Annotated in this window: 46 protein-coding genes and 1 pseudogene (2 of these 47 cut by a window edge); 23 read left to right on the top strand and 24 right to left on the bottom strand. The window is 74.0% G+C overall.

What is annotated here, in order from left to right:
- Positions 1-443, bottom strand: the beginning of a protein-coding gene (locus ACZ6CZ_RS19705) for an LLM class flavin-dependent oxidoreductase (RefSeq protein WP_469022545.1). Its footprint begins 637 nt before the window's first position; 443 of the gene's 1080 nt are visible here — the first part of the coding sequence; the start codon lies at positions 441-443; the stop codon falls past the left edge of the window.
- Positions 444-505: 62 nt separating this feature from the next.
- Entirely contained in the window at positions 506-2008 is a 1503-nt protein-coding gene (locus ACZ6CZ_RS19700; RefSeq protein ID WP_469022542.1) for a metallophosphoesterase family protein, read from the bottom strand.
- 306 nt (positions 2009-2314) lie between these two features.
- On the opposite strand from ACZ6CZ_RS19700, the gene ACZ6CZ_RS19695 reads away from it, so the two are divergent.
- On the top strand, positions 2315-4711 hold the full coding sequence (locus tag ACZ6CZ_RS19695) for a M4 family metallopeptidase (protein WP_469022540.1): 2397 nt from the start codon (positions 2315-2317) through the stop codon (positions 4709-4711).
- A gap of 55 nt (positions 4712-4766) precedes the next feature.
- On the opposite strand, the gene ACZ6CZ_RS19690 is transcribed toward ACZ6CZ_RS19695, so the two are convergent.
- The 4 genes from ACZ6CZ_RS19690 to ACZ6CZ_RS19675 all read right to left on the bottom strand — a co-directional run bounded on the left by ACZ6CZ_RS19690 (position 4767) and on the right by ACZ6CZ_RS19675 (position 9660).
- Positions 4767-5966 (bottom strand): glycoside hydrolase family 64 protein, encoded by a 1200-nt coding sequence (locus tag ACZ6CZ_RS19690; protein ID WP_469022537.1) that lies wholly within the window; start codon positions 5964-5966, stop codon positions 4767-4769.
- Positions 5967-6139: 173 nt separating this feature from the next.
- A complete protein-coding gene (locus tag ACZ6CZ_RS19685; protein WP_469022534.1) occupies positions 6140-6895 on the bottom strand; it encodes a dienelactone hydrolase family protein in 756 nt (251 codons plus the stop codon).
- A gap of 120 nt (positions 6896-7015) precedes the next feature.
- Entirely contained in the window at positions 7016-7636 is a 621-nt protein-coding gene (locus ACZ6CZ_RS19680; protein WP_469022532.1) for an L-threonylcarbamoyladenylate synthase, read from the bottom strand.
- 773 nt (positions 7637-8409) lie between these two features.
- Positions 8410-9660, bottom strand: a complete 1251-nt coding sequence (locus ACZ6CZ_RS19675; RefSeq protein ID WP_469022529.1) for a serine hydrolase domain-containing protein — start codon at positions 9658-9660, stop codon at positions 8410-8412.
- A gap of 294 nt (positions 9661-9954) precedes the next feature.
- Between ACZ6CZ_RS19675 and ACZ6CZ_RS19670 the strand changes: the two genes are divergently transcribed.
- Entirely contained in the window at positions 9955-11304 is a 1350-nt protein-coding gene (locus ACZ6CZ_RS19670) for a transaminase (RefSeq protein WP_469022527.1), read from the top strand.
- Positions 11305-11395: 91 nt separating this feature from the next.
- Entirely contained in the window at positions 11396-11836 is a 441-nt protein-coding gene (locus ACZ6CZ_RS19665; protein ID WP_469022524.1) for an Lrp/AsnC family transcriptional regulator, read from the top strand.
- A 56-nt stretch (positions 11837-11892) separates the two neighbouring features.
- Here ACZ6CZ_RS19665 and ACZ6CZ_RS19660 read toward each other — a convergent pair whose 3' ends face one another.
- Entirely contained in the window at positions 11893-12996 is a 1104-nt protein-coding gene (locus ACZ6CZ_RS19660) for a PP2C family protein-serine/threonine phosphatase (protein WP_469022522.1), read from the bottom strand.
- 301 nt (positions 12997-13297) lie between these two features.
- Here ACZ6CZ_RS19660 and ACZ6CZ_RS19655 point away from each other — a divergent pair, with 301 nt between their 5' ends.
- Complete coding sequence (locus ACZ6CZ_RS19655) at positions 13298-14221, top strand: GNAT family N-acetyltransferase (RefSeq protein ID WP_469022518.1); 924 nt, start codon at positions 13298-13300, stop codon at positions 14219-14221.
- Between the two features lie 6 nt (positions 14222-14227).
- Here ACZ6CZ_RS19655 and ACZ6CZ_RS19650 read toward each other — a convergent pair whose 3' ends face one another.
- From ACZ6CZ_RS19650 to tgmA, 3 genes are read right to left on the bottom strand one after another with little or no spacing between them, the layout of a single operon-like run.
- Positions 14228-15115, bottom strand: coding sequence for a Gfo/Idh/MocA family protein (locus ACZ6CZ_RS19650; RefSeq protein WP_469022515.1), 888 nt, complete (start codon positions 15113-15115; stop codon positions 14228-14230).
- A 43-nt stretch (positions 15116-15158) separates the two neighbouring features.
- Positions 15159-16145: an ATP-grasp ribosomal peptide maturase gene (gene tgmB / locus ACZ6CZ_RS19645; protein ID WP_469022511.1), complete on the bottom strand. Its 987-nt coding sequence runs from the start codon at positions 16143-16145 to the stop codon at positions 15159-15161.
- A 13-nt stretch (positions 16146-16158) separates the two neighbouring features.
- On the bottom strand, positions 16159-16350 hold the full coding sequence (gene tgmA / locus ACZ6CZ_RS19640) for a putative ATP-grasp-modified RiPP (protein WP_469022509.1): 192 nt from the start codon (positions 16348-16350) through the stop codon (positions 16159-16161).
- Positions 16351-16521: 171 nt separating this feature from the next.
- Here tgmA and ACZ6CZ_RS19635 point away from each other — a divergent pair, with 171 nt between their 5' ends.
- On the top strand, positions 16522-16908 hold the full coding sequence (locus ACZ6CZ_RS19635; RefSeq protein WP_469022506.1) for a hypothetical protein: 387 nt from the start codon (positions 16522-16524) through the stop codon (positions 16906-16908).
- Between the two features lie 16 nt (positions 16909-16924).
- Positions 16925-19177: a telomere-associated protein Tap gene (tap, locus tag ACZ6CZ_RS19630; protein WP_469022503.1), complete on the top strand. Its 2253-nt coding sequence runs from the start codon at positions 16925-16927 to the stop codon at positions 19175-19177.
- Between the two features lie 64 nt (positions 19178-19241).
- Here the strand turns inward: tap and ACZ6CZ_RS19625 are convergent, their stop codons facing one another.
- The 3 genes from ACZ6CZ_RS19625 to ACZ6CZ_RS19615 all read right to left on the bottom strand — a co-directional run bounded on the left by ACZ6CZ_RS19625 (position 19242) and on the right by ACZ6CZ_RS19615 (position 21605).
- Positions 19242-20105, bottom strand: coding sequence for a fructosamine kinase family protein (locus ACZ6CZ_RS19625; protein ID WP_469022499.1), 864 nt, complete (start codon positions 20103-20105; stop codon positions 19242-19244).
- A 26-nt stretch (positions 20106-20131) separates the two neighbouring features.
- Positions 20132-20611, bottom strand: a complete 480-nt coding sequence (locus tag ACZ6CZ_RS19620; protein WP_469022497.1) for a hypothetical protein — start codon at positions 20609-20611, stop codon at positions 20132-20134.
- Between the two features lie 151 nt (positions 20612-20762).
- On the bottom strand, positions 20763-21605 hold the full coding sequence (locus tag ACZ6CZ_RS19615; RefSeq protein ID WP_469022626.1) for an SCO6745 family protein: 843 nt from the start codon (positions 21603-21605) through the stop codon (positions 20763-20765).
- Positions 21606-22054: 449 nt separating this feature from the next.
- Here ACZ6CZ_RS19615 and ACZ6CZ_RS19610 point away from each other — a divergent pair, with 449 nt between their 5' ends.
- The gene (locus ACZ6CZ_RS19610) at positions 22055-22603 is read left to right on the top strand and encodes a hypothetical protein (RefSeq protein WP_469022494.1); all 549 of its coding nucleotides are present in this window, start codon (positions 22055-22057) and stop codon (positions 22601-22603) included.
- Between the two features lie 159 nt (positions 22604-22762).
- Entirely contained in the window at positions 22763-23482 is a 720-nt protein-coding gene (locus ACZ6CZ_RS19605; RefSeq protein ID WP_469022492.1) for a class F sortase, read from the top strand.
- A 54-nt stretch (positions 23483-23536) separates the two neighbouring features.
- Here ACZ6CZ_RS19605 and ACZ6CZ_RS19600 read toward each other — a convergent pair whose 3' ends face one another.
- Both ACZ6CZ_RS19600 and ACZ6CZ_RS19595 read right to left on the bottom strand, forming a co-directional pair.
- Positions 23537-24757, bottom strand: coding sequence for an SGNH/GDSL hydrolase family protein (locus tag ACZ6CZ_RS19600; RefSeq protein ID WP_469022490.1), 1221 nt, complete (start codon positions 24755-24757; stop codon positions 23537-23539).
- 34 nt (positions 24758-24791) lie between these two features.
- Positions 24792-25385: a TetR/AcrR family transcriptional regulator gene (locus ACZ6CZ_RS19595; RefSeq protein WP_469022488.1), complete on the bottom strand. Its 594-nt coding sequence runs from the start codon at positions 25383-25385 to the stop codon at positions 24792-24794.
- A gap of 228 nt (positions 25386-25613) precedes the next feature.
- Between ACZ6CZ_RS19595 and ACZ6CZ_RS19590 the strand changes: the two are divergent.
- A pseudogene (locus ACZ6CZ_RS19590) lies at positions 25614-26564 on the top strand (LysR family transcriptional regulator); the annotation flags it as partial.
- 86 nt (positions 26565-26650) lie between these two features.
- Here ACZ6CZ_RS19590 and ACZ6CZ_RS19585 read toward each other — a convergent pair.
- Positions 26651-28105 carry a glyceraldehyde-3-phosphate dehydrogenase gene (locus tag ACZ6CZ_RS19585; protein WP_469022486.1) on the bottom strand — a complete coding sequence of 485 codons (1455 nt, stop codon included), beginning with the start codon at positions 28103-28105 and terminating at the stop codon, positions 26651-26653.
- Positions 28106-28258: 153 nt separating this feature from the next.
- On the opposite strand from ACZ6CZ_RS19585, the gene ACZ6CZ_RS19580 reads away from it, so the two are divergent.
- The 7 genes from ACZ6CZ_RS19580 to ACZ6CZ_RS19550 all read left to right on the top strand — a co-directional run bounded on the left by ACZ6CZ_RS19580 (position 28259) and on the right by ACZ6CZ_RS19550 (position 40344).
- Positions 28259-29464, top strand: coding sequence for a hypothetical protein (locus ACZ6CZ_RS19580; RefSeq protein ID WP_469022484.1), 1206 nt, complete (start codon positions 28259-28261; stop codon positions 29462-29464).
- Between the two features lie 110 nt (positions 29465-29574).
- Positions 29575-29904: a hypothetical protein gene (locus tag ACZ6CZ_RS19575; protein WP_469022481.1), complete on the top strand. Its 330-nt coding sequence runs from the start codon at positions 29575-29577 to the stop codon at positions 29902-29904.
- Between the two features lie 142 nt (positions 29905-30046).
- Positions 30047-30901 (top strand): PP2C family protein-serine/threonine phosphatase, encoded by an 855-nt coding sequence (locus ACZ6CZ_RS19570; RefSeq protein WP_469022478.1) that lies wholly within the window; start codon positions 30047-30049, stop codon positions 30899-30901.
- 51 nt (positions 30902-30952) lie between these two features.
- Positions 30953-31960, top strand: coding sequence for an MASE1 domain-containing protein (locus ACZ6CZ_RS19565; protein ID WP_469022475.1), 1008 nt, complete (start codon positions 30953-30955; stop codon positions 31958-31960).
- 683 nt (positions 31961-32643) lie between these two features.
- Positions 32644-36918 carry a HAMP domain-containing protein gene (locus ACZ6CZ_RS19560; RefSeq protein WP_469022472.1) on the top strand — a complete coding sequence of 1425 codons (4275 nt, stop codon included), beginning with the start codon at positions 32644-32646 and terminating at the stop codon, positions 36916-36918.
- Between the two features lie 37 nt (positions 36919-36955).
- Positions 36956-39472, top strand: a complete 2517-nt coding sequence (locus ACZ6CZ_RS19555; RefSeq protein WP_469022469.1) for a GAF domain-containing SpoIIE family protein phosphatase — start codon at positions 36956-36958, stop codon at positions 39470-39472.
- 2 nt (positions 39473-39474) lie between these two features.
- Positions 39475-40344 carry a PhzF family phenazine biosynthesis protein gene (locus ACZ6CZ_RS19550; RefSeq protein ID WP_469022466.1) on the top strand — a complete coding sequence of 290 codons (870 nt, stop codon included), beginning with the start codon at positions 39475-39477 and terminating at the stop codon, positions 40342-40344.
- 99 nt (positions 40345-40443) lie between these two features.
- On the opposite strand, the gene ACZ6CZ_RS19545 is transcribed toward ACZ6CZ_RS19550, so the two are convergent.
- Both ACZ6CZ_RS19545 and ACZ6CZ_RS19540 read right to left on the bottom strand, forming a co-directional pair.
- Positions 40444-40890, bottom strand: coding sequence for an ATP-binding protein (locus ACZ6CZ_RS19545; protein ID WP_469022463.1), 447 nt, complete (start codon positions 40888-40890; stop codon positions 40444-40446).
- Positions 40891-41273: 383 nt separating this feature from the next.
- Positions 41274-41447 carry a CsbD family protein gene (locus ACZ6CZ_RS19540; RefSeq protein ID WP_469022460.1) on the bottom strand — a complete coding sequence of 58 codons (174 nt, stop codon included), beginning with the start codon at positions 41445-41447 and terminating at the stop codon, positions 41274-41276.
- 149 nt (positions 41448-41596) lie between these two features.
- On the opposite strand from ACZ6CZ_RS19540, the gene ACZ6CZ_RS19535 reads away from it, so the two are divergent.
- On the top strand, positions 41597-43966 hold the full coding sequence (locus tag ACZ6CZ_RS19535) for a glycoside hydrolase family 65 protein (protein WP_469022458.1): 2370 nt from the start codon (positions 41597-41599) through the stop codon (positions 43964-43966).
- A 125-nt stretch (positions 43967-44091) separates the two neighbouring features.
- Positions 44092-44268: a hypothetical protein gene (locus ACZ6CZ_RS19530; RefSeq protein WP_351365370.1), complete on the top strand. Its 177-nt coding sequence runs from the start codon at positions 44092-44094 to the stop codon at positions 44266-44268.
- 4 nt (positions 44269-44272) lie between these two features.
- Here the strand turns inward: ACZ6CZ_RS19530 and ACZ6CZ_RS19525 are convergent, their stop codons facing one another.
- The 4 genes from ACZ6CZ_RS19525 to ACZ6CZ_RS19510 form a co-directional block, all read right to left on the bottom strand.
- Positions 44273-44446: a hypothetical protein gene (locus tag ACZ6CZ_RS19525; protein WP_469022455.1), complete on the bottom strand. Its 174-nt coding sequence runs from the start codon at positions 44444-44446 to the stop codon at positions 44273-44275.
- A 147-nt stretch (positions 44447-44593) separates the two neighbouring features.
- A complete protein-coding gene (gene mgrA / locus ACZ6CZ_RS19520) occupies positions 44594-45637 on the bottom strand; it encodes an L-glyceraldehyde 3-phosphate reductase (RefSeq protein ID WP_469022452.1) in 1044 nt (347 codons plus the stop codon).
- Positions 45638-45809: 172 nt separating this feature from the next.
- Positions 45810-46418: a DUF4328 domain-containing protein gene (locus ACZ6CZ_RS19515; protein ID WP_469022450.1), complete on the bottom strand. Its 609-nt coding sequence runs from the start codon at positions 46416-46418 to the stop codon at positions 45810-45812.
- Positions 46419-46567: 149 nt separating this feature from the next.
- Positions 46568-47746 carry an MFS transporter gene (locus ACZ6CZ_RS19510; protein ID WP_469022447.1) on the bottom strand — a complete coding sequence of 393 codons (1179 nt, stop codon included), beginning with the start codon at positions 47744-47746 and terminating at the stop codon, positions 46568-46570.
- 281 nt (positions 47747-48027) lie between these two features.
- Between ACZ6CZ_RS19510 and pgm the strand changes: the two genes are divergently transcribed.
- The gene (pgm, locus tag ACZ6CZ_RS19505) at positions 48028-49668 is read left to right on the top strand and encodes a phosphoglucomutase (alpha-D-glucose-1,6-bisphosphate-dependent) (RefSeq protein WP_469022445.1); all 1641 of its coding nucleotides are present in this window, start codon (positions 48028-48030) and stop codon (positions 49666-49668) included.
- Positions 49669-49757: 89 nt separating this feature from the next.
- Here the strand turns inward: pgm and ACZ6CZ_RS19500 are convergent, their stop codons facing one another.
- Together ACZ6CZ_RS19500 and ACZ6CZ_RS19495 are read right to left on the bottom strand one after the other, a co-directional pair.
- Complete coding sequence (locus tag ACZ6CZ_RS19500; protein WP_469022443.1) at positions 49758-50678, bottom strand: SGNH/GDSL hydrolase family protein; 921 nt, start codon at positions 50676-50678, stop codon at positions 49758-49760.
- A 150-nt stretch (positions 50679-50828) separates the two neighbouring features.
- The gene (locus ACZ6CZ_RS19495) at positions 50829-51086 is read right to left on the bottom strand and encodes a DUF5133 domain-containing protein (protein WP_469022440.1); all 258 of its coding nucleotides are present in this window, start codon (positions 51084-51086) and stop codon (positions 50829-50831) included.
- Positions 51087-51600: 514 nt separating this feature from the next.
- On the opposite strand from ACZ6CZ_RS19495, the gene ACZ6CZ_RS19490 reads away from it, so the two are divergent.
- The 4 genes from ACZ6CZ_RS19490 to ACZ6CZ_RS19475 all read left to right on the top strand — a co-directional run.
- Positions 51601-52128, top strand: a complete 528-nt coding sequence (locus ACZ6CZ_RS19490) for a hypothetical protein (RefSeq protein WP_469022437.1) — start codon at positions 51601-51603, stop codon at positions 52126-52128.
- Between the two features lie 420 nt (positions 52129-52548).
- Positions 52549-54684 carry a hypothetical protein gene (locus tag ACZ6CZ_RS19485; RefSeq protein WP_469022434.1) on the top strand — a complete coding sequence of 712 codons (2136 nt, stop codon included), beginning with the start codon at positions 52549-52551 and terminating at the stop codon, positions 54682-54684.
- A gap of 89 nt (positions 54685-54773) precedes the next feature.
- On the top strand, positions 54774-56300 hold the full coding sequence (gene pelF / locus ACZ6CZ_RS19480) for a GT4 family glycosyltransferase PelF (protein WP_469022430.1): 1527 nt from the start codon (positions 54774-54776) through the stop codon (positions 56298-56300).
- Positions 56297-57671, top strand: the 5' portion of a protein-coding gene (locus ACZ6CZ_RS19475) for a hypothetical protein (protein WP_469022426.1). The gene runs 41 nt beyond the window's last position; 1375 of the gene's 1416 nt are visible here — the first part of the coding sequence; the start codon lies at positions 56297-56299; its stop codon lies off the right edge, out of view. Before pelF ends, ACZ6CZ_RS19475 begins: the two co-directional genes overlap by 4 nt.

Raw genomic sequence — 57671 nt, 5'->3', positions numbered from 1 at the left:
CGCACCAGGTCCAGCAGCCGCCGCACCCGCGGGTACCCGAAGTCCTCCGCGTCCGCGGTGTCCGGGTAGAGGGCGCCCTTGACGCGCTCGTAGTGCATCGGCGGCCCCACGCTGACGCCCGGGTTGAGCCGGCCGCCGGACAGGATGTCGACGGTCGCGAGGTCCTCCGCCAGCCGCAGCGGGTTCTCCCAGCCGAGCGGGATCACCGCGGTGCCCAGCTCGATCCGGCGGGTGCGCTGCGAGGCGGCCGCGAGGACGGCGACGGGGGAGGAGATGCCGTGCTGGAGGTGGCGGTGGCGCACCCAGGCGCTGTCGAAGCCCAGCCGCTCGCCCAGCTCGATGATCTCCAGCGTGGACTCGTGTCCCGGGCGCGGATCGGCCGGGTCGAACAGGCCGATCGTGAGGAAGCCCAGCTTGCGCAAGGGCTCTGAGGCGGTCGGCACGTGCTCCTCCAGCGGTCGTTCTCCACCGCCCAGTGTGGCAGCCGAGTGTGAACACCGTGTGATCAGTTCAGCGGGATGACGACCTCGTCCTCCACCGGCGGGTCGACCTCCTGGGCGCGGTTGCCGGTCGCCGCGAAGCAGCGCAGCCGGACCGACTCCGGGGTGACGTCCAGCCGCAGGAAGCACTTGAAGAACGGCGGGCTGTAGGTCGCCGAGCCCGGTGAGAACAGCTGGGTGTAGATCTTCTTCACCGGCAGCCGCAGCCGGGACCCGCGGCCCGGCCCGGTCCCGGCGCCCAGCAGGGTCGCGACCAGCCGGGTGCGCCGGGTGACCCGCGCCGCGGCGGCGGGGGAGCGGGTGGGCTCGATGCCGAGGCGCTCGGCGACCACGGCCGCGGCCTCGGCCTCGGAGAGAGTGAAGAAGCGGCGCAGCCGCAGCCGGCGGCCGTACAGGCGGCTGTAGAAGGCCAGCGAGTCGCCGCGCAGGGGATAGCAGCGGAACTCGTCCTCGGTGACGTTCGCGACGCGTACGCGGGGGATGGTGTGGGTGGCGTGCATGAAGGCCCCGCCGCCGCCCGCCACCACGTACTGGACGGTGCGCCCGTCCACGTCGACCGGGTAGCGCTGGTAATTGTGGATGTCCCCGCCGATCGCCGCCACGTACCGGTGCGCCGGGTCGCGGACGATCGCGTCGACCGTGCCGCCGCCCTCGATCGGGCAGGGGTGGTGCTCGCCGTCCACGTACAGCGGGGAGCCGGTGATCAGGATCTTGGGCCGCGGGTCCCGGGACACCTCGCGCAGCCAGGCGCCCTGTTCGGCGTCGACCGTGCCCAGCAGACCGGTGTCTATCCCGACGATCCGCACCGGCCCGGCGTCGATCGCCCAGTACGGCCCCGGCTGCTCGGCCTGTTGCGCCGGCGCCGACCGCAACGCACGGGCCGCGGCGAGGCGTTGCTCGTCGGCCGGGCGGGGCCGGTGCCACAGCCACGTCCGCCACCAGGCCCGGGTGAGCGGGCGGGGCGCCGGCTCGGGGCCGGGCGGCGCGGGGTCGGCGCAGAAGACGCGCATGAACGCGCCGAGGTCCTCGTACCAGTCGTGGTTGCCCGGTATCGCGTAGATCGGCGCCGGGTAGTCCTGGTAGGGGCGGAAGAACTTGACACCGTAGTCGTCCGCGCTGCCGACCGGGTAGATCACGTCGCTGGCGATCACGGCGAAGCTGGTGTCCCGGCCGGCCTTCAGGAAGCCCGGCACGACGGCGTACTGCGAGTCGTCGCCCTCGCCGGTGTCGCCGATGACCATGAAGGAGAACCGGTCCGCCTCCGCGCGCCGGATCACCTTGTCCGCGGGAGCCCCGGCCTCGGCCCGGCGCGCCACCCACCGGCTGCGGGTACGGCCCGTCGGGTCACCGAACCAGGACGCCAGCACGCCGTTGCGGGCGGCCCACAGCGTCCTGGGGCTGAGCCAGGACAGCTTCTCGACCCGGCCCGGCAGCAACTGCCGGTAGGCGCCGCGCTCGGCCGCGCCCCAGCCGGCGCCTTCCGCGGTATCGCGTGAGGAGTCAGACACCGGGGAACCGTAGCAACGCGCTGCCGGGCGGCCGCCAACGGGCCCCGCTCGCGGCGTGCTTGGCCCGCGCGGCCGCCGCGGGCAGGGGCGCCGTGGGGGCCTCGGGGCTCATAGGGAAAACCCTCGATCACCCCGCATCTCGGTGACATGCGCCAGTCAAAACTGTCATTCTCCGTCAGCACACAGTTCCTCCCCGCATCCCGCACACATCTCGGCCCGCACAGCTCAGCTCGGCCCGGACAGCACACCCCGTCTGCCCGGTCTGTCACCGGCCGCGCACCCGCGGCCGTCGCAGGAGGAGTTCGAGTGAGACGCCTTCCCCACAAGCGGATCACGGCCGGAGCCGCCCTGGTCTCCGCCGCCGCCTTCCTCGCCGTCGGTATCCAGGCGGTCCCGGCGACCGCACAGCCCGCCTCCGCCCACCCCAGCCCGCTGCGCACCGGTGGCCTGGAGGCCAGGCTGACCCCGGCGCAGCACAGCGCGCTCGTCAAGGACGCGCGCCGGACGACCACCACGACCGCCCGCACCATCGGTCTCGGCGCCAAGGAGAAGCTGGTCGTCAAGGACGTCGTCAAGGACAACGACGGTACCCTGCACACCCGTTACGAGCGCACCTACGACGGCCTCCCCGTCCTCGGCGGTGACCTCGTCGTGCACACCCCGCCCGCCTCCCTCGCGGCCGGCACGGTCAGCACCACCTTCAACAACAAGCGCGTGATCAAGGTCGCCTCCGTCACCGCGGCCGTCACCAAGTCCGCCGCCGAGACCAAGGCGCTGAAGACCGCCAGGTCCCTCCACGCCGAGCACCCCGCCGCCGACACCGCGCGCAAGGTGATCTGGGCCGGCGCCGGCACGCCGAAGCTCGCCTGGGAGACGGTGGTCGGCGGCTTCCAGGACGACGGCACGCCCAGCCGGCTGCACGTCGTCACCGACGCCACCACCGGCAAGGAGCTGTACCGCTACCAGGACGTCAAGTCCGGCATCGGCAACACCCACTACAGCGGGCAGGTGACGCTGACCACGACCCAGTCGGGATCGACGTACACGCTGACCGACGGGGCGCGCGGCGGTCACAAGACGTACAACCTCAACCACGGCACCTCGGGCACCGGCACGCTGTTCTCCCAGTCCAGCGACACCTGGGGCGACGGGACCAACAGCAACGCCGCCACCGCGGGCGCGGACGCGCACTACGGCGCCGCGGTCACGTGGGACTTCTACAAGAACACCTTCGGCCGCAGCGGCATCAAGAACAACGGCGTCGGCGCCTACTCCCGCGTCCACTACGGCAACGCGTACGTCAACGCGTTCTGGGACGACAGCTGCTTCTGCATGACCTACGGCGACGGCTCCGGCAACAACGACCCGCTCACCTCGCTGGACGTGGCCGGCCACGAGATGAGCCACGGCGTCACCTCCAACACCGCGGGCCTGAACTACACCGGTGAGTCGGGCGGCCTGAACGAGGCGACGTCCGACATCTTCGGCACCGGCGTGGAGTTCTACGCCAACAACAGCTCGGACGTCGGCGACTACCTCATCGGCGAGAAGATCGACATCAACGGCGACGGCAGCCCGCTGCGCTACATGGACAAGCCCAGCAAGGACGGCGGCTCAGCCGACAGCTGGTACTCGGGCGTCGGCAACCTCGACGTGCACTACTCCTCGGGCCCGGCGAACCACATGTTCTACCTGCTCTCCGAGGGCAGCGGCACCAAGACCATCAACGGCGTCACCTACAACAGCCCCACCTCCGACGGCGTCGCCGTCACCGGCATCGGCCGGGCCGCGGCCCTGCAGATCTGGTACAAGGCGCTGACGACGTACATGACGTCCAGCACCAACTACGCCGCCGCCCGCACGGCCGCCCTCAACGCGGCCGGCGCGCTGTACGGCACCAACTCCACCCAGTACGCCGGGGTGGGCAACGCCTTCGCCGGCATCAACGTCGGCTCCCACATCACCCCGCCCAGCAGCGGCGTGACGGTGACCAACCCCGGCAACCAGTCCTCGACCGTGGGCACCGCGGTGAGCCTGCAGATCTCGGCGAGCAGCACCAACAGCGGCGCGCTGTCCTACGCCGCGTCCGGACTGCCGGCCGGTCTGTCCGTCAACAGCTCGACGGGCCTGATCACCGGCACCCCGACGACCGCGGGCACCTACAGCACCACCGTCACGGTGACCGACTCCACCGGCGCGAAGGGAACCGCGACCTTCACCTGGACCGTCGGCACCGGCGGGGGCGGCGGCTGCACCTCGGCCCAGCTGCTGAGCAACCCCGGCTTCGAGTCGGGCAGCACCGGCTGGACCTCGACCAGCGGGGTGATCACCACCGACACCGGTGAGGCGGCGCACGGCGGCTCGTACAAGGCGTGGCTCGACGGCTACGGCTCCACGCACACCGACACGCTGTCGCAGTCGGTTGCCGTCCCGAGCGGCTGCAAGGCGAGCCTGACCTTCTACCTGCACATCGACAGCGCGGAGACGACCACCAGCACCGCCTACGACAAGCTGACGGTCACCGCGGGTTCGACGACCCTGGCCACGTACTCCAACCTCAATAAGGCCACCGGCTACACCCAGAAGACCTTCGACCTGTCCTCCTTCGCGGGCTCGACGGTCACCCTGAAGTTCTCCGGGGTCGAGGACTCCTCGCTCCAGACCAGCTTCGTCGTGGACGACACCGCCCTGACGACCGGCTGACCCCCTGAGGGGCCCCGCACGCGGCACACCGTCCGCGTGCGGGGCCCTTCGCGTGTCAGGACAGGGGGTCGAGCGTCAGATAGGCCTGCTGCGGACTGCCGTCGTTGACCAGCGACTCCTGGTGTCCGACGTCGTCGAAGGCGAAGGCGTACGCCTTGCCGTCGGCCATCTGCGCGTGGATCTTGCGCGCGTAGTGGTTGGTCACCGTGTCCTGGTAGAAGCCCGCCGACGAGGTGTCCGGCTGGTTGGGGTTGGCCAGCAGTGTCGAACGGTTGAAACCGGCGCACAGCGTGCGGGAGATGGGCCCGCGCACGGCGTCGTTCGGGGCGTCCAGCAGCTTGTGGCAGCCGAAGATGCTCGACGCGTCGGGCTTCTGGAAGCTGGTGACGACGGCGCCGGAGGAGTTGGTGAAGTTCATGACGTTGCCCGAGACCCGGCCGTAGTACTTGGTGTTCGGCTGGTCCGCGAAGGGCGTGACGGTCAGCGTCGTGGTGGCGTACTTGCTCCACACGCGGTTGACGTAGTCGTCCATGACGTTCGCCGGCAGCGCCCCGGTCTCCACCCCGTACAGCGGTGACAGCGCCCGCAGCACGGTCCCGTCGGAGCGGGTCTGAATCAGGTTGGCCCAGCCGCCGGGCTGCCCGCGCAGCGCGCTGAAGAACCCGTTCCAGCCGCCCGACTTGAGGTGGCCGGTGGAGGCGACGCTGCCGTCGGCCCGCTTCACGCCGACCGCGTAGGGCGCCGAGAACATGTCGACCTGGGTGCTGTTGAGCCACAGCCCGGAGTCGTTGAGCGTGTACTCCGACCAGTTGAAGAGGATGTTGCGGTTGGGGTCGCTCGGGTTCTGCACGGCCGGCTGCACCAGGCCGCCGGTGGTGAGCCTGAAGTCCAGCTTCTGGCCGTAGGAGAAGTACAGACGGCCGGAGAACTTGGGGATCCGGATCGTCTTGGTCTGTCCGGCCGCCGGGCCGGGTATGGCCGCGTCCGGCGCGGGCGTCGGCGGGTTGCCGCCCGCGGGCCAGGCGTGGAAGACGCCACCGGCGTCGGCCCAGCCCTGCCGGCCCGTCGACAGCTCGGTGCCGAGGTCGTAGAGGTACACCGCGTCGCCGCGGCCGGAGTTGTTGGTGATCGTCAGCGGGATCGTGTCCGGGACGGCGGCACCGGCGGTGTCCGGCGCGGCGAACGCGAGCAGCGCGCCGACCAGCGCCGAGGCCGCCGCCAGGGGCAGCGCGGGACGCGGGAAACGTGGTCGCACTCTCCACCTCCATGTGGGGTTCGAGGTTTGTACGGATGATTGGTCCGTACCGGATTGAGAGCGCTCTCAGAGTCGGGCGGGGAGGCGTTCATGTCAAGAATGTGAACAGAAAACGACGGCGCCCGTTCAGAAACGGGCGCCGCCGGGCGGTGCGGGACGACCCGCTCCAGGGGTCAGAAGGACCGCTCCAGCAGGCTGAGCAGGGCCGACCAGTGCCGCTCGTCGGCCTCCCGGTCGTAGGCGGGCGTGTCCGCCTGGGTGTAGCCGTGGTGCGCGCCCGTATACACCTCGCACGTGTGCCGCACCCCGGCGGCGGTGAGCGCCTCCTCGAACCGCCGGACCTGCTCCGGCGGCAGCGACGGGTCCGGGTCGGCGTGCCCGAAGTACAGCTCCGCGGTGATCCGGTCGGCCATCAGGTGCGGGCTGTCCGGGGCGTCGGTGGCCAGCCGTCCGCCGTGGAACCCGGCCGCCGCCACCACCCGGCCGGGGTGCGTGCCCGCGGTCCGCAGCGCCAGCCGGGCGCCCATGCAGTACCCGGTGATCGCCACCGGCCCGTCCGCGGCCAGGGGGGAGCCGGCGAGCCAGTCCAGATACGCGTCCGCGTCCCGCTCGCTCTGCTCGGGCGTCAGCGACTGCAGCAGGGGACCGAGCCGCTCCCAGATCGCCGGGTCCCCGGCCGGGTCGATGAACTCCGGCAGGTCCACGACCGGCGCCCGGCCGTGCCGGTAGAACACGTTGGGCACCAGGACCGTGTACCCGGCGGCGGCGAGCCGGTCGGCCATCGACCGCAGGTGCGGCCGCAGTCCGTAGGCGTCCTGGTAGAGCAGGACGGCCGGACGGGGACGCCCGTCGTCCGGGTGCGCGAGGTAGGCGTCAGCCGTCCCGTCGGCGGTCGGGATGTCCACGGCTGTTCCCTGTACGGCGGTCATGGCGGGGGTGCCTCCTGGGGTCCCGCCGGGACGGCGGGCACCGCCCCGGCACTGCGTGTACGGCACATGCTGTCACGCATGATCCGTCCCGCCGCACCGGGACGCACCCGCCGGCCCCGCTCACTCGAAGCGGCTGGTGTCCCCCGCCCCGCGCCGGACGATCTCTGCCTCGCCCGAGGAGAAGTCGATGACCGTGGTCGGCTCGGTGCCGCAGTCCCCGGAGTCCACCACCGCGTCCACCGCGTGGTCGAGCCGGTCCTTGATCTCCCAGCCCTGGGTCATCGGCTCCTCCTCGTCGGGCAGCAGCAGCGTGCTGGACAGCAGCGGCTCACCCAGCTCGGCCAGCAGCGTCTGGGTGACCACGTGGTCGGGGATGCGCACGCCCACCGTCTTCTTCTTCGGGTGCAGCAGTTTGCGCGGGACCTCCCGGGTGGCCGGCAGGATGAAGGTGTAACTGCCGGGCGTCGACGCCTTCACGGCGCGGAACACGTCGTTGTCGACGTGGACGAACTGGCCGAGCTGCGCGAAGTCCCGGCACATCAGGGTGAAGTGGTGCCGGTCGTCGAGCCGGCGGATCGAGCGGATCCGGTCCATGCCGTCACGGCTGCCGAGCTGGCAGCCCAGCGCGTAGCAGGAGTCGGTCGGGTATGCGATCAGCGCCCCCGACCGCACCGCGTCGGCGACCTGGTTGATGCTGCGGGACTGCGGGTTCTCGGGGTGCACGTCGAAGTACTTCGCCATCCGCCGAGCTTAAGCCGTGCGCGGGCGGCGGTCGCGCAGGGGCGGGTGCCCGGACCCGCGCCGTGCCCCCCGCACCCTCTGCACACCCCGCCGACCGGCGGCCGGACGGCTCCGGCCGCTTTTTCCGGCGGACCGGTGTGTACCGCGCCGCTTCCCGGGCACACGACCTGATGAGCCGCCCGGGGTCTCCCCCCACCCCGGAGCAGGTGTCTCCGCCGACGGCCCGATCCCCCCGAGGGCCGTCGGCGGAGCCGTTTCCCCGGTCGGGTGGCGTCACCGCCGTAGACCGGGGCGAGGTGGCCGGCCGAGCGGACCGGGGCCCGCACCACGACGGGCCGACCGCACCACGACGGGCCGAAGGCCGCCGCGCCCGCCCAGCAGCATGCGACCGCGCCCGACGGGCCGCGAACCACCCGGCCGTCCGGGCCGAGGAACTCCCCGGCCGGCTGCGTCCCGGCGGGCGCGATACGCGCACGGTGGTCGCCTGGCCCGGCCGCGCCGTCCGGGGTCGTGGTCCGCCTCGAGCACGGCGGGCCGCGATCTGTACGAGGTCGTCCTGGCCCACCTGGCGGCCGGCGGCCTCGCCGCAGCCCGAGCGCGCCCGGGGAACCGGGGCCAACCGGACGCACCTGTGCACCGGTGAGCCCTCCGCGTCCCGGAACGCGCACCGGCGCGACACCCAAGGGCCGCCTCCGCGCGGAGCGTTCACCATCCAGGGGGCCGCGACCGGAACGGGGGACCGGTCGGGCCCCCGTCCGCCGTCGCAACAGACCCTAGTGGGCGGCGGGCTGGGCGGGCAGGTCGAAGACGTGTCCCGGGGAGACGATCCGCGTGACGGCCTGCCCGAAGAGGGTGCTGGGTTCCTGACCGGCGTAGTCGATGTCGGTGTTGAGCACCACCACGACCGTCGCCCGGGCCGCCGGCAGGTAGATGGTCAGGCTCTCGTAGCCCGGCAGGGAACCGTTGTGCCCGATCCAGCCCTGCACGTCGAAGATGCCGAGACCGTACCCGGCGCCCGGGATGCCCGTCGGCGGGGTGGTGAGACGCTGCCGCTGCGTGGCGGCGTTCACCATCCGGCTGCCGTCGGGCAGTTCACCGGTGGCGACCGTACGCGCCCACACCCGCAGGTCGTCCAGCCGGGAGATCATCGCGCCCGCCGCCCAGCCCCACGAGGGGTTCCAGTCGGTGGAGTTCTGCACCCTCCCGTCGGCGGTCTGGTCCGTGTAGCCCTGCGCGTGCGGCTCGGGGAACTCGGCGCCGGTGGGAAACAGCGTGTGGTGCAGACCGGCCGGGTCCAGGACGTGCCGCTGTATGTAGTCCCCGAGCCGCTGACCGCTCCTCTGCTCGACGACCAGCCCGAGCAGGATGAGATTGGTGTTGCAGTAGGAGAACTTCTGGCCGGGCGGGAACAGCACCGGATGCTTGAAGGAGTAGTCGAGCAACTCCTGCGGGGTGAAGGGGCGCCGCGGGTTCGACGTCAGGGCCTTGAAGAACCCCGGGTCCTCGGAGTAGTTGAACAGGCCGCTGCGCATCCCGGCCAGTTCGCGCAGGGTGATCCGGTCGCCGTTGGGCACGCCGTCGACGTACCTGCCGATCGGGTCGTCGAGGCCGGCCTTGCCCTGGTCGACCAGTTGCAGCAGCGCCGTCACGGTGAACGTCTTGGTCTCGCTGCCGATCCGCGTGTACAGGTCCGAGGTCATGTTCTGCCCGGTGCTCTTGTCGGCCACCCCGAAGGAGCGGACGTACCGCCCCTGGTCGGTCCAGACGCCGACGCTCACGCCGGGCACCGACGCCTCGTGCATCACCTTCTGCACGGCGGCGTCGAGTTGGCGCCGCACGTCCGGGGTGAGGGCACGGACGTCCGTGTCCGAGGGCGAGGGCGCCGGGGCGTCGGCGGTGGTGGACGTACCGGGTGCCGCGGCCGGCGCGGCGCCCGCGGCCGGACCGGCGAAGGGCATCAGCAGTGCCCCCACCGCGACGGCGGCTACGGCTCCCCCGGGCAGGCGTGCGAACGGATGCGGCATGGGCTGACTCCAAGCACGTGGGTGACGACCGTGCGGCGGCCGATACGTCGGAGCCCTGACGTCCCAGCATAGGAGGGCGCCGAGCCGGGCGCCTGTCGACCGACGGCGGCACAGCGAACGCCCGATTCGAGTGCCATCGCACACGATCCGATCGTCACACCTTGCTCCTGCCGCGTTTCCAGTCGTAAGCTCCGGGTGTTCCGCCGTCCGGGGCGCGTCGGAGACCCGGGTGATCCGGGCGATCCGGGTGTCCCGGCGTCCCGTCACCACCGCACCCATCCACCGGGGTACTCCATGGACCGCACCCGTCTGCACACCCTCCTGGCCCGCGAGAGCGCCGAGGCGGAACGCCGCAACCCCCGCTCCCGGGCGGCCTACGCACGGGCCGACCACCTCTTCGGCCGGGTGCCGATGACCTGGATGAACAAGACCGCCGGAGCCTTCCCCCGCTACCTGGCCACCGCGCGCGGCGCCCGGATCACCGACGTGGACGGGCACGAGTACATCGACTTCTGCCTCGGCGACACCGGGGCGATGGCCGGGCACTCGCCGGCCGTGGTGGCCGAGGCGGTCCGGCACCGGTTCGAGGAGCTGGGCGGGGCCACCGCGATGCTGCCGACCGAGGACGCCGAGTGGGTCGGCGAGGAACTGACCCGCCGCTTCGGACCGGCCCGCTGGAGCTTCTCGCTGACCGCCACCGACGCCAACCGCTGGGCGATCCGGCTGGCCCGGGCCGTCACCGGCCGGCCGAAGATCCTGGTCAACAGCTACTCGTACCACGGCAGCGTCGACGAGTCCCTGATCGTGGTCGGCCCGGACGGCGGCGGCACGGCCCGCCCCGGCAACGTCGGCGCGCCCTGCGACGTCACCCTGACCAGCCGGGTCGCCGAGTTCAACGACCTGGCCGGCCTCGAACGCGAACTCGCCCACGGCGACGTGGCCGCCGTCCTGATGGAGCCCGCGCTCACCAACATCGGCATCGTCCTGCCCGAGCCCGGCTACCTGGCCGGCGTCCGCGCCCTCACCCGGCGCCACGGCACCCTGCTCATCAACGACGAGACCCACACCTTCTCCGCCGGCCCCGGCGGCTGCACCGCCGCCTGGGACCTGGAACCGGACCTGCTGACCATCGGCAAGGCCATCGGCGGCGGCATCCCGGCCGGCGCCTACGGGCTCTCCCAGGAGCTGGCCGACCGGCTGCTGTCCCGTGCCGACCTCGACCTGGTCGACATGGGCGGCGTGGGCGGCACCCTGGCCGGCAACGCGCTGTCGGTCGCCGCGATGCGGGCCACTCTGGAACACGTCCTCACCGACGGGGCGTTCGACCGGATGGCGAAGCTGGCCGAGCGCTTCGAGACCGGCGTCCGGGCGGGCATCGGGGCCCACGGCCTGCCCTGGTCGGTCAGCCGCCTCGGCGCCCGCACCGAGTACCGCTTCGCCTCCCCGGCGCCGCGCACCGGCACCGAGTCCGCGGCGGCCGCCGACCCGGAGCTGGAGGACTTCCTGCACCTCTACCTCGCCAACCGCGGCATCCTGCTGACCCCGTTCCACAACATGGCGCTGATGTGCCCCGACACGACCGAGGCGGACGTCGACACCCACACCGAGGTGTTCGCCGCCGCCCTCGCGGAACTGACGGGCTGAGCGGACGGACGCGCGACCCGGCCGGGAACGGACGGCGGAAAGCGCCACGGCGGACATCGCTACGGCGGGGAACGGCACGAAGGGGAACGACGTGGACGACATCGACCGGGCCATCCTGCGCGAGCTGCAGAGCGACGGCCGCATCGCCTACGCCGACCTCGGCCCGAAGGTGGGGCTGTCGGCCTCCGCGGCCCGGCAGCGGCTCCAGCGCCTGCTGGACTCCCGGGCGGTCCAGGTGGTCGGCGTCACCGACCCGATGGCCATGGGCGGCCAGGCCATGGCCCTGCTCGGCATCGGCGTGGACGGCGACCCCCGCACCGTCGCCGACGCCCTCGCCGAACGCCCGGAAGTGGTCTACTCGGTGCTCACCTCGGGGGGCTTCGACCTGTTCGCCGAGGTGGTCGCACCGGGCCCCAAGGAGCTGCTGGACTTCGTCAACGACGTCGTCCGCCCCATCGAGGGCGTGCGGCAGCTCCAGCCCTTCCCGTACTTCGGCATCCACACCCACCGCTTCCTGTGGGACGTCGGCTGACCCTGACCCCGGGCCGCCGTACCCCGCGACGCGACCGGCGGCACCGGCGGCGGAGCTCAGCCGGGCGCCGGGACGGGCGTCAGGACGAGCATCGTGGTGTCGTCGTTCACCTCGTGGTGCCGGGCCAGGTCCTCCCACACCAGCTCCGGCAGCCCGGCCGGGTCGCGGCCGGACAGGGCGACGAGCCGTTCGGGCAGCGGATAGAAGGCGCCGGAGGCGTCCCGTGCCTCCCAGACCCCGTCGGAGGCCAGGAACAGGCTGTCGCCCGGCGCCAGCACCAGCGTGACCTCCTTCGGCGGCTCGGTGCCGACCAGGCCGAGCCCGAGCGGCGGCGCGGCGGCGACCTCGGCCTCGCCCGCCCGGCCGTCGTGCAGCACCACCGGAGCCGGGTGCCCGCAGGCCACCACCCGCACCGTGCGGGCGTCCGCGTCGAACTCCAGCAGCAGGGCGGTGGCGAACAGCTCGGCGTTCGGGGTGCCCGCCGAGTCCACGGTGAGCCTGCGGTCCATCCGGGCCGCGACCGCCTCCAGGTCCGGCTGGTCCAGGACCGCCTCCCGGAACGCCCCCAGCAGCGCCACCACCGTGGCGACCGCCGCGAGACCGTGACCGCGCACGTCACCCATCACCACCCGCACCCCGTACGGCCCCTCGCGCACCTCGAAGAAGTCCCCGCCCACCAGCGTCCCGTGCTCGGCGGCCCGGTACAGCCCCGTGCACCGCACGGACCCGGCGCGCTCCGGCAGCGGCGGCAGCACGGCCCGCTGCACCGCCTCACCGATCGTGCGCTCCATGACCAGCTGGGCGTCCCGGTGACTGCGCACATAGGCCACGAACACGCTCAGCAGCGCGACGAACACGATGGTGGTCAGATCCGCGTTGCCCGGCCGGTCCAGCTGCGTGGCCGGCACGTTCAGCACCACGATCACCAGCGCGCCGAGCACGGCGGTCGCCAGCGGCCCGTACGACAGGACGGCCAGTGGCGGAATGGCGCCCAGCAGGAAGCCGAGGTCCAGCGGGTCCGGGCTGATCAGCGTCGCCGCCGTCACCCCGGCCAGCAGCAGGACCGGTAGCACCCGCACCCACGCGGGCGGCGGCGCGCCCCGCAGCCAGCCCCGCTCGTCCAGCTGCCGCCGCGTCGGCCGGCCGCGCACCGCTCTCACGCTCCCACGCTACGCCGGGCCCGGCACCCGGCGCCCGCACGCACCGCTCCCGAGCCGGTGAACACGGGAGCGGGGGAGCGGGCCGGTGAGCGGGCACCGGTGGGCGCGAAACCGTGGTCACGGCAAAACCGGTGGACGCCGGCGCCGCGTCCCGCTTACCGTGATCTCCACGCCCGACCCGGACGGAAGGAGGCGAGTGCCGTGCAGTTCATTCCCATCCAGCGCTCCCTCCCCGCCACCCGGGCGTGTCACGTCTGACCTACCGGGAGCGCCGCGTCGTCGCACCCATCCCGGAGGAACCGTGACCGCTGTGGTCATCCGCACGCTCGACGAGAGCAGTGCCCATCTCTTCGACACCCTGCCCGACCCGCTGCTCCTCGCCGAGAAGCACCGGCAGACCCGTTTCCGGCCCGAGTGGAAGCGCGTCGCCCTGCGCGGGGGCCGCGTCGTGGCCCGCGCCGCCTGGTGGGGCCGTCCCGAGGACACCGAACCGCTCCTCGTCAACTGGCTCGACGCCGCCGACGGCGAGGAGGAGGCCGCGGCCGAACTGCTGCGCACCGCGCCCTGGCAGGTGCCGGAACTGGAACTCGACCTGCCCAGCGGCTGGCGGGACACCCCGCGGACGCGGTCGGCCGCCGAGACCGCCCGCACCGCCGCGGGCAAGGCGGGCTTCGAACCGCTGGCCGAGCGCTTCGTGTACCGCTGGACCCCGCGCGACGGCCTGCCCGAGCGGCCCGGACGCCTGGTCTTCGCGGCCGAACCGGACGACGACGTGTTCGTCGACGCCCTGCGCCGCATCCACTCCGTCACCCTGGACGCCCACGCGCTGCGCGCCATCGCCGAGGGCGGCACGGACCTGGCGGCGCAGCGGGAACTGGAGGTCTTCCGCTGGTTCCCGTCACCGCGCGAGTGGTGGCAGGTCGCCCGCACACCGGACGGGGAGACGGCCGGCATCCACATCCCCGCGCGCAACCCGTCCGGCCCCTGCGTCGGCTTCATCGGCGTCGTACCGGACCAGCGCGGCCACGGCTACGCCTACGACCTGCTCGCCGAGTGCACCCACTTCCTCGTCGAGCGCGGCGCCGAGTTCATCGCCGCCGCCACCGACCGGGCCAACACCCCGATGGCCGCGCACTTCGCCCGGGCCGGCTATCCCGTCCTGCGTGAGCGCCTGAACTTCTGGACCGCGGCGCCGGCCCCGGGGACCGCGCAGAGCGCCGGCTGACGGCTGTCAGCCGGCGTTCCCGGCCAGCCGGTCCTGGGCCGCGGCCAGGATCTCGGTGACCCGGAGCCCGAACGCGGCGTCGCAGGGGTGCGGACGGCCCGTGCGGGCGGCGGCGAGCAGGGCGTCGGCGGCCCGCGCGAGGGCGGGTACGGCCCCGTCCGCGCTGCGCGGCAGCACGCTCACCCCGGCCTCGCCCCGCAGCTCCACGTCGGCCCCGGCCGCCGCGGGCGGGGCCGAAAGGCTCAGGGTGAGGGTGCTGGACGCGCCGGTGGCGTGGTCGAGCACCAGGTGGACGGTGTCGCCGGGGCCGTGGGCGGCCGCCGCCACCGCGCGCACGTCACCGAGCACCGGCAGCAGCACGGACAGCGCGTGCGGGCCGACGTCCCACAGCGCGCCCTTCTCCCGCCGCCAGGGCGACGCCGCGAACGGACTGTCACCCGTGAACACCGCGCCCAGCCACTGCGCCCGGGCCGTGAACCAGCCCGCCACCGCGGCCTGTTCCTCGATCCAGGCCAGCGGCTCCGGCTGGAAGCGGGTGGTGAAGAACACCACGGAGGCCACCCCGGCCCGCTCCGCCGCCTCCACCACCGCCCGCCCCTCGGCGACGTCCAGCGCCAGCGGCTTGTCCAGCAGCAGGTGACGGCCCGCCCGGGCCGCCCGCACCGCCACACCGGCCTGCACGGACGGCGGCAGCGCCACCGCCACCGCGTCCACGTCGGCGAGGAGGGCGTCCTCGGTGTCGTACGTCCGGACGCCGTGGAGTTCGGCCAGTTCCGCCGCCGCCTGCGGACGTCGGCCCCACACGCCGGTGAACTCCAGCTCCGGGTGCCCGGCGAGCGCGGGCGCGTACGCCGCCCGCGCCCACGGGCCCGTGCCCAGCAGTCCGATGCGCATGTCGTGTTCCCTTCGTCGTCCTGTGCTCAGCGGAGCCATGTGCTCACGTCGTCGTGCCCCGGCGGCCGTCGGCGTACGGCTGCCCGGCCGGGCCGGTGCCGTCCGCCAGCCACCGGGCGATGCTCCCGGCGATCGGCTGTCCCGTGTCCATCTCGATGAACCCGAACTGGCCCGACTGGTTGCACTCCAGGAACCACCAGATCCCGTCGGCGTCCTCCGCGAAGTCGAACGCACCATAGGCGAGCCCGGCGTCCCGCAGGTAGCGGTGGACGGCCTCGGCGACCCGCTGGGGCACGTCCGCCGGGAGCCAGGGGGACACGGACGGGGCGAAGCGGACGTCCACGTCGTCGGGTCCGGCGGCGGGGTCGGCCGGCTTGCGGGCGGCCAGCAGCCGGTCACCGACCGCCGTCAGCCGGATGTCGGCCCGCTTGGCGATCCGGCGCTGCAGCAGGGTCGGACCGAAGGCCACGGCGGCGAAGTCCGTGTCCGGCGCCACCCGGCTGGTGGGCACCGCCCGGGGCGGCTCCTGCGGGTGCGCGCCGGAGACGGGCTTGACCACCAGGTCCGGGTAGCGCTCCATGAACGCCCGCGCGGCCTGCGGGAACGTGGTGATCAGGGTGGCCGGCACGGCCAGTCCGCTGCGCTGCGCCAGGCGCAGCTGCCACGGCTTGTGCCGGGCCCTGCGGGCGGCGTCCGGGTCGTTCATCCAGCGGGCGTCGGTGCAGCGGAGCATGCCGTACAGCGCCTGGGAGGACTCCTCCGTCAGCCAGGCGGACGGCTGGGCGGCGCGGGCGGCCGGGACGCCGGGTCTGCGTACCCAGACGGACCGCAGCCCGTCCATGCCCACCAGGCGGCCGCCGACGGACAGGTGCCCGCGGCAGCCGCCGTGCGTGTACTCGCCCGACAGGGCGACCCCGCTGGTGAGGTCGGCGGGGTCGAACCGGACGACGGGCACGCCGATCTCGCCCAGCCGGAGGACCACCATGTCCGCCGTCACGTCCTCTTCACTGGTCAGGATGAGCACGGTCATCGTGGGGCCGCGATCAGTCGTCGAAGTGCGTCTTGGAGCCGGCGGTGGAGGTCGTGGTCCCCAGGGCCCTCAGCGTCGCGTGGTCGGTCGCCGCGATCCGGCCGTCGGCGAGGACGTTCAACTGCAGTCCGGAGTCGTACGCGTACGGTGGGGTGACGTCCAACTGCACTGCCGGGCGAGCGTAGTTGAGCGTGAACGGTTGCATGGTGGTCTCCCTGTTTCGGCTTCCACGTCCTTATACGAATCGAACGGGTGGATGGTTTCCTCACGCTCCGTGATCGTCGCCACGAAAGCGCCTCCCACCGGGCCCGATGGCGGATGAAGCCGGACGGACAACGAAACGTTCTCCCGTTGACCGCCGGGATAGCATTTCCGCATGGCACATGACACCCGCGACCCGGCCCGGCTGCGGCTGTCCGCGCTCGCGGAGGTGCCCGCCGCGGACGGCGCGCCCGCGCGGCGGCCGGCCGAGGACGCGGCGCTGCTCGGCCGGCGGCCGGCGGCGGCCGGCCGGTCCGGACCGGACGGCGGGGACCCGCCGCAGGTGTCCGCCGACGGCATCGGCGCCGCGCTCGGCCTCCTGGACGGACTGCGCCTCCAACCGGACCGGCCGGAGAGCCAGGTGCTGATGGAGGCCCGGCGGCGCGGCATGGACCGGCGGCAGATCGCCCGGCACCAGGGGCTGAACTCCTCCCAGGCCGCCTCCCAGCGCCGCCGGCGGCTCACCACCCGACTGGAGGAGATCCGCCAGGGTGTCCGGTAGAAAGACGGATGTGGAAATGACGGACCAGCCCGATGAGCTGTTCGCGGCGGTCGACTCGCTGCTCGCCGCCGTGGACGGCGGCACGGTGCTGCCCGCGCCCGCGGAACGCGTCCGGCTGCGGGAGGCGGCCGGCCTGACCCGGGCCGCGGTGGCCCAGGCACTCGGTGTGCGCGTGCCCAGCATCCAGGCCTGGGAGGCGGGCCGCTCCGAACCCAAGGGCGAACGCCTCGAGGCCTACCGCCGCCTCCTCGAAGGCCTCACGGCGCGTTACCCGGCGCCCGGCGCCACGGCCGCGGCGCCCGCCACCGAGGCCGCCGCTTCCCCGGCCGAGAAGGCGACCCCGCCCGCGCACCCGAGCGGCGAACCCGACGACAGGGAACCGCCCACCGCTCCCGCACCCGCCCCGGCGACCGGCACCGCCGGCTCCCGCCCCGCTCCGGCGGCCGCCGCCGCAGGCCCGGCGGCCGCTGCCGCCTCGCCTGGCACCGCCGCTCCCGCCGCCGCCCCGGCGGCCGCGCGCTCCCGTCGGCCGGTGGCCGGGCGGGCGGCGCCCGCGCAGCCCCGCGCGGTGGCCGGGACCGCCGAGGCGCCCGACCCCCGATTCGCCCACGGCCCCCTCGCCGTGGTGGACGCCTCCGACGGGGAGGTCACGGCCTACTGCGTCGGCGGACTGGTGCTGGACGTGCCCGCCAAGTCCCTGCCGGCGCTGGTGGAGTGGGCGCTGACCGAGGCCCGGCTCGGCCAGGCCCGGCTGCACCGGGCGGGCAAGGACGCCGACCCGCTCGTCGTCCTGACCGAGTCGGCGTGCGAGCGCTACGGGCTGCCCGCACGGCTCACCGACGAGGAGCGCCTCGCGGGCCGGCTCGACGACACGCACAAGGCGGTCCGGCAGCTGACGAAGGCCGACTGGCGCCTCACCCGGCGCGGGCTCGGCCCCTGGGCGCGCGTCTTCCGCCCCGCGCAGGGCGCCCGGCGCAGCTGTGTGCAGCTGTGCCTGCCGTCCTGGCACGCGCTGGACCCCCGCCACTGGGGCGACGCCGCCGCACTGCCGCCCGCCGCCCTGGCCCGCGTCCTCGGCACCTACGCCACCCGCGTCCTCACCCCGCGCGGCTCCACCGCCGTCACCGGCCTGGAGCTGATGACCGCCCTGCACCCGCCGACCCGTGCCGTGCGCGGCGCCGGCGGGGAGTGGGTGTCGGCGCCGAACCCCGGTGCGCTGACCGAGGCGGTCGACTGCGCCCCCTGCGAGGCCCCCGACGGCCACCCCCTCCTCGCCCACCTGCCCCGCTTCCACCAGCGCACCCCGGCGGAGGTGCTGCGCGAGGAGGCCTACGACTGGGCGCGGCCGCTGACCGACGAGGAGTGCATGCGCCCCCACCTCGTCGGCATCGACGTGAACATGGCGTTCGCCGCGGCCGCCAACCGCACGGTGGTCGGGCTCGGCGCCCCGGTGCACGCGCACAACCCGGCCTTCGACCCGGCGCTGCCCGGGTCCTGGCTGGTCGACCTCTCCCACGTCCGGCTGGACCCGCGCCTGCCCAGCCCCTTCACCCCCGACGGCGAGCCGCCCGAGGGCCCCGCCTGGTACGCGACGCCGACGGTGGCGTACGCGCTGGAACTCGGCTACGAGGTCGCCCCGCTGGAGGCGTACGTGCGGCCGGAGCACGGCGCCTACCTGGACGCCTGGTACACCCGGCTGCGGGACGCCTACATCGCGACCATGGCCGACCTGGGGGTGAGCGCCGGGATGCCGCCCGAGGAGTTCCTGGTCGCGATGGACGCCCACCGGGACCGGGACCCGGAACTCGCCCTGGTGCTGGCCGCCGTGAAGGCCACGGTCAAGGGCGGCATCGGCAAGCTGCGCGAGCGCGCCCGCAGCGGCTGGCGCCCGGGGGAGCGCTGGCCCGCCCTCGAACGGCCCACCTGGCGTCCCGACATCCGGGCCGCCGTCATCTCCAAGGCCCGGGTGAACATGCACCGCAAGATGCTCACCATGGCCCGGGCCACCGGCCGCTTCCCGGTCGCCGTGCTGTCGGACTGCGCCGTGTACGCCTCCGACGGCCCCGGCCCGCTGGACTTCCTGCCCTACCGCGACGGCAAGCCGCTGCCCGGCGGTTTCCGCCTCGGGGTGAGTCCCGGCATGGTCAAGCACGAGGGCACCCAGAGCGTCCTGTGGGCGGAGGGGCTGCGCGAGGAGCACGGCGACCACCTCAACCTGGCCCGCTACATCAAGTCGGGCCGGATCGCCACACCCGACGACGGCGAGTGAACGGGCTGGACCGAGGGAGCCGGAGGGACCCGGGGGACCGGGGGTGCCGTGAGCGGCGGCCGGATCAGGCCGCCGCCCGCCGGGCCACCGCGAGGGCCTGCTCGGCGTAGCCGCGCCCGAACAGCACGGCGTGCACCAGCAGCGGGAACAGCTGGTGCACGCCCACCCGGTCCGCCCAGCCGTCGGCGAGCGGCGCCGCCTCCTGGTACCCGGCCAGCACCCGCTCCAGGTGCGGGCAGCCGAACAGCATGAGCATCGCCAGGTCGGTCTCCCGGTGGCCGCCGTGCGCGGCCGGGTCGATGAGCCGTACCCGGCCGTCGGCGCCCCACAGGACGTTGCCGTTCCACAGGTCGCCGTGCAGCCGGGCGGGCGGTTCCGCGGGGCCCGCCAGCAGCGGCAGCCGGGCGCAGACCCGCTCGACGGGGGCGGCCTCCGCCGGGCGCAGGACCCCGCGGTCCACCGCGCCGCGCAGGTACGGCAGGACGCGGTGCTCGGCGTACCAGCCCGGCCAGTCGGTCCCCGGCACGTTGCGCATCGGGGCGCGGCCGATGAAGGCGTCCTCGGGTCCGCCGGGCGGGGGCGCCCCGAACGCGGGCGCCCCGGCGCGGTGCAGGGCGGCCAGTTCGTGGCCGAAACGCAGCGCGGCCGCGGCCGTCGGCGCCCCGGTCGCCACCCGCTCGGTCACCAGCCACCGCCCGTCGTGCCCGAGTACGTCCGGTACGGCGACCGCCCCTGCCCCGGCCAGCCAGCGCAGGCCCGCCACCTCGGCCGCGACGGCCCCGGGGGCGTCGCCGCGCTTGACCATGACCGCCGTGCCGTCCGCGAGGGTGACGGCGACCGGTGTCCCGGTGGCCGCCGGCTCAACGGTGACCGGGCGTCCGGTGAGCCGGGCGGCCGCCTGCCCCGGTGTCCCGCCGCTGTCGTCCACGGCGACCAGGGTAGGGCCGTCGCGGGTCAGGCGCCCCAGGTGCCCTGGTTCGGGGCGCAGTTCCAGCCCGTCCCCTTGAGGGTGAACTTCACCTTGTAGGAGTGGGTGTTGAGCAGGTGCGTGCGCACCCGCACCCCGAGGCTCGCCTTCTTCTTCAGGGTGGCGGTGTACACGGACACGGTCTTCGACGTGCTGTGGGTGACCTTGCCGCCCTTCGCCTTGGCCGTCCCGAACCGGATGTTCTTGACGTTCGTGACGGTGAAGGTGACCTTCTTGAAGCTCTTGGTGGTGCTCTTGTTCTTGAGCCCGAAGTACAGCCCGCCGTTGGTGACCCAGCCGTGCGAGTCGACGTAGAAGCTGCTCGGGTAGACGAGGTCGACGGGGCAGCCGGAGGTGGCCGGCGCCGTCGTGGCCGCCGACGCGGCGGCGGCGGAGCCGAGCTGGGCGGCCGTGACGATCCCGGCCGAGGCCAGGACCACGGCGGTCGTACGCATGCGGTTGTTCACGGTGAAGAACCTTCCCCCTGGGGTCCGGGCGGACCCTGACCGGACTGTGCCATCGCCGAGGTGCGCGGGGCACCCGGAAATCTCCCCGAACGTAGGGCACTTGGACGATTGCTACGGCTGTTTTCAGCCAACACGCGCGGTGTACCCGAGGTCACCCGCCGGTGACCGTGAGCCCCGCCGGGTTGGCGGGCGGCAGCAGTCCCGACCCGAGGACGGTGGCGGTGAGCGGCTGGAGGAGGGCGGCGAGGCGGGCGGTGCCGTCGGCGCCGAGGGCGGTCCACGGCTGTTCGGCCGCCGCGTCGGTGCGCGCCTCGACGACCGCCCGGCCGGCCGTCCCGGCCGGGGTCAGCGCCCCGTCCGCGTCGAGCCAGCCCCGCTCGCGCAGCCCGTCCTCCGCGGCGGCCCAGTCCGCCGGCTCCCACTTGCGGGTCTCCCGCAGGAACACCCCGTCCGACTCCCCGGCGGCGGCCTTGAGCACCATCGCCTCGACCGGCCCCAGCCCCTCGCCGACCAGCACCGCGACATGACCGTCACCGCGGTGCTCGCGCAGCGTGGTCAGCGCCTGCCAGAGCCGCACGTGCGGCCGGTCGGGGCGGTCGAGGGCCTGGTTGGCGGCGGCCAGCGGCCGGCCCGCCGTGTCCGCGGCGGCGGCCGCCGCCCAGGCGAGGTCCGCCGCCTCCGCCAGCTCCGGGGAGGCCACCGCGTCCGCGCCGAACATCCGGGTCATCGCCGCGTCCATCGCCCGCTCGCGCGCCGCGACCGCGTCCGCCGGTCCGGCACAGGCCCAGGCGTCCGGCAGCGCCCGGGCGACGCGGTCGCGGTGGAAGACGTAGAAGCAGCTCGTCACCACGGCCGGCGGCACCGCGCCCAGCGGGGCGGCGCGCAGGGCGAAGTAGCCCATCCAGTAGCCCCGCAGCCCGAGACCGTCCGCCGCCCGGCGCGCCTCCGGCGCGAAGTAGACCAGTTCGTGCACCGGCTCGAACCGCTCCCACATCCCCCGTGACACCACGTACCCCACCGCTTCCTCCCACCGCCGCCGGACCGCGTTCGCGGGACCAGACTGCGTCATGACAGCTGTCATAACAACCCCCGGTGGACGACGGGGACCCCGGCCCGGAACGCCGCGCGGGACGCATGCGGCCTCCGGGGTGGCGGACGCCGTGGTCCGTACGGGGGAGTGCGCGCCGCAGCGGAGGGACGGCTCGGCGTGTCGCGCGAAGGCGGCGCCAACTGGTCTTCACGAGCGGGAGGTTGACTCCCGGCGCCGGGTCCCGAGGCCGCGGCGGGGCCGGTGTGCCGTTGGACCGCCCGGGTGGGCCGCTAACCCGGGCGGGCGGCCCGGATGGTGCGCGGCGCCGACCTCCCTGACGGTGGTTCATGTCGGGACCGGGTCTCACCAGCTGATGCAGTGTCGCTGCCCGGTCACGCCGGAAGGACATCGACATGCGTTCTGCCCGCCTGATTCTCGCCGCGGCGGCCGCGACCGCCGCGCTCGCCGTCACGGCTCCCGGCGCCCACGCCGCCGTTCCCGCCGGGGGCGACGGAGGTCACGACGGCTCCGGGTACAGCAAGGAGCACGACAAGTCCTACAGCAAGGAAGACGACGACGAGGACAGCCACGACGGTCCGCGCGGCGGCATGCACACGGGTGGCGGAGCGCTCGCCACGGTCCGCGGCGGCGACTGGGACTCCGACGACAGCCGCTTCGACCCCGAGACCTACAAGGACAAGGACAAGGACAAGGGCGGCAAGGAGCACGAGAAGAGCGGTGGTTACAGCAAGGAGGAGTCCGGCGGGGGCCACGACGGCGGCGGTGGGGAGAAGGGCGACTGGGGCGGCGACGAGCACGAGAAGCCGCGCGGCGGCATGCACACCGGTGGCGGCGCCCTGGCCGCGCCCGGCGTGACCACCGGGGGACTCGCCGTGCTCGGGGTGGGCGCCGCGGGCGCGTACGCGCTGCGCCGCAAGAGGGGCACCGGATCGGCCGCCTGACCGGTTCCCGGCACTCCACGGACCGCGGCCGCCGCCGGCACCGGGTGCCGGCGGCCCGCGCCCCCGTCACCCCGGGGTGCCCCCGGCCGCCGTACCCCGCCGCGGCCCGTGCCCCGTGCTCCGACCCCGTGCTGCCGTGCCCGAGTGAGGTGGTGTCCGATGGCAGCTGATCCGTCCTCCCCGAACCCTGCCGAACCCGCGCCGGACGAGCAAGACCCCCGCGGCGGCGGGCGGCTGACGCTGTGGGCGGTGGGCATCCTCGTCCTGGCCTTCGGTGTCCTCGGCGGACACGGCCAGGCGCCCGGCGCCGCCGGTGCCTCCCCGTCCGGCGCGACGTCCGCCGCCGTTCCCGCCGTCCCGGACCGGCCGGCCGTCCCCGAGCAGCCGGGCAGCGCGCTGCCGCGCTCGGCGCCGACCCGCCTGCTCATCCCGAAGATCGCCGTGGACGCCCCGTTCACCGACCTCACCCTCAACGCGTCGGGGCAGCTGCAACCGCCGCCGGCCGCGGACACCAACCTCGTCGGCTGGTACGCCGACGGCGCCGCGCCCGGCGAGACCGGCACCGCGATCATCGCCGGGCACGTCGACACGGTGGCCTCGGCGGCCGTCTTCGTCCGGCTCGGCGAGCTGGAGCGCGGCGACCGCTTCACGGTCAGGCGGGCCGACGGGCGCGCGGCCGAGTTCGTCGTCGACAGCGCCGAGACCTTCGCCAAGGACGACTTCCCCAGCGAGCGCGTGTACGCCGACGCGGACCGGCCCGAGGTGCGCCTGATCACCTGCGCCGGCGACTACGACCACTCCGTCAAGGACTACACGGACAACCTCGTCGTCTTCGCCCACCTCCTGCCCGACGGCGAACAGGACGAGGACCTTTCCTGACCACCCTGACCGCCCTGACCGCCCTGACCGACCGCCCGCGACGGCCGCCCCGCCTCAGGGGCGGTCGGCGGCGAAGGGGCGGTCGTCGGCGAACGGGCCGCCGGGGCCGAAGACCCGTTCGGCGAAGCGTTCGCCCATGCGGCGGTGGGCGGCGGCGTCCGGGTGGAGCTGGTCGGGCAGCGGCAGCTCGGCGCAGTCCGCCTCGCCGTACAGCTCGCGGCCGTCCAGGTAGTGCAGGTGCGGGTCGTCGGCGGACCGCTGCCGGACGATCCGGGTCAGCTCCTCCCGGATGACGCCCAGCGTCAGCTTCCCGCTCGCGCGCTCCGCCGGATCGCCCATGGCCCGGAACCGCAGCCGCCCGCTGCCGAGGTCGGACAGGTCGGGCGCGCTGGGGCCCGGGGTGTCCTCGTGCATCGGGCACAGCACGGGCGAGACCACCAGCAGCGGCGCGTCGGGGTGGCCCTCCCTGAGCGTGTCGAGGAAGCCGTGCACGGCGGGGGTGAACGCGCGCAGCCGCATGGCGTCGGCGTTCACCAGGTTGATGCCGATCTTCACACTGATCAGGTCGGCGGGTGTGTCGCGCATCGCGCGGGCGGTGAACGGGTCGAGCAGCGCGCAGCCGCCCAGCCCCAGGTTGACCGGCTCCACACCGGCGAGCAGGGCGGCGCGCACGGGCCATATGCCGGTCGGGCCCGCGGTGTCGGGGCCGTGGCTGATCGAGCTGCCGTGGTGCAGCCACACCCGGCGGCCGCGGTCCGGCACCGGCCGGACCGGGGCGTCGGCGCGCAGCGCGAGCAGTTCGGTGGTCTCGGTGTGCGGCAGCCAGACCTCCACGTCCTTGTCCCGGCCGGGCAGCCCGGTGAAGCGGACGGTGCCCGCGGGACCGGCCTCCTCCCGCGTGCCGCCGGTGGCCATGTCGACGGTCACCGTGGTCCCGCCGGTGACGCTCGCCCGCCCGCCCGGCAGGCCGTCGACGAGGAGGTCGTACTGCCCGTCCGGGCGGGGCGGGGCGCCGACGTAGACCAGCTTGGTACGCCGGGTGTCGAGTTCCACGACCGTGGCCCGGGTGCGCAGCACCAGCCGTACGCCGGAGGGCTGGGACTCCGCCATGGCGAGCTGCTCGTCGCAGAACTGGGCGCGGGCGCGCGCGGGCAGCCGGTGCGGCAGCAGGCCGTCCCGGGTGCGCTCCAGCTCCAGGGCGCCGCGTACGAGGGCCTCGGTGATGGGCGTGGTGATCAGGTCGTGCTCGCCGGTGGTCCTGGCGGTGGTGTTCATGGCCCCAGCCTGTCGAGAGGAACGGTCGGTCGGATCAGGCCCGTGCGGGCCCGGCGCTGTCCCGGGCGGGCCAGTCGCGCAGCAGGGCGTCGAGCGCGTCCAGGATCCGTGACCAGGACTCCTGGGTGTCCGGAGCGCTGTGGCTGAAACCGCCCGCCGCCTCCAGGCTCACGTACCCGTGGAAGACACTGCCGAGCATGCGGACGGCGTGGGTCTGGTCCGGTTCCGCGAGGTCGTAGCCGCGCAGGATCGCCCGCGTCATCTGCGCGTGCCGCCGGCCCGCGCCGGCGGCCGCTGCCTGTGCGTCCAGCGGGTACTGGGCCGCCGCGTAGCGGCCGGGATGGTCGCGGGCGTAGTCGCGGTAGACGTCGGCGAAGGCGACCAGGGCGTCCTTCCCGGCCCGGCCGGCCAGGGCGTCGGCGGCCCGGTCGGCGAGTTCCTCCAGGGCGAGCAGGGCGATCCGGGTCCTGAGGTCGTGGGAGTTGCTCAGGTGCGAGTAGAGACTCGCGACCTTGACGTCGAAGCGCCTGGCGAGCGCGGAGAGCGTCACCCGCGCGAACCCGCTCTCGTCGGCGAGTTCCGCGCCCGCCCGGACCAGGCGGTCCGTGGTCAGTCCCGCACGCGCCACCCCGTGTCTCCCCTCGTCCCGGCTCCTGCCGGCTCCACCCGAACGTCTTCAGCGAAAGCCTAAAGGCTTTAGGGAGCGGGGACATCCCTGTCGGCCGCCCGGCCGGGGCGCCGCCCTGACCTGCGGGCGCGACTTGTGTCCCCGGCGACGTGGTGGAACGCTTCCTGCGCGCCCGGCCACGGACACCCCGCGCGGGCGCCGGTCCGTGGGCACCGGGAAGGAGACGGAATGGAGCTGGAGCTTCGGCACCTGCGGGTGCTGTGCGCGATCGCCGACACCGGCAGTGTCGGCCGGGCCGCCGCGCAGCTCGGGTACGCGCAGCCCGCCGTCAGCACCCAGCTGCGGCGCATCGAACGCTTCCTGGGCGAGCCCCTCTTCGAGCGCGGGGCGGCGGGCACGCGGCCGACCCCGTACGGCGCCGAGGTCGTCGCCCAGGCACGGGACGTGCTGGCCCGCGCGGCGGCGATCGGGCACCGCCCGGCGGCCGGCGGCGACCGCGAACGGCGCACCCTGCGCGTGGCGGCCACCAACTCGCCCGTGCTCTCCGGCACCCTGTCGCGGACCCGCGCCCGGATGCCGGAGCTGACCCTCGCCGTGAGCAGCGTCTACGCCTCGTCGCGGATCGTGGAGCTGCTGGAGGAGGGAGCGGTGGACGCGGCCATCGCCGCCGACTATCCGGGCATGGAGCTGAGGCACTCGGCCGCGGTGCGGCACCGCGGGATCGTCACCGAGCCCACGTTCGTGGCCCTGCCGTCCGGGCACCGGCTCCGGTCCTGCCCGCAGGTGGCGCTCGCCGACCTGGCCGGTGACCCGTGGTTCGTGACGCCGGACGACGGGGCCGGCTGGCCGGGCGTCTTCCACGACGCCTGCGCCGCGGCCGGGTTCAGCCCGGTGACCGTGCACGAGTTCCTCGGCGACCAGACGCAGTTGCAGAGCATGATCGCCGACGGCCTCGGCGTCTCCCTCGTCCAGCCGACGCTGCGGCCGATCCCGCACGTGGTGGTCAAGCCGCTGGCCGGGGCCCCGCTGTGGTGCCGGTACGTGCTCGCCTGGCGGCCGGACGCGGTGGGCGACGACGTGGTGGACGCGCTGCACCAGTCCGCCACCGACGCCTACCGCGATCTCGCCGCGCACTCCCCGCACCTGCGCACCTGGGCCTCGCGCACCTGGAGCCTGGCCGGCGCCTGGGGCACGGCGCGGTGCGACGCAAGACGCCGCCGACCGGGGAGCGGTCGGCGGCGTCGCGCGGGGCGCCGGAGGGCGGCTCAGACGGCCGTCGCCGGGTACGTCGGGTACTCCACCCCGGACACGTGCTGCACGACACGCACGACCTGGCAGGAGTAGCCGAACTCGTTGTCGTACCAGAGGTAGAGGATGGCGTTGTCGCCGTCGACCTTGAGCGCGCCGGCGTCGACGATCGAGGCGTGGCGGGAGCCGATGAAGTCGCTGGAGACCGCGTCGGGCGCCGTGATGAAGTCGATCTGGCGCTTGAGCGGCGAGGTCAGCGACACCTCGCGCAGGTAGTCCAGGACGTCCTCGCGGCACGTCTCGCGGGCCAGCTGGAGGTTGAGGATCGCGATCGACACGTCCGGCACCGGGACCCGGACGGAACTGCCGGTGATCTTCGCCTTGAGGTCGGGCAGCGCCTTCGCCACGGCGGAGGCGGCACCGGTCTCGGTGATGACCATGTTGAGCGGCGCGGAACGGCCGCGGCGCTCGGCCTTGTGGTAGTTGTCCAGCAGGTTCTGGTCGTTGGTGAACGAGTGGACGGTCTCCACGTGGCCGCGCAGCACGCCGTACTCGTCCGCCATCGCCTTCAGCGGCGGGACGATCGCGTTGGTGGTGCAGGAGGCGCAGGACAGGATCCGCTCGTCCGGCTTGATCGTGTCGTGGTTGACGCCGTGCACGATGTTCGGGACGTCACCCTTGCCGGGCGCGGTGAGGACGACCTTGTCGACGCCGGGGCGCAGGTGCTTGGACAGGCCCTCGCGGTCGCGCCAGTTGCCGGTGTTGTCGATCAGGATGGCGTTCTTGATGCCGTACTCGGTGTAGTCCACCGCGCTCGGGTCGTCGGCGTAGATCACCTTGATGGCGTTGCCGTTGGCGACGATCGTGCCGGCCGCCTCGTCGACGGTGATCGTGCCCTGGAACTGGCCGTGGATGGAGTCGCGGCGCAGCAGCGAGGCGCGCTTGACGAGATCGTCGGCGGCCCGGCCCCCGCCGCCGCGGACGACGACGGCGCGCAGCCGCAGCCCGTTGCCGGAGCCGGACTTCTCGATGAGCAGCCGGGCGACGAGGCGGCCGATGCGGCCGAAGCCGTAGAGGACGACGTCCCGGGGCTCGCGGCGGTCGATCTTGTTGGCCCCGGTGGCGCCGGCCACCGCCTCGGCGGTGAACTCGGCGACGGACAGGCCGCGGTCGTCGGCCTTGTAGGTCGCGGCGAGCATGCCCAGGTCGATCTGGGAGGGCCCGAGGTCGAGGGTGGTCAGGGCCTGGAGGAACGGCAGGGTCTCGGTGACGGAGAGTTCCGCACCGGCGATCTGCCGGGCGAAGCGGTGCGTCTTGAGGATGCTGACCACCGACTTGTTCACCAAGGAGCGGCTGTGCAGCAGGACGGTGACGTCCCGCTCACGGTGCAGCTTCCCGATGATCGGGATCATCGACTCCGCGATCTCCTCGCGGTTCTTCCAGTTGGTGAACGAGTCGTCGTTGACAGTCACAGATCTATCTTTCGAGCTAGGCAGCGCTCATATGCTAACCGGATGATGTCCGGGTCCCTCCCGGGGGGTGTCCGGTGCTGCAACCGGGCGGAACGACGGGGCAAACGCCTGTCCCCGATTGCGGCGCCCACCAGGGCAGCCCAAGGTCGGACGGTGAGTACGTCCTCGGTACCCCGGTCCGGATCCACCGCCCCGCACCTTCCCGTCCGCGGCGCCGGCGAGCCGCGCCCGGCGCGCGGAGGGCCGCCCGGCGTCTGGCGTGCCCTCGCCCTGTTCGGGGCCGTCCGCCTCGCCGGGATCGCCGTCGTCGTCGCGGCGAACCACCTCACCGGCCGGCCGGCGGCCGGGAACCTGGCCCACTCCTGGGACTCCCGCTGGTACCTGCACATCGCCACCCACGGCTACGGCCACCTGATCTGGATCTCCCCCGCCGGCGCCGTGCAGAGCGACTGGGCGTTCTTCCCCCTGTATCCCGGCCTGATCCGGACCCTGACCACCGTGCTGCCGCTCACCCCGGGCGCCGCCGCGCTGCTCGTCGCCTTCGCCGCCGCCGGGAGCGCGGCGTACGGCGTCTACGTCGTCGGCCACCACCTCTACGGCCGCGCCACCGCCACCGCGCTGGTCGTCCTGTGGGCCGCGCTGCCGCACGCGATCGTGCTGACGCTCGCCTACACCGAGTCCCTGTTCGCCGCCCTCGCCGTCTGGTCCCTGTACGCCGTGCTGCGGCGCCGCTGGCTGTGGGCGGGCGTGCTCGCCGCGCTGGCCGGGCTGGCCCGGCCGAGCGGCTTCGCGGTGGCGGTCGCCGTCGGCTGCGCGGCGGCCCACGAGGCCGTACGGCTGCGCGGGCGCGTCCCGGCCGCCCTGTGGGCCGGTGTGCTGCTTGCGCCGCTGGGCTGGCCGGCCCACGTGCTGTGGGTCGGGTGGCGGACGGGCGACCTCCTGCGGGGCTATCTGCGGGTGCAGGAGGCGTGGGACTCGCGCCTCGACCTCGGCGCCGGTTCCCTGCGCTTCCTGAGGGCCCTGTTCCTGCACGGCGGTGGCGTCGTCTACCCGGTGGCCCTGCTGACGGTCGCGGTGGGCGTCCTGCTGTTCGGGCTGCTGTGCCTGGACCGGGCCCCGCTGGCCCTGGTGGCCTTCGCGGGCGTCCTGGTGCTGCTGGTGGTCGCCACCTCGGGCTCGTTCTCGTCCAAGCCGCGCTTCCTGCTGCCGGCGTTCCCGCTGCTGATCCCGGTGGCCCGCGCGCTCACCCGCGCCTGGCGCGTCCGGCGGGCCCAGGCGCTGCTGGTCAGCGGTGCGCTGACGGTGGTGTCACTGCTGTTCGGCGCCTACCTGACCGTGGTGGCCCACTCCCCGCTGTGAGCGCCGCGGCCGGCGGGGGAGGGGAGCGGGGAGCCGGCGCCCCGGCGGCACCGGCACCACTCAGCCCCGGGAAACGGGGTACGTGACACACGTCCGAGGAAAGGATCGACATGACGACCTACGTGATCAGCGTGCCCGGTACCTTCACCGGCGGCGGCATCGGGGACGACGTGCGAGCGCGGCTGGGCCGGGCGCTGCGGCCGGCCGATCCGCACAGCACGCGGATGGGCACCACGGAGGACCTCGACGTGCTCACCGTCAACGAGGACCACACCTTCACCATCCGGCTGACCGTCGAGGCGGACACCGGGCCCCAGGCCGAGCAGGACGCGCGGCAGCTCGCGGACTCGGCGCTGCGGGACGCGGGCCTCGACGAGAACAGGGCGCCGCTGGGTCCTGCGGTGATCACCGGCATCGACTCCGATTCCGACGCCGGCTGACCGGCACCGACTGACCGCCGGGGCCCGGCCTCGAGGGGCCGGGCCCCGGTCGTCCCGGCCGGCGCCTCGAGGCGAGATCATCGCACAACGGTAAGATTGAGGCGTTTCGCCCGAAAGGGTTACCGCCCAGCCGGAGTGACCGATGCCCCGCAAGCGATCGACGCAGGACGGCGACGAGCTGCTGGCCCGCCTCGGCTCGCTCACCGCCCAGGCCCGCGAACGCGCGGAGCTCCAGCGCTCCAAGGTCGAGCTGGCCATCGCCCTCCAGCGCGGCATGCTGCCCCCCGACCTGCCCGCCGCCCCCGGACTGCACCTGGCCGTCCGCTACGCACCCGCCTGCCACGGCCTCAACGTGGGCGGCGACTGGTACGACGCGTTCACCATGCACGACGGCCGGATCGGGCTGTGCATCGGAGACGTCCAGGGGCACAACATCGAGGCCGCCGCCTTCATGGGACAGGTCCGCGCCGGTCTGCGCGCCCTGGCCACCGTCACCGGCGAGCCCGGCGAACTCCTCGGCCGGACCAGCGAACTGCTGCTCTCCCTGGGCAGCGACCTCTTCGCCACCTGCACCTTCATGCGGCTCGATCCGGCCACCGGCATCCTGGAGAGCGCCCGGGCCGGGCACATCCCCTTCGTCTGGGCGACCGCCGACGGCAGGTCCGGCATCGCCGAGGACGAGGGCGGCCCGCCGCTCGGCATCGCCACCGGCATGCGGTACCCGGTGGCCCGGCACCGGCTCACCACCGGCGGTGTGTTCGTCCTGCTCACCGACGGGGTGGTGGAGGGGCCCGCGCTGAGCGTCGAGGACGGACTCGACCAGGTGGTCCGCCTCGCGGGCATCGCCGCCGTCGCGGGCCTGGAGGCGCACGCGCTCGCCGCCGCCGTCATCAAGGGCGCCGAGAGCGTGGGACACGAGGACGACGCCGCCGTCCTCGTCGTCGGCCACGACGGCCCCGGCAGCCTCGGGCACGACGGTCCCGGCATCGCGCCCTGAGCGCCGCACCGACCGCTCCCCGCCTGGCCGATGCGGCCACGACGGTGTGAGATGGCTGCTGTGGTGGCTCCCCAGGATCTGCGCCGGACGGGCGTCCGCGTCCTCCAGGCACTGGCCGTCGCCGCCTGCTACTACGCGGCCGGGCGGCTCGGCCTGCTGCGCCGGCTCGTCGTCGAGGGCGCCGTGGTGACACCGATCTGGCCGCCGACCGGCGTCGCGGTGGCCTGTCTGCTGATCCTCGGGCTGCGCTGCTGGCCCGGCGTCTCCCTCGGCCAGCTGCTCGTCGTCCTGTACCTCACCTCACCGGGCGCCGACACCGCCGGCATCGTCGCCGGCAGCACCCTCGCCCCGGTGTGCGCGGTGCTGCTGCTGCGCCGGGCGGGTTTCCGCACCGACCTCGGGCGCCTGCGGGACGGTCTCGCGCTGGTCTTCCTCGGGGCCTTCACCGCCATGCTGATCAGCGCGACCTTCGGCGTCGGGCTCCTCGTCATCACCGGCAGACTCGCCGGGTCGGGCTTCTGGCCGGTCTGGCTCGCCTGGTGGGTGGGCGACGCGATGGGCGTCCTCATCGTCACGCCGATCCTGCTGATGCTGTACCGGGCACGCCGCCCGCTGCCGCTCGGCCGCTGGAAGGAGGCCGTCGCGCTGGCCGTCGTCGCCTGCTGCGTCATCCCGCTCGCCGCGTACAGCACGCTCAGCAGCCTCTTCCTCGTCTACCCGCTGCTGATCTGGGTGGCGCTGCGCTTCCAGCTGGCCGGCAGCATGACGTGCGCGCTGGTGACCTCCGTCGTCGTCACCGTCGCGGCCACCCGGGGCGAGGGCGCGTTCCACGGGCTGAGCCACGTCGAGGTCATGACCAAGCTCCAGGCGTTCAACGGCGCGCTGGCCCTGACGGCGCTGCTGTTGTCGGCCGTCATCACCGAGCAGCGCAACACCCGGCGCTCGGTCGAGCTGGCCTGCCAGGAACTCGTCGAGGTCCTGGAGCACCTCACCGCCGGGGACGCCCCGCCCGGCCGCCCGCCCACGGACCAGGACGACCCGCGGCCGCAGCCGCCCTGACCGCACCCGGGCCGCCCCGCCCCGCCCGCACGTGTCGGACGGCCCGCGGGGGCACCGAGAGACGACGGGCCGGACCGCGAGGCCCGGGGGGCGGGCCCGGCGGAGCCGGAGGGACAGGGCGGCATGGAACAGCGGACGGCGCCGGAACGGGCATCGGGGCGACCGGCGGCCGGAGCGGCCCGCACGGCAGCGGGCACCGGCGCGATGGACACGGCAGGGACGCCGGGCACGGCGGAGCCAGTAGGCACGACGGCGGGTGCCGACGTGCGCCGGCGCGTCCCCCGTACCGCGCCGTGCTGCGCGATCCGCGCCTGGTGGACGCGGCCGGCCGGCTCGGGTCCGGTGTGGTCGAGGCGGCCGTCCGGCGGGCGCAGGAGGTGACCCGGCCTGCCGGGGCGCACGGGCGGTGACGGCGGACGACTGCGCACGATGGCCAAAATCCTTCCGCTACCCCCCTTCTCGCACTCCACACCTCCCGCGCCGAGGTGTTTTCGGTGATGCTCGGTACTTGACCGGATGCTTTGTCCCGCGTGCCACACGTGGGTTAGCCTGCGGCGTATTTCTCATCTCGCAAATCCGTGAACTGCGGAAATGCACACACGTAACGCCGGGCACGCATGGGGCTCCCGGCACGGTTCCGAGCCCTCGCCCGAGGGCTCCTGGGGAGCGGAACGAGGGTGGGCATGGCCGGCAAGACGACCGAGGCGACCGACGTGGTCCCGGGAGACCACGAACTCCGGCGGCTCCTGGCAGGGCTGACAGCCGTACGCGACGGCGACTTCGGGACGCGTCTGCCCGACGACGCCGACGGTCTCATGGGAGACATCGCGACCGTCTTCAACGGCATGGTCGACCAGCTGTCGGTGTTCACCTCCGAGGTCACCAGGGTGGCCCGCGAGGTCGGCACCGAGGGCACGCTCGGCGGGCAGGCGGAGGTGCCCGGCGTCTCGGGGACCTGGGCCGACCTGACCGACTCGGTGAACGCGATGGCGGGGAACCTCACCACACAGGTCCGTGACATCGCCCAGGTGGCCACGGCTGTCGCCAAGGGCGACCTGTCGCAGAAGATCGACGTGCCGGCGCGCGGCGAGATCCTCCAGCTGAAGGAGACCGTCAACACGATGGTCGACCAGCTGTCCGCCTTCGCCGACGAGGTGACCCGCGTCGCCCGCGAGGTCGGCAGCGAGGGACGCCTGGGCGGCCAGGCCCAGGTGCCCGGCGTCGCCGGCGTCTGGCGCGACCTGACCGACTCCGTGAACCACATGGCAGGCAACCTCACCAGCCAGGTCCGCTCCATCGCCCAGGTGACCACCGCCGTCGCCCAGGGCGACCTGTCGCAGAAGATCACCGTGGACGCCCGCGGCGAGATCCTGGAGCTGAAGTCCACCATCAACACGATGGTGGACCAGCTCTCCGCGTTCGCCGACGAGGTCACCCGCGTCGCCCGCGAGGTCGGCACCGAGGGCCGCCTGGGCGGCCAGGCCGACGTCAAGGGCGTCAAGGGCACCTGGCGCGACCTGACCGACTCCGTGAACTTCATGGCGGGCAACCTCACCGACCAGGTCCGCAACGTCGCCCAGGTGGCGACGGCGGTGGCCCAGGGCGACCTGTCGCAGAAGATCACCGTGGACGCCCGCGGCGAGATCCTGGAGCTGAAGAACACCATCAACACGATGGTGGACCAGCTGTCCGCGTTCGCCGACGAGGTGACCCGCGTGGCCCGCGAGGTCGGCACGGCCGGCAACCTCGGCGGCCAGGCACAGGTCCGCGGGGTCTCGGGCACCTGGAAGGACCTCACCGACAACGTCAACGTGATGGCCTCCAACCTCACCGGCCAGGTCCGCTCCATCGCCCAGGTGGCCACCGCCGTCGCCAAGGGCGACCTGTCGCAGAAGATCACCGTCGAGGCCAAGGGCGAGGTCGCCGCGCTCGCCGACGTCATCAACACCATGGTCGACACGCTGTCCGCGTTCGCCGACGAGGTCACCCGCGTCGCCCGCGAGGTGGGCACCGAGGGCCGCCTGGGCGGTCAGGCGCACGTGCCCAACGTGGCCGGCACCTGGAAGGACCTCACCGACAACGTCAACTCCATGGCCAACAACCTCACCGGCCAGGTGCGCAACATCGCGCTGGTGACGACCGCCGTGGCCAAGGGCGACCTGTCGAAGAAGATCGACGTCGACGCCCGGGGCGAGATCCTGGAGCTGAAGACGACCATCAACACGATGGTGGACCAGCTCTCCGCGTTCGCCGACGAGGTCACCCGCGTCGCCCGCGAGGTCGGCACCGAGGGCCGCCTCGGCGGCCAGGCCGAGGTGGAGGGCGTCTCCGGCACCTGGAAGCGCCTCACCGAGAACGTCAACGAGCTGGCCGGGAACCTGACCCGCCAGGTGCGGGCGATCGCCGAGGTCACCAGCGCCGTCGCCGAGGGCGACCTGACCCGCTCGATCACCGTGGAGGCGTCCGGCGAGGTCGCCGAGCTGAAGGACAACATCAACTCCATGGTGGGGTCCCTGCGCGAGACCACGCTCGCCAACCAGGAGCAGGACTGGCTCAAGACCAACCTCGCCCGGATCTCCGGCCTCATGCAGGGCCACCGCGACCTGCCCGTCGTCGCCGAACTGATCATGGACGAGCTGGTGCCGCAGGTGTCGGCCCAGTACGGCGCCTTCTACCTCGCCGAGGACGGCACCGCCGGACCCGAGCTGCGGCTCGTCGGCTCCTACGGCCGGCCCGACGGCGACACCCGGCCCGACCGCATCCCCTTCGGCCGCTCGCTGGTCGGCCAGGCCGCGCGCAGCCGCCGCACCATCGCCGTCGACGACCTGCCGCCCGGCTACGTCACCATCTCCTCCGGACTCGGACAGGTGGAGCCCTGCGCGCTGCTGCTGCTCCCCATCGTCTTCGAGGAGCAGGTCCTCGGCGTCATCGAACTGGCCGCGGTGACCGCGTTCACCCAGATCCAGCGTGACTTCCTCGAACAGCTCGTGGAGACCATCGGCGTCAACGTCAACACCATCGTCGCCAACGCCCGCACCGACGAGCTGCTGGAGGAGTCTCAGCGGCTGACCACCGAACTCCAGGCCCGGTCCGCCGAGTTGCAGGCCCGCCAGGAGGAATTGCAGAGCTCCAACGCCGAACTGGAGGAGAAGGCCTCGCTGCTCGCCGAGCAGAACCGGGACATCGAGGCGAAGAACCTGCAGATCGAGCAGGCCAGACAGGAACTGGAGGCCCGCGCCCAGCAGCTGTCGCTGGCCTCGAAGTACAAGTCCGAGTTCCTGGCGAACATGAGCCACGAGCTGCGGACCCCGCTGAACAGCCTGCTGATCCTCGCCCAGCTGCTGGCGCAGAACCCCTCGCGCAACCTCACCCCGAAGCAGGTCGAGTACGCGGGCATCATCCACTCCGCCGGCTCGGACCTGCTGCAACTGATCAACGACATCCTGGACCTGTCGAAGGTCGAGGCCGGAAAGATGGACGTGACGCCGGAGCGCGTGTCGCTGCGGCAGCTCATCGACTACGTCGAGGCCACCTTCCGGCCGATGACCTCGCAGAAGAGCCTGGACTTCACGGTCTCCACCGCCCCCGGCGCCCCCGCCGACCTGCTCACCGACGACTCCCGGCTGCGGCAGATCCTGCGCAACCTGCTGTCCAACGCGGTGAAGTTCACCGAGCAGGGCAGCGTCCTCCTGCGCATCGAACCCGCCCTCGACGACGAGGTGCCCCCGGGCGTGGTCCGGGGCGGCACCATCGTCGCCTTCCACGTGCGCGACACCGGCATCGGCATCCCCGAGCAGCAGCGGGAGACGATCTTCGGCGCCTTCCAGCAGGCGGACGGCACGACCAGCCGCAAGTACGGCGGCACCGGCCTCGGCCTGTCCATCACCCGGGAGATCGCCCACCTGCTCGGCGGTGCCGTCACCGTGGACAGCACCCCCGGCAAGGGCAGCACCTTCACCCTGTACCTGCCCGTCGCCCGCCCGGACTTCGAGGAACTGCTGCGCGGCGGCCGGCCCGCGCCGAAGCTCCCGGAGCCGGCCGGCACCGTGGTGCCGGCCGAGCGGGAACCGGAGGGCATGCTCATCACCCTCAAGCGGGAGCGCCCGCGACGGCTGCTGGTGGTCGAGGAGCGCCCGCGCGGCCTGCTCACCCTGGTCGCCGAGAGCGTGGTCCGCGACCTCGCGCACGGCCGCGGCGACGGCCAGTCCGGGACACCGGTCGACATCATCACCGCGGTCGGCGCGCAGGAGGCGGCCGGGGCGCTGGCCGCCGAGCCCTGCCACTGCGTCGTCGTCGAACTCGGCGTGCAGGACGCGGAGTCGTCCGTGTTCCTGGAGGCCCTGCGCGGCGACTCGGCCCTGACCAGCGTCCCGGTCCTGGTGCACAGCGCGCACCGCACCGAGCACGTCGCCGACGAGGCGGCCCGCTCCGGCACCGCGGGCGGATCGCTGGAGTACCTGTACAGCCTGGACGAGCTGCGCGAGCGCATCGCCCTGCACCTGTCCGCCGAGGAACCGGGAGACGTGCTCTCCCTGGTCCGCGGCGAGGAACCGCAGCGCCTGGCGATGCAGCCGCTCGACGGCGTCCAGGGCCGTACCGTCCTCGTCGTCGACGACGACGCCCGCAACCTGTTCGCGCTCAGCGGCATCCTCGAACTGCACGGCTTCCGGGTCCTGCACGCCGAGAACGGCCGCAAGGGCATCGAGACGCTGGTGAACAACCCCGAGGTGGCGCTCGTGCTGATGGACGTGATGATGCCCGAGATGGACGGGTACACGGCCACGGCCGAGATCCGCAAGATGCCCCAGTACGCCGACCTGCCCGTCATCGCGGTGACCGCCAAGGCGATGCAGGGCGACCGGGAGAAGAGCATCGCCTCCGGTGCCAGCGACTACGTCACCAAGCCCGTGGACACCGACGACCTCATCGCCTGCGTACGGCGCTGGCTGCCCGCATGAGGACGCCCCCGCACGCCGGCCGAGGAGCTGACACACGGTGAACCAGCACGAGCAGTCGACCGACCCGGCGGACGGCACACCGCCGCCCGCACCCGCCGCCGCGGCCCCGTCCGACGCCGAGGCCGAGACCCCGTCCGACGCCGAGGTCGAGGCCCGGGCGCCGGGTGACGTGCCCGGCGTCCCGGCCACGTCGCCCGTCGGCCGGCTCGCCGCGACCGTCGACCGGCTGCGCCGCGAGGTGCGGGCGGCCCAGGCCGAGGCCGAGGGGCGGGCGCTGGTCGAGCTGGCCAAGGGCATCCTCGTCGAGCGCCTCGGCTGCGGCCCGGCGCAGGCCGCCCGCCAGCTCACCGAACTCGCCGAGCAGGCCGGGGCGACCCCGCTGGAGTTCGCGGTCGACGTCATCAACCAGGCCGCCCGGGACCGGATGTCCGAGGTGGCCGAGGCCTTCCTCGCGGCGACCGCCGAGGCCGAGGCCGCGGAAGCCGCCGCGGCGGAGGCGGCGGACGCCGACGCGGAATCCGCCGCCGTACGGCTGCGCGCGGCCGAGAGCGGCGCTCTGGCGGCCGGCGCGGCCGGCGACACCCAGGCCGTGGCCGACTCGCTGCTCCAGCACGCCCTGCGCCCGCTGGGGGCCGTCGCCGTGGCCATCTGGGCGGCCGGCTCCGACGGCTCGTTGACCCTGGCCGGCAGCGCCGGTTTCGAACCGTCCGAGGCGGCCCGCTGGCGTTACGTCCCCCCGGACGTGGCCACCGTCGCGCGGCGCGGCCTGACCGAGCCCGCCGGGCAGTGGCTGCCGTCCCTCGCCGACTCGGGCCTGCCCACCATCGGCCGCCGCCAGCACCCCGAGGGCGCCCGGGTCGCCGTGCCCGCGGGCGCCGGCGGCCGCATCCACGGGGTGCTGGAGATCGCCTGGCCGGCGCCCGAGGGGCCGCAGCCGCCGCAGGTGGTCCGCCAGGTGGAGGCGCTCGCCGAGCTGTGCGCGCACACCCTGGAGTCCTACATCCTGCCGCGCGACCTGCCGCAGGAGCCGCGCATCCTGCCCGACGCGCAGGAGCTGATGGACCTCGCGGACGGCCTGCACGACCCGGCGCTGGTCCTCGTGCCGCACCTGGACGCCGGCGGCCGGCTCGTCGACTTCCGCATCCAGCACGTCAACAGCCGCTTCCTGGACCCGGCGGGCCGCTCCCGCGCGGTCGTCAACGGCGCCCTGCTGCTGGAGGCGTACCCGATGGCCGCCGGGGAGAGCGAGTTGTTCCAGCGGGTCGAGCGGGTGTTCGCCACCGGCGAGCCGTTCCGCGCCCGCCGCATAAGGCTCACCGCGCTCGTGGACCAGGTCCCGCTCTCCGCCGTCGCCGACATCAGCGTCAGCCGGCACGGCTCCAGCGTCCTGCTGATCTGGCGCATCGAGGACGAGACGGCCCGCCTGGCCAGCCTGCTCCAGCACGCCCAGCGCCTCGGCCGGATCGGCGGTTTCGAGGAGAACCTGCTGACCGGCGAGATCACCTGGAACGGCCAGCTGTTCAGCCTCTACGGCCGCCCGCCCACCAGCGTCCCGGTCGCGCTGGAGGAGCTGCCCGCGCACGCCCACCCCGACGACGCCACCACCATCCGCCGCTTCCTGCGCGCCCTGCTGCACCAGCGGCGCCCGTCGTCCGCCGCGTTCCGCCTGCTGCGTCCGGACGGCGTCACCCGGCACATCCGGGTGGTGGCCGAGCCTGTCCTGGACACCGACGGCCAGCTGTTCGGTGTCCGGGGCGCCTACCAGGACATCTCCTCGCAGCACTGGACCGAGGTCGCCCTCGCCGCCACCCGCGACCAGCTGGCCCACACCGAACAGCAGGCCGCCGAGCGCAACCGGCTCGCCCTCCAGCTCCAGCACGCCATCATGCCGCCGACGCAGGCGCCGCTGCGGGTGCCGGAGCTGCAGATCGCGGTGCGCTACCGGCCGGCCGAGACCGAGCAGCTGGTCGGCGGCGACTGGTACGACGCCGTGCACCTGCCCTCCGGACAGGTGCTGCTGTGCGTCGGGGACGTCGCCGGGCACGGCATCGAGGCGGCCACCAGCATGGTCGTCCTGCGCAACGCGCTGCGCGGCCTGGCCGTGACGGGCGCCGGGCCGGGGCAGCTGCTGTCCTGGCTGAACATCGTGGCGCACCACCTGACCGGCGCCGTCACCGCCACCGCGGTCTGCGGCCTGTACGACGGCGAGCAGCGCACCCTGCGCTGGGCCCGGGCGGGCCACCTGCCGCCGGTGCTGGTCCGGGACGCGGAGGCCACCGCGCTGCCCGTCCTCAAGGGGCTGCTGCTGGGGGCCGTACCGGAGGCGGTGTACGAGGAGACCGAGCTGCAGCTGGCCAGGGGAGACACCCTGCTGATGTACACGGACGGGCTCATCGAACGCCGGGACCGCTCGGTGGAGGAGTCCCTGTCCCACCTGCTGTCCACCGCGGGCACCGCGCCCAGCACGCTGGACCACCAGCTGGACCGGCTGCTCACCTACAGCCGCTCGGACACCGACGACGACACCTGCATCGTGGGCATCCGGGTCGGCTAGGGATGTCCTGGCCGGATGTCACGGTGGTCGACGCGTGTGTGCGGCGCGACGGCCGGGGCGGCAGCCCCACGTCCGTCACCGACGACGACCCGGCGGCGACGGACGCGGACCGGCGTGCGGTCGCCGCCGCGGCCGGCACCTCGCACGCGGCGTTCCTCGGCCCGGGGCGGACGCCGGACGGTGGCCGGCCGGTCCGGTTCTTCACCGCCACCGCCGAACTGTCCGGCTGCGGCCACGGCACCGTCGCCGCGCAGGCCGTCCGGTTGGCCCGCACCGCGCTGGGCGAGCTGAACGACCGCCAGCACACCGGCGGGCGCACGTTCGGCACCGTCGCGATCCGCCGCCCGGCCGGCATCGAGGTGTGGTTCGACCAGGGCCTCGTCGCGCTGCGCCACCCGGCACCGGACGAGCGCGCCGCGGTCGTCGCCGCGCTCGGGCTCACCGCGGACGATCCGCATCCGACCGACGCGCCCCGGATCGCCGCGCCCGGCACACCACGCATGCTGGTACCGGTCCACGACCGGCCGGCGCTGTTCCGAGTCCGCCCACACCTCGGCAGGCTGACGGCGGCGTGCCGGCGGTACGGGCTCCTCGGCTGTTTCGTGTACGTACCGCCGGTGGGCGACCGGCCGGGCGTCGCGCGGATGTTCGCGCCGGCGATCGGTGTCGACGAGGACGTCGCCAACGCCAACAGCACCGGCTGCCTGGCCGCCCACCTGCTCGATTCCACAGGGGCGCGGACGGTCGCGATCGAGGTGGAGCAGGGCGACACCCTCGGCCGACCGGCGAGCGTGCTGGCTTCGGCCCGGCGCGGGTCGGCGGGCATCACGACCCGGGTCGGCGGGTTGGCGGTGATCCGCGACGAACCCTGAGGCGGCGACCGGCCCGTCCTCTTCCGCGATCCGCGATTCGCGATCCGCGCATGAGGCCGGGGCTGTCCGGCGCGGTCAGGCGTCAGGCGGCCACCCGGATCAGGCGGACGGCCGGCCCGCGAGGGCGAGGGTCGCCGTCACCCGTTTGCCGCCCGGCATGCTGATGGCCTCCAGGTGGGTGCAGAGCAGGTGCACCAGCCGCAGCCCGTGCCCGCCGACGCGCTGGGGATCGGCGGGCCGCAGCCGGGGCAGCTCGGGGGAGGTGTCGGTGACGGTGACGCGCAGGGCGGTGGTGTCCCTGGCCAGCTCCAGCAGCAGCCCGCACGGGCCGGGGGCGTGCTTGAGGGCGTTGGTGACGAGTTCGCTGACCACCAGCTGGGCGTCCTGGACGGTCCGCCGGTCGAAGGCCCTCCCGGCGCGGGTGAGCAGCGTGCCCACGGCGTCCCGGGCCTCGGCGAGCCGGGGCACCTCGGTGTCCCAGAAGCGGGAGTAGCGCAAGGCCGCGGGGCGGACCCGTGTCGTGTGCTGCCCTAGAGGGATGTCCATGCTCCTGCCCTTTGCTTGGGGGATGCCGGCGCCTTCCTGTGGTCACGGAGGGTCGTCCTGTCCACTTGCCGGTTACCCATCGCGCCGCCGGTCAAAGGGACGCGGCCAGGATTCCTCCGGTTGCCGTCCCCCTGGTGTCCGGCGGCCCGCGGGCACCGGCAGGATACCCGGGCAAGGCGGCGCCGGTCGCGGCCGCCCGGGCCAGGTGACGCGAGCAGGGCAGGAGCCCCGGTGAGGTGAGCAGGGCAGCGGCCCGGTGCCGGGAAACGGCTCGGGGCGGGTCCGGGAATCCTGCGGCCGGGCCCGGACGGTCTCCGGTCGGACGAAGGTTCCCCGGCCCACCCCGGGTGTCGGTCAGGTGCCGTGCGGACGCGCGGACCCACTCAGCGGCGGAAGATGTCCTTCGCCTTCTCCTTGGCCTGCCGGGCGTCGCCCTTGGCGCCTTCCAGACGCCCCTCGGCCTCCATGCTCTCGTTGCCCGCGCTGCGGCCGACGGCCTCCTTGGCCTTGCCCTTGGCCTGCTCGACCTTGCCCTTGGCCTTCTGGTTGCCTGCCATGGGGTGTCACTTCCCAACGTATCGGCGTGGTGGTCCACCCACCGGTTAGCCACTGTGCCGTGCCCTAAACACCGGGCGCCCCGCGGTCGCGGCCGTGCCGACGGCCCCGCACCGGGGGACACTGGCCGGATGGAAGGGAGACCGCCGCGGTGACGGGCTGGACCTGGGAGTACGACGGCTACACGCCGGCCGAGGAGCGGCTGCGCGAGTCGCTGTGCACCCTCGGCAACGGCTACATGGCCACCCGGGGGGCGCTGCCCGAGTGCGACGCGGACACCGCGCACCACCCGGGCACCTACGCGGCCGGCTGCTACAACCGCCTGACCTCGCGGGTCGTGGGGCGCAGCGTCCAGAACGAGGACCTGGTCAACCTGCCGAACTGGCTGCCGCTGCGCTTCCGCACCGACGGCGGGGACTGGCTGACCCCGGACACCGCGGACGTCCTCGACCACCGGCAGACACTGCACCTGGAGACGGGCGTGCTGGAGCGCCGCACCCGCTTCCGTCTCGGCGGGGATCGCGCGCTGCTCGTCCGCCAGCAGCGTGTCGTCCACATGGCCGACCCCCACCTGGCCGCACTGCGCACCGAGTTCACCGCCGAGGGCTTCGCCGCCGTCCTGGAGGTCGAGGCCGCGCTGGACGCCGGGGTCACCAACTCCGGGGTGGCCCGCTACCGCGACCTCGACGGCCGCCACCTCACCCAGGTGGGCACCGGCAGCGCCGCGGAGGACACGGTGTGGTTGCGCTGCCGTACCCGGACTTCCGGCACCGTGATCGGCATGGCGGCCCGGCTCACCACCGACACGCCGGTGTCGGACCCGCGCGAGCCGTGGCGCGCCGTCCAGCACCTGCGGCCGGTGCTGACGCCGGGCCGTACCGTCACCGTCGACAAGACCGTCGCCCTGCACACCTCCCGCGACCCCGCGATCAGCGATCCGCTGTGCGCGGCGGTCGACCGGGTGGCCGCCGCGCCCGGCTTCGAGGAACTGCTGCGGTCGCACACCACGGCCTGGGCGCAGCTGTGGCGCCGGGCCGAGCTGGACGTGCCGGGTGAGGCGGGCCGGGTGCTGCGTCTGCACCTCTTCCACGTGCTGCAGACGCTCTCCCCGCACACCGCCGACCTCGACGTCGGCGTACCCGCCCGGGGCCTGCACGGGGAGGCCTACCGCGGCCATGTCTTCTGGGACGAGCTGTTCGTCCTGCCCTACCTCAACCTGCACTTCCCCGAGGTGTCCCGGGCCCTGCTGCACTACCGCCACCGCCGTCTGGAACGGGCCTGCGCCTCGGCCCGCGCCATCGGCCGGCGCGGCGCCCTGTACCCGTGGCAGAGCGGCAGCGACGGCCGCGAGGAGACGCAGGAGCTGCACCTCAACCCCCTGTCGGGCCGCTGGCTGCCGGACCACTCCCGGCTCCAGCGGCACGTCGGATCGGCGGTGGCCTACAACGTCTGGCGCTACTGCGAGGCCAGCGACGACGCCGAGTTCCTGCACACCAAGGGCGCCGAGATGCTGTTGCAGATCGCCCGTTTCTGGGCGGACTCCGCCGAGTACGACACCCGGCTGGGCCGGCACCGCATCCGGGGCGTGGTCGGTCCGGACGAGTACCACGACGCCTACCCCGGCGCCGCCGCACCCGGCCTGGACGACAACGCGTACACCAACGTCACCGCGGCCTGGGTGCTCGCCCGCACCCTGCACGTGCTGCGCGCGCTGCCCGAGCCGCGCCGGCGGGAACTGGTCGAGCGCACCCGGCTGGACGACACCGAGCTGGAGCGCTGGGAGGAGGTCTCCCGCACCCTGCACGTGCCCTTCCACGACGGTGTCATCAGCCAGTTCGAGGGCTACGGCGACCTCGCCGAGCTGGACTGGGACCACTACCGCGAGCGGTACGGGGACATCCGGCGGCTGGACCGGATCCTGGAGGCGGAGGGCGACACGGTCAACCGCTACCGGGCCTCGAAACAGGCCGACGTGCTCATGCTCGGCTACCTCTTCTCACCGGCCGAACTGCGCTCGCTGTTCGGCAGGCTGGGCGTGCGCCTCGACGAGGAGACCTGGCTGGCGACCGTCGACCACTACCTGCGGCGCACGTCCCACGGCTCGACGCTGAGCGGACTGGTGCACGGCTGGGTGCTGGCCCGGGCCCGCCGGGCGGATGCCTGGTTCTTCGTGCAGGAGGCGCTGCGCGGGGACATCGCCGACATCCAGGGCGGGACCACCGGCGAGGGCATCCACCTGGGCGCCATGGCCGGCACGCTCGACCTCGTCCAGCGCGGACTGACCGGCCTGGAGACCCGTCAGGGCACGCTCCGGCTCGACCCGGTGCCGCTGCCGGAACTGTCGTCCTACTGCTTCACGCTGCACTACCAGGGCCACTGGGGCGTACGGCTTGAGCTGGAGCACGGGCAGCTCGAGGTGACGGTGCCGCCGTCCGACCTCGGGCCGGTCGAACTCCAGCTGCCCGACCGCACGGTGGCCCTGTCACCGGGGGAGACGTCCCGGCTGCGGCTGCCGGACTGACGCCCTCCCGGGCGCCCCGGGCCGTCGCGGCACACGGATGGGAGCGCGCCCGTGTGGCCGGGCGCGTCGGGGGCATGCGGAGGGCACGTACGCGACGGTTCAAGTGAGCGAAAGGGAAAAGCCACATGCTGGCGATCATCTCCGCGGTTCTGTTCTTCATCGCCTTTCTGATCAACGCGGCCGACATCTCGACGAACGACACCTTCACCTCGACGAACTTCATGCTCATAGGGCTGGCGCTGCTCGCCCTGCACGTGGCGGGGATAGGCAGCGGCTGGGCGGTGCGCGGCCGCAGACGCTGAGCGCTCAGCGGGAGGCGGGGCTGCCGTCGTCACCCCCCGGCTGGCAGGCGGGACACAGGTCGTGTTCGCCGTCGCGGGTGACGACGGTTCCCCAGCCCAGGCACTGCCCGCAGTCACGGGCGAGTGCCAGGTCGGCGTGGGGAGGCGGAAAGGGGCTCGGGTGGGCTCCATGCGCCATGCGGTGAGCGGCTCCTCGAAGTCGCGGTCCGGATGACGTCCATTATGTCTGATTTTTCATTTACGACAGTGACCTGGGTCACATTCGGTCGCATCGGCTGGCATCAGGCCCCGTCCGCCGGCCGGCCCGGACCTGACAGGACCCTCGTCAGCCGAGCGTTCCCAGGCGGGCGTCCCGCCAGAGGTCGACGCCGCCGTCCGTGGCGTACCGGTCGATCTCCGCCAGCTCCTCGGCGCTGAAGTCGAGGTTGTCCAGCGCGGCCACGTTCTGCTCCAGCTGCTCGGTGCGCGAGGCGCCGATCACCAGCGAGGTGACCCGCTCGTCGCGCAGCGCCCAGGCCAGGGCCAGCTGCGCCAGGGTCTGCCCGCGCCGGGCCGCGACGCCGTCGAGCGCGCGCAGCCGTTCCCGCATGTCGTCCGTCAGCCAGCCCGGGTCGAAGGACGTGCCCCGCGCGGCCCGGGAGTCGCCGGGCACACCGTCGAGGTAGCGCCCGGTGAGCAGCCCCTGCGCCAGCGCCGTGAACCCGATGACGCCGAAGCCCTCGTCCCGGGCGGCGTCCAGCAGGCCGTCGGTCTCGATCCAGCGGTTGAGCATGCTGTACGACGGCTGGTGGATCAGCAGCGGGGTGCCCAGCTCGCGCAGGATGGCGGCGGCCTCCCGGCTGCGTTCGGCGTCGTAGGAGGAGATGCCCACGTACAGGGCCTTGCCCTGGCGGACCGCGGTGTCGAGCGCGCCCATCGTCTCCTCCAGCGGCGTGCTCGCGTCGAGCCGGTGGGAGTAGAAGATGTCCACGTAGTCCAGGCCCGTCCGCCGCAGCGACTGGTCCAGCGAGGCGAGCAGGTACTTGCGGGAGCCGCCGCCCTGCCCGTAGGGGCCGGGCCACATGTCCCAGCCGGCCTTGGTGGAGATCACCAGCTCGTCGCGGTAGGGGGCGAGGTCCTGCTTCAGCAGGCGCCCGAAGTTGATCTCGGCGGACCCGTACGGCGGGCCGTAGTTGTTGGCCAGGTCGTGGTGGGTGATCCCGAGGTCGAAGGCGCGCAGGGCGATGTCGCGCTGGGTCTCGAAGGAGCGGTCGTCACCGAAGTTGTGCCAGTAGCCGAGGGAGAGGACGGGCAGGTCCAGTCCCGACCGGCCGGTGCGCCGGTAGCGCATGCGGCCGTCGTAGCGCTGGGGGTCCGCGGCGTGGGTCATCGAATTCTCTCCGGGTCGTGCTGTCCAGGGTGCCCGCCAAAACGGCGGGGCCCGTCCACCCTGCGCCTGCCTGATCGGTAAGTCCAACCGTCAGGGCGGATGGGATTGAGCGGCCGCGATGCTGAATCGCCGCTCGCCGTCCGCCCCAAGTCGCTCGCCGTTCGCCGCGCCCTCAGACCGAGGCGAGCGGCTCCGTCGGTGCGGCGGTGCGGGCCGCGGTGTCCTGGAGGGCCGTGATGCGCTGGATGACGCGGAGCACGAGGACCGCCGCCGCGATGTTCAGCGCCTGCGACACCACGAGCAGGGGCAGGGAACCGGCCGCCCCCGCGAGGCTGCCCACCGTGCCGACCAGGACGTGACCGGCCCAGGCGGCCCACCAGGCGTTCACCAGACCGCTGCCGGGGGCCTCCCGCGCGGTGCCGCGTGCGCTCGCCGCCTGGACGTCGAGCAGGAGCCGGCGCGGCGCCCACAGGTTCACGACGGGGATCAGCCAGGCGAGGACGGCCCAGGCGCCGGACCAGGTGACGGCGCCGGGGGAGAGGGCCTGCGCGGTGCGCCGGGAGCGGGTGAACCAGACCAGGAAGACCACGGCCGTGAGCACCATCAGGTTCACGGACACCTCCGAGGCGAGTCCGTAGGCGTGCCAGGACGAGTCATCGGGGTGGGCGTGGTGGTTGTGCTCGGCCACGCCCCGGACGACCTCGGCGACGGCCGCCGCGGCTATCGCGCCCTGGGCGCAGCGGGCGGATATCCGGGGCGTGCTGGTGTCGGACTTCGTCACGGGAGGCCTGTTTCTGGAGGGCCGGGCACGCGCCGGGCGGCCGGAGGGCGGGGACGGGACTGGACGGGACGGGACGGCAGGCGGATACGCGGATACCCGGCGAACGCAGAGCGAGTGGATCATAGGACAGCCGGTGCGCCCGGCGGTCCTCAGTCCTCGCGGCGCCCCCTGCGCAGCAGCGCCGCGAGCGCGCACGCCGCCAGCAGGGCGACCGCGCAGCTGAACCCGATCCCGGCCGTGCGCAGCCCCAGTGTCTCGGCGGCCAGGCCCACCCCCACCACGGGCAGGGAGATCGCCACGTAAAGGACCAGGAAGAACGTCGAGGCGATCTCCGCCCGCTGATCGCCGGGCGCTTCCGCGTTGACCGCCGTCAGGCCCGCCCGGAACGCGGTGCCCTGCCCGAGACCGGCCACCACTCCGGCGGTGATCAGCAGGGCGAGGGAACCGGCCGCCAGGCCCCAGGCGAGCACGCCCATCCCCATGATGAGCAGGACGCAGCCGACGGGCAGCGCGACCGCCCCCAAGGGCCGTACCAGGACGATCTGGCCCAGGGTGGAGGCGGCGAACACGGTGCAGACGACCGCCCCCGACAGCGCCGGACCGTGCAGCCCGAGCAGCTCGCCGAGGAACGACGGGGCGACCGCGGTGAACAGACCGAGCACCGCGAACCCCGCGAACCCGGCGATGGACGCCCGTACGAAGGTGCCGCGCACCGCGCGGGGCACCCGCGGCCAGGCCGGACGCGGCTTGCGCCCGCCCCGGCCGGTCACCGTCTCGGGGATCAGCCACACCCCGGCCGCGACGAGGACCAGCAGCGTCAGGTGCACGGCGAAGGGCAGCCGCAGCGGGTCGGGCGCCAGCTGGACGAGCGCCCCCGCGAGCAGCGGGCCCGCGCCCAGGCCGCCCATGTTGGCCACCGTGCCCACCAGCGTCGCCCGTCCGGCCGCACGCCGGTCGGCCAGATCGACCAGGGTCGCGGTCGCCGTACCGGTGAAGACGCCCGCGGACAGCCCCGACAGCACCCGTCCCACGAGCAGCAGGGCCAGATCACGGGCGAACAGGAAGACGACCGCGCTGAGCATGGCGCAGACCAGCCCCGGCAGCAGGGTCGAGCGCCGTCCGATGACGTCGGAGACCCGGCCGAACAGCAGCAGCGCGGCGAGCACCCCGACCGCGTAGGCGGCGAAGACCACCGTGCCCACCAGTGTGGAGAAACCCATCTGCTGCTCGTAGCGCACGTACAGCGGGGTCGGCAGCGTGGTGCCGAGCATGGTCACGAAGAACGATGCCGCCACCAGCCAGAACGCCACCGCGCGCGGCGCCCGCAAGGGCGGCCTCACCGGGCCCGCCGGCGTGCCCCGCCGGGCCCTTCGCGCACGGGTGGGCGCGCCGCGGTCACTCATACGTACCTCTCTCCGCCGCGCGGCCGGCCGCGGCCACCCGGCTCATCGGTCCCTCACACCCCTTGTGTACCCACCGGGCGCCGTCCGCGGCACCGCCCCGCGCGTGCCGTGGCCGCGTGTGCGGGCGGCGCACTCGCGTTCGTCGGCGATGACGGGGAAAGATAAGGCGTCGAGTGATCGATCAACCGATGCGGAGGAACGGACTCATGCCGCACGAGCGAGCAGGCAGGCCGGCCGGTCCCGAGGACCTTGTCGACGTTGCCCGGCTGGTCACGGCGTACTACGCGCTGCACCCGGACCCCGGCGAGCCGGCGCAGCGGGTGGCGTTCGGAACCTCGGGCCACCGGGGTTCGTCACTGGCGAGCGCGTTCAACGAGGACCACATCGCCGCCACCAGCCAGGCCATCTGCGAATACCGGGCCGGTCAGGGCACCGACGGCCCGCTCTTCCTGGGCGCCGACACGCACGCGCTGTCGGAGCCCGCGAAGGTGACCGCGCTGGAGGTGTTCGCCGCCAACTCCGTGACGGTGCGCATCGACAGCGCGGACGGCTACACCCCGACCCCGGCCGTCTCCCACGCCATCCTCACCCACAACCGGGGCCGCAGCACCGGCCTCGCGGACGGTGTGGTGGTCACCCCGTCGCACAACCCGCCGGCCGACGGCGGCTTCAAGTACAACCCGCCGAGCGGCGGCCCCGCGGCCTCCGACGCGACCTCCTGGATCCAGGACCGGGCCAACCAGATCATCGCCGGGGGCCTGAAGGACGTCCGGCGGGTGCCGTACGCCCGTGCCCTGGCCGCCGACACCACCGAGCGGTACGACTTCCTGGGCACCTACGTCGACGACCTGCCGAGCGTGCTCGATCTGGACGCGGTCCGCGCGGCCGGTGTGCGCATCGGCGCCGACCCGCTGGGCGGGGCGTCCGTCGCCTACTGGGGCCGGATCGCCGAGACGCACCGGCTCGACCTGACCGTCGTCAACCCGCACACCGATCCCGCCTGGCGGTTCATGACGCTCGACTGGGACGGCCAGATCCGCATGGACTGCTCGTCGCCGTACGCGATGGCCTCGCTCATCGAGCAGCGCGACCGCTTCGCCATCGCCACCGGCAACGACGCCGACGCCGACCGGCACGGCATCGTCACCCCGGACGCGGGCCTGATGAACCCCAACCACTACCTCGCCGTGGCCATCTCCTACCTCTTCGGCCACCGCGAGCAGTGGCCCGCCGGGGCGGGCGTCGGCAAGACGCTGGTGTCCTCCACGATGATCGACCGCGTCGCCGCCGACCTGGGCCGCCGGCTGGTCGAGGTGCCGGTCGGCTTCAAGTGGTTCGTGGACGGGCTGGTCAGCGGCGACCTCGGCTTCGGCGGCGAGGAGTCGGCGGGCGCGTCGTTCCTGCGCCGGGACGGCTCGGTGTGGACGACCGACAAGGACGGCATCATCCTGGCCCTGCTCGCCTCCGAGATCACGGCCGTCACCGGCCGCACACCGTCCCAGCACTACGCCGACCTGACCGCGCGTTTCGGCGCCCCCGCCTACGCCCGGATCGACGCGCCGGCCTCGCGCGCCGAGAAGGCCCTGCTGGCGAAGCTCTCTCCGGCGCAGGTCACCGCGGACACCCTGGCGGGCGACCCGGTGACCGCCGTCCTCACCGAGGCTCCCGGCAACGGGGCGGCCATCGGCGGGATCAAGGTGACCACGGACAGCGCCTGGTTCGCGGCCCGGCCCTCGGGAACCGAGGACGTCTACAAGGTGTACGCCGAGTCGTTCCAGGGGCCCGACCACCTCGCCCGGGTCCAGGAGGAGGCCAAGGCGGTGGTCGCGGCCGCGCTCAGCGGCTGAGCCCACCACCTGGCCCCCGCCCGGGCACCTTGGTCACCGCCGGGGCAGCGGTGGGACGCGGTGGGACGCGGCCGGGCCCGGTACCGGGCTCAGCCGCGTCCCCGCCCTCCGTCCAGGCGCTCCAGCACGGCACCGGCCATGGCCTGCTCGCCCTTGGCGTTGGGGTGGGCGGGGGCGGCGGGGGAGGCCGGCTGAAGCGGCTCGATCCAGCGGTCCGCGGGAGCCTTGCACATGTCGTGTCCGCGGGTGGGCCCGTAGGTGTCGACGTACTCCGCGTGGTTCCACGCGGCCACCGCGCGCAGCATCAGGTTCAGCCGCTTGCCGGTGTCCCGCAGATAGGGGAAGTCCTGGGCGCCGAAGGGCACCGCGGGGAAGCAGCCGCTGCCGTCGTCGGGCAGCAGGTCGGGATAGCCGACGACGAGGACACGCGCGTGCGGCGACCGGGCGTGCACGGCCCGCAGCACCCGGTCGACCTTCGGGGCGGCCTGGGCGACGGCGAGCGTCAGCCGGTCGTAGCCGGAGGAGGAGTAGTAGCGCTGGCACGGGTTGCCGGCCGGGTCCTGGACGCCGAGGCGGGCACAGGTGCCGATGATGGTGCCGAAGCCGATGTCGTTGCCGCCGATCTGGAGGGTCACCAGGTCGGTGTCCCGGCGCAGCGCGTCCAGCTGGGGGCCGTTGGTGCCCTGCGCCTTCCACATCTCCTCGGTGGTGGCGCCGCCGCAGCTGACGTCCTTGAACGCCGTGACCCCGGTCGCCGCCGCGACGAGCGAGGGGTAATTGTGGTCGGAGCGGGCACAGTTCGCGTCCACCTGCCCCGGAATGCCGGGGCCCGAGGTGTAGGAGTCCCCGAGGGCCACGTAGGCCGCCTCGTGGCCGTGCCGGTGGGTCTGCGCCGCGGCGGGCACCGTGGACGCCGCGACCAGGGCGCAACCGCCCAGCGCCGCCGCGAGCGCGACCGCCCGTGCGTGGCCCGCGGTCGTTCTGGCCGGTCGTGCGCTGCCGTTCGCCATGAATCCCACCCCTGATCGCTCTCCGGCGCACGAAACCGCCGCACCGAGGCGGCGGTTCGCGCGTTCACGTGGCTTGTATACCGTCCAGTAGGTCGCCGGGGCCATAAGCGGGACGCGACCAACTGCGCGGCCGGGGAGGGGGAACCCGGATCAGGCGGCGGTCGCCGCGGGCGCGGCCTCCTGCACCTGGAGGAGGGAGTCGTCCTCGGGCCGGGCACCGGAGAGGCGGTGGCGCGCGGCGATGAGCGCCATGTCGACGTCCCGGGTACCGGTGGCCACGCACAGGGTGTAGGAGACGTCGGCCAGCCGCTGCTGGACCTCGGGGGTGCTGTCGTCGGCCCCGAGCAGCGTCAGCGCCTCGTACTGGGCGATCAGGTCGGTCAGTACGGCGGGGTGCGCCATCAGCATGGAATGCCCTCCCTGGTGCGATGCCTCGGTGCGACAAAGCGATCAACAAGTCGCTGCGCGAATACCCCGGCCGGCGCCGCACATGCACCCCGCCTTCACAACCGTCCCCGGCAGTCCCGGAAGTCCCGGCCGCACCGGGCCGCCGGGCGTCCGCGAGCCGCCGACGGGCCTTCCCGCCCGGCGGTTTCCGGCCGCCGGCCGCCAACTGCCGTACGCCCGGAGGCCGGAAAGCGGCGTCTGGCCGGGATGCGGCCCCCGCGCACCCGCGGTGTCCGGTGTCCCGGTCGCCCGGGGCGTCACGTCCCCGCCAATGCCGCAGGTATGCGCCACGGTCGCGCGGGCCGCCCGAAGCCCGGCGCCGCGACCGCCCTGCGGCGCACGTGCACGGCCCGCACACCGTCGTCACAGGTCCGACGCACCGCCTTCACGGCGGGCGCACTTCCGGCCGATCCCGGACGCGGGCCCGCCCGGCGGGGCAGACGCGGTGCGCGCCCCGTGCCTAGCCTCCCGGGCCATGCGATCACCTCTGCCGAGACACCTCGGTCTCACCGCCGTCCTCGCCCTCCTCCTCGCCGTGTTCGGGTTCGCCCCCGGCGCCGACGCGGCCGATCCCGCGCCCGCCACGCTGGCCTTCGCCACCGACACCCCGACCACCACCCCCGGGGGGACGGTCAACCTGTCGATGACCATCACCAACAACCGGACCTACGACATCTGGTTCGTCCACCAGACGATCGACCCCACCTGGCTGACCACCCAGCGCCCGGACCTGAAGTACGGCTTCACCGGCTGCAGCCTGGCCACGGCCGGCGGGAGCACGCCCTGTTCCGGCACCGGTCCCGCCGACCTCGGGCCCGACTACGGCACCACCGTCCCGCCCGGGCAGAGCCGCACCGTCACGCTGACGCTCCAGATCGCGGCCGACTCCGGGTGCAACGGCGACATCGGCTTCTACTCGTACGTCTACGCCGAGTTCAGCGACAGCGCGAACACCAGTGCCGGTCCCGTATACACGCCCGAGACACGGGTGCTGTGCGCGTGACAGCACACCGGGGTCCCGAAATGCGGCGTGAGACACGGTTCCGTCGCACGTTGTCCTGAATCGGACTCCGGCCACTGCCCCCGTGTCGTGAGGCCCGCGGCCCGCCGCCCGGCGGACCCCGGTGGCCCGCCGGTCCGGCGTCCGCGTCCCCGACCAGCGCGGTGGGTTCCGGCCGGGCGGCGGGCGGCATGGCTCGGGCGACGCTGGAGAACCCCTCCGGGTTGCCTGGATGTCCTGATGGACACCTGCGCTTTTCCGTCACGTTTCGCGACATGACCACGAAAGCTACACAGAGACATCACCATGTGACGCAACGGATGCGCGACGACTGGCCTCGGAGGGGGAGCCGGCGCCGCGCAGGGGGTGCGTCCGCTCCATGGGAGCCGTGCTCACCCCTGCCCGGGGAGGGGACTTCACCGCATGAAGCGGACCATACGCACCGCTGTGCTGACGGCGGCCGCGCTCGTCGCCGCGCTCGGCCTGCCGACCCAGGCGGCCCAGGCGGCCGAGGCCGACAGCACCGCACCGCGCATCGACCTACGGGTCCTGCTGGTGAGTGACGGGGGACCGGCCACCGACGCCATCGCGGCCGAACTGGACGCGGCCGGAACGCCGTACACCCGGATCGACCTCGGCAGCGCCGGCCGGCCGACGATCGACGCCGCGTTCCTCGCCGACACCGCCGACGGGCGGCCGCGGGCCAGGTACCAGGCCGTGGTCCTGCCCGACGACAACCCGTTCCCGGCCGGTTCCACCGAGATGACGGCACTGGCCGCCTACGAGCAGACGTACGCGGTCCCCCAGGTCGACGCCTACACCTACGCCCGTCCCGAGGCGGGGCTGCGGTACCCGGTCGACGGCGGTTACTCGGGCAGCGTCGACGGCGTGCGGGCGCAGGTGACCGACGCCGGGCGGGCCGGCCCCTTCGGCTACCTCGACGGTGCGGTGCCCTTCGAGGACAACTCACCGACCGTCGGCGAGAGTTACGCCTACCTGTCCACCCCCGCCCCCGGCGCGGACTTCACCCCGTACGTCGACGCGCCCGTCCCCGGCGGCTCCGGGCGGGGCTCGCTGGTGGGGGAGTACCGGCACGACGGACGCCGCGAACTCGTCGTCACCTTCGTCTACAACCGCTACCAGCAGCAGTTCCGGCTGCTCGCCCGGGGCATCGTGGAGTGGATGACCGGCGGCGTGCACCTCGGCGCCTCCCGCAACTACTTCGCCGTGCACGTCGACGACGTGTTCGCCGCCGACGACCGCTGGGACACGCGGCTCAACTGCACACCCGGCGACGTCGACTGCGCCGGTGCGTCGGCCGCGACGAACCCGATCCGCATGACACCCGCGGACGTCGACCAGGCCATCACCTGGCAGAACGGCCACCACATCACCTTCGACCTGGCCTACAACGGCTCCGGCAGCGTCGACCAGCGTGAGGACAACGGCGGCACCGACGCGCTCGCCGACAAGCTCGTCGCCGACCGCGACCGCTTCCGCTGGCTCAACCACACCTACACGCACGCCTTCCTCGGCTGCGTGCAGGACACCACCGTGGTGCCCTGGCGGTGCGCGACCGGCGCCGGCGGCAGCACCCAGTGGGTGAGCCGGGCCGCCATCACCGACGAGATCGCCGCCAACCGCGCCTGGGGCCACGCCGCCGGACTGCCGCTGGACGACGGCGAACTGGTCACCGGCGAGCACTCCGGGCTGCGGGTGCTGCCGCAGCAGCCCGGCGACAACCCCAACCTGGCCCTCGCCCTCGCCGGCACCGAGTGGCTCGGCTCGGACAACTCCCGCGAGCCCGGCCAGCGCACCGTCGGCCCGGCCACCACCGTCCCCCGCTACCCGATGAACGTCTTCTACAACGCGGGCCGGGCGGCCGAGGAGGTCGACGAGTACAACTGGCTCTACACCGGCCGCGCCCAGGGCGGCAGCGGCGTGTGCGAGGACAACCCGGCCACCACCACCTGCCTGCCGGCCCCGCTGGACACCGCGACCGGCTACCAGGACACCATCGTGCCGCTGGAGACCCGCATCGCCCTCGGCCACGTCCTGTCCGGCGACCCCAGGCCGCACTTCGTCCACCAGTCCAACCTCACCGAGGACCGCATCGCCTACCCGGTCCTCGACGGCGTCCTCGACGGCTACGACGCCCTGTTCGCGGACGACACCCCGGTGGTCAACCTGCGGATGAAGGCGATCGGCACCGAACTGCGGCGCCGGGCCGCCTGGCACGGCGCCGTGCACGCCGGGCAGGTCACCGCCTACCGCGTGGGCGACACCGTGACCGTCCAGGCGCCCGCGGGCGTCGCGATCACCGCGACCCTGCCCACCGGGACCCACCTGGCGGGGCAGGCCTTCGGCACCGCCTACGCGGGCCGGGTGTCCGGCTGGACCGACTCCGCCGGCGCACCCCTCACCCTCACCCTGCCGTCGTCCGCCGCGGCCCCGTCGGTGACCGCCGGAGCCGCCCCGGCCCCGGTCGCCGGCCCCGCCCCCGGCACGAAGGTCCCCGCGGGCGTCACCGAACAGGTGCCGTACACCCCGGACAGCTGAGCGGCACACCCCGCCCGCAGGCCCCGGCCACCCCGCCGGCGGCCGGGACCGGCACGACCACCCCACACTTTCAGCCGTGGAGCACATGGATGCACGTTCACCACGGCGCGCGACGCTCCGGCGCGGCGCGCGTCACCCTGCTCACCGAAGGCACCTACCCGCACAGCCACGGCGGCGTCAGCGTCTGGTGCGACCAGCTCGTCCAGGGAATGCCCGACCTCGACTTCGATGTGATCGCCGTCACCGGCACCGGCCGCGAGCCCGTCGTATGGGACCTGCCCGCCCACGTCACCGCCGTCCGGTCCGTCCCCATGTGGGGCGAGCCGCCGGCGGGCCGCCCGCCCCGCGGACGCGCCCGCAACCGGCTCACCGCCGCCCACGAGCAGTTCCTGACCGCCCTGCTGGACCCAGGCGCGGAGGACGGGTTCGCGCCCGCCCTCTACACCTTGGCGCGGGCCGCGGCCGACGGCACGCTCAGCCCCTTCCTGCGCGGCGACCGGGCCGTCGCCGTCCTGGCCGGGGTGTGGAACCGGCCCGGCCTCGCCGTCCGCGAGGCCCGGCCGACCCTGCACGACGCCGTCACCGCGACCGCCCTGCTCGAACACGCCCTGCGGCCCCTGACCGCGCCGCCCCCGCGGCACGGCGTCGCCCACGCCGTCAGCGGCGGCGTCGCCGTCCTGCCCGGCCTGGCCGCCCTGGAGCGCCACGGCGTCCCGCTGCTGCTCACCGAACACGGCGTCTACCTGCGCGAGCGCTACCTCGGCTATCGCACTGCCCCCTACCGGTGGCCGGTGAAGGCCGTCGTCCTCGGCTTCTTCCGGCTGCTGGCCGAGGAGAGCTACCGCCGGGCCGCCCTCATCACCCCCGGCAACCGCTACAACCGGCTCTGGGAGGAACAGGGCGGCGCCCACCCCGAGTCGATCCGCACCGTCTACAACGGCGTGGACCCCGCCGCCTTCCCGCCGGCCGGACCCGAGCCCGACGCGCCCACCCTGAGCTGGGCCGGACGCGTCGACCCCATCAAGGACCTGGAGACCCTCATCCGCGCCTTCTCCCTCGTCCGGGAGCGCATACCCGGGGCACGACTGCGCCTGTTCGGTGGCACCCCCCGCGGCGGGGAGGCCTACCGGGAGCGCTGCGAGGCCCTCGCCGCCGGCCTCGGTCACGCCGACGCCGTCACCTTCGAGGGCCGGGTCGACGACATCAAGGACGCCTACGCGGCCGGCAACGTCGTGATGCTCTCCAGCATCAGCGAGGGCTTCCCGTTCACCCTCATCGAGGCCATGTCGTGCGGCCGGGCCACCGTCTCCACCGACGTGGGCGGAGTACGGGAGGCGGTCGGCGACACCGGCCTCGTCGTACCGCCGCGCGACCCGGCCGCCATGGCCGCCGCCGCCCTGGAACTGCTCGGCGACCCCGCCCGCCGCCGCGCGATGGGAGAGGCCGCGCGGCTGCGGGTGATCGAGCAGTTCACGCTGCGGCAGACGATCGACACCTTCCGCTCGATCTACCTCGACCTGCCCACCCTCCGGCGGCAGCCCGCCCGGCCCGCCGCGGCCGCGCCGGCCGCCCGGCCCGCCCCCGCGGTCACCGGCACCGGGAGCCTGGCCGGATGAGCGGACCGATGGCACTCGAGCCCGGCGGGCCGGAACAGGACACCCTGGCCATCCGGCTGGCCGCGCCGCGCCCGCCCCGGCGCCGCCCGCGCTGGGCCCTCGACGACACCACCCTGGCCATCCGGCTGCCGCGCCGCGGCCCCGACGAGGAGGAGGTCAGCCGGCTGGCCGCCGAACTCGCCGACCGCGTCGGCCCCGCCGTCCACCCCTACGAAGTGGCCGCGCTGCTCGAGGCGGAGGGACTGTCGGCCGAGGTGATCAGGGACCGGTACGGGCACCCCAACCTGTTCTCGCTCGCCGCCGCGCTGTACGAACGGGTGCCCCGGACCTTCCCCGAACCCGCCCGCGGGCCCGACCCGTGGCGGCCGGACACCGTCCGCTGCCTGCTGCGCGGCGTGCTGTTCGCCCTGCCCGGCCTCGCCTACCTGCTCACCGCCCCGCTCTGGCACCCCGGACGGCACGCCGCCGCCCTGGTCGTGGCCGGACTCGTCTCCTGGGCGTGGGGACAGGCCCTCGGCCACCGCGCCCACCTGCGGATGACCACGGGCCGCCGGGAGGCCGGGCGCACCCTGCTCACCGGCGCGTTGCTCGGCGCGGCGGTGGCCACCGCGGCCGCCGTGCCGCTCGCCGGGGGCGCCGCGGTGGCCCTCGCCGCGGCCGCGCAGTCGCTGTACCTGGCGGCGGCGGGTGTCCTGCTGGTGCTGGCCCGGGAGCGACTGCTGCTGGCCGCGCTCAGCCCGCTGATCGCGGGCGCCGCCGCCCTGCCCTGGTGGGAACCGGGCGCCCGGCTGCGCACCGGCCTGGCGCTGCTGGCCCTGCTCGCCACGCTGACCGCGACCGGCCACGCCCTGCGGACCGTCCTGGCCGCCCCGGCCGCGGTCGGCGGTCGGCGGCCCCGGCTGCTGCGGTCCCTGCCGTACGGGCTGTTCGGGCTGGCCGCGGGGGTGCTCGTGCTGATCGAGGGCCGGCGGGCACCGTACGCGGTCATCGTGCTGACGGTCAGCATGGGACCGGCGGAATGGCTGCTCTACCGCTACCGGGGGCTGTCCGTCTCCGCGCTGCGCGCGACCGCCACGCCCGCCGGGTTCCTGCTGCGGTCGGCATGCGTCCTCGGCGGCTGCCTGCTCGCCTACGTCCTGCCGCTGCTGCCCGCCGCCTGGCTGACCGGCGCCGAACCGGCCGCGCTGCTGCCGCTCGCCGCCACCCTGTGGACCGCACTGCTGCTCCAGGCGTTCGGCGTGGCCTGGCCGCCGGCGGTGATCTGCCTGTCGGCCGCGGGCGCCGCCGCCGCGGTCACCGCCCTCGACCTGCCGCCCGGGCCGCTCGTCCTGCCGCTGTGCTGCGGCGCGGCCGCGCTCTGTCTGGCGGTGT

Source organism: Streptomyces sp. NPDC041135 (genome assembly GCF_055592085.1).
Note: the sequence above shows the minus strand (reverse complement) of the source record. Positions and strands in the feature narration are given on the sequence as shown.

What these genes read in the sequence shown, in the direction of transcription:
- ACZ6CZ_RS19530 (WP_351365370.1), top strand. Translation starts at nt 44,092, where the DNA reads ATGCTGGCGATCATCTCCGCGGTTCTGTTCTTCATCGCCTTTCTGATC.
- ACZ6CZ_RS19525 (WP_469022455.1), bottom strand. Translation starts at nt 44,446, where the DNA reads ATGGCGCATGGAGCCCACCCGAGCCCCTTTCCGCCTCCCCACGCCGAC.
- tgmA (WP_469022509.1), bottom strand. Translation starts at nt 16,350, where the DNA reads ATGCAACCGTTCACGCTCAACTACGCTCGCCCGGCAGTGCAGTTGGAC.
- ACZ6CZ_RS19485 (WP_469022434.1), top strand. Translation starts at nt 52,549, where the DNA reads ATGAAGCGGACCATACGCACCGCTGTGCTGACGGCGGCCGCGCTCGTC.
- ACZ6CZ_RS19680 (WP_469022532.1), bottom strand. Translation starts at nt 7,636, where the DNA reads ATGGCGAAGTACTTCGACGTGCACCCCGAGAACCCGCAGTCCCGCAGC.
- ACZ6CZ_RS19685 (WP_469022534.1), bottom strand. Translation starts at nt 6,895, where the DNA reads ATGACCGCCGTACAGGGAACAGCCGTGGACATCCCGACCGCCGACGGG.
- ACZ6CZ_RS19675 (WP_469022529.1), bottom strand. Translation starts at nt 9,660, where the DNA reads ATGCCGCATCCGTTCGCACGCCTGCCCGGGGGAGCCGTAGCCGCCGTC.
- ACZ6CZ_RS19550 (WP_469022466.1), top strand. Translation starts at nt 39,475, where the DNA reads ATGTCCTGGCCGGATGTCACGGTGGTCGACGCGTGTGTGCGGCGCGAC.
- tgmB (WP_469022511.1), bottom strand. Translation starts at nt 16,145, where the DNA reads ATGACCGTGCTCATCCTGACCAGTGAAGAGGACGTGACGGCGGACATG.
- ACZ6CZ_RS19545 (WP_469022463.1), bottom strand. Translation starts at nt 40,890, where the DNA reads ATGGACATCCCTCTAGGGCAGCACACGACACGGGTCCGCCCCGCGGCC.
- ACZ6CZ_RS19495 (WP_469022440.1), bottom strand. Translation starts at nt 51,086, where the DNA reads ATGCTGATGGCGCACCCCGCCGTACTGACCGACCTGATCGCCCAGTAC.
- ACZ6CZ_RS19650 (WP_469022515.1), bottom strand. Translation starts at nt 15,115, where the DNA reads ATGCGCATCGGACTGCTGGGCACGGGCCCGTGGGCGCGGGCGGCGTAC.
- ACZ6CZ_RS19600 (WP_469022490.1), bottom strand. Translation starts at nt 24,757, where the DNA reads ATGAACACCACCGCCAGGACCACCGGCGAGCACGACCTGATCACCACG.
- ACZ6CZ_RS19605 (WP_469022492.1), top strand. Translation starts at nt 22,763, where the DNA reads ATGGCAGCTGATCCGTCCTCCCCGAACCCTGCCGAACCCGCGCCGGAC.
- tap (WP_469022503.1), top strand. Translation starts at nt 16,925, where the DNA reads ATGACGGACCAGCCCGATGAGCTGTTCGCGGCGGTCGACTCGCTGCTC.
- ACZ6CZ_RS19540 (WP_469022460.1), bottom strand. Translation starts at nt 41,447, where the DNA reads ATGGCAGGCAACCAGAAGGCCAAGGGCAAGGTCGAGCAGGCCAAGGGC.
- ACZ6CZ_RS19615 (WP_469022626.1), bottom strand. Translation starts at nt 21,605, where the DNA reads ATGTGGGAGCGGTTCGAGCCGGTGCACGAACTGGTCTACTTCGCGCCG.
- pelF (WP_469022430.1), top strand. Translation starts at nt 54,774, where the DNA reads ATGCACGTTCACCACGGCGCGCGACGCTCCGGCGCGGCGCGCGTCACC.
- mgrA (WP_469022452.1), bottom strand. Translation starts at nt 45,637, where the DNA reads ATGACCCACGCCGCGGACCCCCAGCGCTACGACGGCCGCATGCGCTAC.
- ACZ6CZ_RS19490 (WP_469022437.1), top strand. Translation starts at nt 51,601, where the DNA reads ATGCGATCACCTCTGCCGAGACACCTCGGTCTCACCGCCGTCCTCGCC.
- ACZ6CZ_RS19635 (WP_469022506.1), top strand. Translation starts at nt 16,522, where the DNA reads ATGGCACATGACACCCGCGACCCGGCCCGGCTGCGGCTGTCCGCGCTC.
- ACZ6CZ_RS19610 (WP_469022494.1), top strand. Translation starts at nt 22,055, where the DNA reads ATGCGTTCTGCCCGCCTGATTCTCGCCGCGGCGGCCGCGACCGCCGCG.
- ACZ6CZ_RS19575 (WP_469022481.1), top strand. Translation starts at nt 29,575, where the DNA reads ATGACGACCTACGTGATCAGCGTGCCCGGTACCTTCACCGGCGGCGGC.
- ACZ6CZ_RS19500 (WP_469022443.1), bottom strand. Translation starts at nt 50,678, where the DNA reads ATGGCGAACGGCAGCGCACGACCGGCCAGAACGACCGCGGGCCACGCA.
- pgm (WP_469022445.1), top strand. Translation starts at nt 48,028, where the DNA reads ATGCCGCACGAGCGAGCAGGCAGGCCGGCCGGTCCCGAGGACCTTGTC.
- ACZ6CZ_RS19560 (WP_469022472.1), top strand. Translation starts at nt 32,644, where the DNA reads ATGGCCGGCAAGACGACCGAGGCGACCGACGTGGTCCCGGGAGACCAC.
- ACZ6CZ_RS19570 (WP_469022478.1), top strand. Translation starts at nt 30,047, where the DNA reads ATGCCCCGCAAGCGATCGACGCAGGACGGCGACGAGCTGCTGGCCCGC.
- ACZ6CZ_RS19670 (WP_469022527.1), top strand. Translation starts at nt 9,955, where the DNA reads ATGGACCGCACCCGTCTGCACACCCTCCTGGCCCGCGAGAGCGCCGAG.
- ACZ6CZ_RS19565 (WP_469022475.1), top strand. Translation starts at nt 30,953, where the DNA reads ATGGCTGCTGTGGTGGCTCCCCAGGATCTGCGCCGGACGGGCGTCCGC.